Source organism: Streptomyces caeni, from assembly GCF_042678285.1.
GTDB lineage: Bacteria > Actinomycetota > Actinomycetes > Streptomycetales > Streptomycetaceae > Streptomyces > Streptomyces caeni.
Map to the genome: position 1 here is coordinate 1 of NZ_JBHUDX010000105.1, position 49,908 is coordinate 49,908.

The window sequence follows — 49,908 nt, forward strand, 5'->3', positions numbered from 1 at the left end:
TGGGCAGGTCGGCCACGTCGACCACGATCCGGCCGCCGTCGAAGCGCTCCAGCGCACGGTGCAGACCGATGGCGCCGGGCAGGTCGTAGAAGGTGAAGACGTTCTCCCCCCAGCCGGGCCCGGTCAGCCCCTCCGTCTCCTCCGGCAGCAACCGGGCGCCGGTGGCGACGACGAGGACGTCGTAGCTCAGCCTGATGCCGCCGGCGAGGTGCACCGTCCGCTCGTTCAGGTCGACCCGTTCGATCCGGGCCTGCTTGTAGTCGACGGCGGCGTTCAGCTGCCGCGGGCGGGAGCGGACGAGGTGGTGCGGCTGGGCCAGCCCGAACGGTACGAACAACAGGCCAGGCTGGTAGATGTGGTCGTCGTCCTGGTCGACGACGGTGATCCGGAAATCCCGGTCATGGTATGTGCGCTGCAGGCGGTTCGCCGTCATCGTGCCGGCGGCGCCGCCACCGAGAATCACCAGGTGTGTGCCCATGCCCCCACTGTGGTGCCGCGGACGAGCGCCAGACATGGGCCGCTCGTCCCCACCCGGGTACCCACCGGGGTATGGATTCGCACGGCCTCTGCTCCCCTGCGGCCGGCTTGCCCTCCGCACACCCGCCGGCAACACACCCGGTGGGGCGACTCGTCGCGGCAACTCGCCGCCACAGCCCGCGCGAGGACGGCCGGTCCCCGTCGCACCCCGCCGGCCTCCCGGTGCGCGGCCCACGGGCATCCGGCCTCAGGCACCAGCGGGAAGGACCCGGCCGTGACCACCGCACGCAGCGAACCGCGGCACGCAGCGGCCGCCGCCCACGGAGGTGAGCCCTTTCGAGGTCACCCGCGTCGGGCGGGACGCCTACACCGCAAACGCCAAGGCCGCCGCCTCCAGGCGACCGGTCCGTCGAGGCGGGCGGCACCGGCACCGCACCCATGGCGGCGGCCCGCTTCCACACCGCCGACGCGGCGTTCACCGGCCCGCCCCGTGGCCGAGAAGCACCTGGCAGGCGGCGAGCAGGAGCATGAAGCGTATGGCGGGCGGCGCCGGCGACGTCGTCCAGCTCCAGCGGGGTGATGCCGGTCAGCCGGTCACGCCGGTGGCGCAGGAGGCGCTCCAGCCGCTTGCCGCAATGGGCGTTCGGCCTGGGCCCTGCCGGGTCGGCGTACTGCGCGGCGGGGGCGGCGACCCGCTCACCGCGGTATCCGGCGGTGCGTTCGTCCAGCAGGATGCGCCACCACCAGCCGTCGACCGCGATGTGGTGCGCCTCGACCAGCAGCAGATGCTCGCCGGGGGCCAACGGGCGAGCACGGCACGGATCGGGCGGGCCGGCCCATCCACCGGCCGGCTGCCGGGCGCGTCACGCACCGACCGTTCGGTGCCGACCGCGGGAGCCGCCCCGACCACCTGCCCGACACACGTGAAGCGGTCCGCGGTGAGTGCCCAACCGCCCGCGCGCCGCCGGCAGTTCCCGGAAAGAACGTCCAAACCCTCGACAAGCGCGGGGTAACCGGCGGTAACTTCTGCTCCGTTCCCACCGCAACCGCTTTCCCTCCCCAGGAGACACTCCCCATGCGCAGAATCCTCGCCTGCCTTGCGGCGGCGGCCGCCACCCTCGGCGGACTCACGGCGGCCACCCCCTCCGCAGCGGCCGCCGACTCCGGTGCCTTCGGCGTACTCAGCTACAACATCGCGGGCCTGCCCGAGAGCCTCTCCAGCGCGCCGACGCCCCGCGACTCCAGCACCACGGCGATCGGCCAGCGGATCGCACCGTACGACATCGTCCACGTCCAGGAGGACTTCAACTACCACGCCTACCTCTACGCCTCCGACACCGCCCACTCCTACCGCACCCCCACCAGTGGCGGAGCCGGCATCGGCAGCGGGCTCAACACGCTGTCCAAGATCCCCTACGACGTGGACGACTTCGAGCGGGTGCGCTGGAACTCCTGCCAGTGGGACTCGGGCGACTGCCTGACCCCCAAGGGCTTCACCTTCATGCGCGAGCGGCTCGCCGAGGGGGTCTACGTCGACTTCTACAACGTGCACACCAACGCCGGGACCAACGACGGCGACCTCGCCTCCCGCGCGGACAACCTCCGTCAGCTCACCGACTTCATCGCGACGCACTCGGCGGGAAACGCGGTCGTCGTCATGGGCGACACCAATACCCGCTACACCCGAACCGGCGACACCATCGCCGAATTCGCCGCCGCCAACGGCCTCACGGACGCCTGGGTCCGGCTGATCCGCGGCGGCACCCCGCCCGCCAAGGGCAGCGACGCGCTCGTCTGCGACCAGTCCGGGGCGACCGTGCCCAATACCTGCGAGGTCGTCGACAAGGTCCTCTACCGGGGCAGCAAGCTCGTCTCGCTGAACGCCACCTCCTACGCCAACGAACACGCCGGGTTCCTCACCGGCGACGGGCTCATGCTCTCCGACCACGACCCGATCGCCGTCGGCTTCTCCTGGTCGCGCAACGCCGCCTTCCGGCTCAGCGACCAGTTCGGCGGGCCGCACGGCGACTACTTCACCGACATCGGCACCGTCCCGGCCGGCACCCGCGCCACCACCGTCGCCCTGCGCTCCGGCTCCCGCGTCGATCAGATGAGCATCACCCTGGCCGGCGGCACCGCCCTCGCCCACGGCGGCACCGGCGGCACCGCGTCCTCGCTCACCCTGGGCAGCGGCGAGTACCTGACGACCGCCCGTCTGTGCCAAGGCCAGAAAGACGGCCGGACCAGGGTCTTCTACGCCGAGTTCACGACGAACCTCGGCAACACCCTGGCCGGCGGCACGACGACCTCCGACTGCGTCACCCGCACGGCGCCGGCCGGCTGGCAGATAGCCGGATTCCACGGCCGCTCCGGCAGCGAAGTCGACAAGATCGGCTTTATCTACACCCAGCGGTAGAGCGGTCCACGGGTGTGGCCGGTGCGCACAGAAATCACCCGTGACGCACCAGGTGACCGACGTGCGCACGGCCATCCCGCCTTCTGACCGACCTGCCGAATCTCACCGCCTCCCTCCGCAGCCTCGGCACTCCGAGGTGGGCAAGGTGAGCAACTCCATGTGCAGGCACATGCCGGCCCACAGCCTCCGCACCCAGGCCGGTGACATCGATCTCCCAGACCAGCGCCACACCGCGGTAGACGCAGTCACCAGCAGCCCGCAAGGTGACACACGGCGCGTCGTCGCACCCCGCCGACCGGCCCGTAACCCCCGCATCCCCCTATTATGTTACAGTCCTGATTAGTAGAAACAATGACTTTCGTTTCTACGGGCTCCGTCACGTCCGGCGGTGCGCACGCAACCGCCTTGCCCTCCACGGCGTGGCGCCGACGGTGCACCGCCCGCTCAGCGACGACGGCATGCACAAGCGGCTCGGTGAGGACTTCGACGAGTCCCAGGCACAGAAGGTGCTCGACGGATTGCTCACCCGCCTCGGCAGCGAGATCTCCAAGGGTGATGATCGGCGTGTCCGCCTCGGCCGATAGAACTCGTGCGACCCGCCGGGCCGGCGCCCCCCGCCCCGCCCCGGCCCGGCGGCGCGGCCGCTGGATTCCGCCTCAACACGGCGCCTGGGCCATGCTGCTGGTCCCCTATGTCGCCGGCCTGATCACCGTGGGCTTCTCGTGGGTACAGCTCCCGCTCCTCCTCGCCTGGGTGGGCGGCTACATGCTGTCCTACTTCGCTCTGCTGGCAGTCAAGACACACCGTCCCGGCCGGGTCGGTGCCCAACTCGTCCTTTACGGGAGCGTCACACTGGCGGCCGGGGGCACGGTGCTCGTCGCCCGGCCGCGGCTTCTGCTCTTCGCGCCGGTCTTCGCCGTGGTACTCGTGGTCAACGGGCTCTTCGCCTCGGCCCGGCGGGACCGTGCCCTGGCCAACGGCCTGGTCTCGGTCGTGGCGGCGACGCTCATTCTGCCCGTCGTCGCCGTGGCCGGGGGTGTGGCTCCCCGGCAGGTCACCGGTACGTTCCTGGTGACACTCCTCTATTTCACCGGGTCACTGCTCTTCGTCAGAACGACCATCCGAGAGCGAGGCAACCGGCGCATGCTGTCCGCATCGGTCGCTTTCCACGTCCTAGCGCTGGTGGCGGCCGCATGGCTGGCCCCCCTGTACGCCGTGCCCTTCACCGGATACCTGGTCCGCGCGGCCGTTCTGCCGCGGCGCAATCCCAGCCCCCGACGCGTCGGCATCGCCGAGACGGTGGCTNCCGTCGCCCTGGTATCGGCCTGACGCCGCGGCCGGGGTCCGGCCGCGGCGACCAGACGCAACCGGGTTGGTGCGGCGCCCCTTTCCCGGGCCCGTCTCCATCCCTGAGCCGACCGGACGCTCACCCGCGCATCCCGGGCGATCAGCGAGCCCGGACCGCCGCCGGTGAACCGCTCGGCCGCCCGCATCCGGTCCCCTCGCGAATCTCCCGGTGCCCAACCGCCAGCCGGCCACCGCTTGCCTCGTATCCCCGGCCTCTGGGAGACGGGGGGATCGAGCCGCCCCGAGTGCCGCTGCCGAGGCGAGGCTGATCGCGGGTCACGTCGGGGTGGACCCGCATCCCGCCCTCGGCCAGGACATCCAGCCCGTCGGCGAACAGGTCGTACGGCCGGCCGGCGTCAGGACGCGAGGCAGGTGCCTGCGCGCAGTCGCGGTGTCCCGCCACGGCAGGGTCGCGGGGACGATGCGGCCGAAGGTACCCCTCAGGCAGTCGGCGAGGGGATCCGGGCAGCCGCTGAAGTGGCCACCCCGTCCGTTCACCGCCTCGCCGAGCGCCAGGTGAAAGGACCGTGGCGGTCTCCGGCCTGCGCGGCGGCCGGTGGTCCGAGCCGGCCGCGGGTGGTGTGGGGGCCACGGTGCAGCCGGCGGGACCGGAGGCCGACGGCGAGGGGCTCGCGCGCCTCGCCCGGGGCGTCATCGCCTCACGCTTGCCGCTCGGCGTCGATCTCGGCGATGAGGACCTCGATGCGGGTCCTGATCTCGTCGCGGATGGGGCGGACCGACTCGACGCCCTTGCCCGCCGGGTCCTCCAGGGCCCAGTCGAGGTACTTCTTGCCGGGGAAGACCGGGCAGGCGTCGCCGCAGCCCATGGTGATGACGTAGTCGGACGCCTGGACGGCCTCGGTGGTGAGGATCTTCGGCTTCTGACCGGCGATGTCGATGCCGACTTCCCTCATCGCCTCGACGGCGGCCGGGTTGACCCGGTCGCCGGGGAGGGAGCCGGCGGAGCGGACCTCGATGCGGTCGCCGGCGAGGTGGCCGAGGAATCCTGCGGCCATCTGCGAGCGGCCGGCGTTGTGAACACAGACGAACAGCACGGAGGCGAGCGGAGCGGAGGACATGCGTTCTTCCTTCACGAAGTGGTGGCAGGCGGTGCGGGGGGTCAGGCGTCCGGCAGGCCGGCGAGCAGATCGGTGATGCGGGCGTCGAGGTCGTCGCGGATCCGGCGGACGACATCGATCGGGGCGCCCTCGGGGTCGGCCACGGGCCAGTCCAGGTAGCGGCGGCCGGGCACGATCGGGCAGGCATCCCCGCAGCCCATGGTGATGACGATGTCGGCGGCCTGGACGACCTCGTCGGTCAGCGGCTTGGGGAACGCGGCGGCCGGGTCGGCGCCCGCCTCGGTCAGCGCCTGCACGACGTACGGCTCGACGGCGGGGCCCGGGTGGGTTCCCGCGGAGGAGACCGCGACGCGGCCCGCCGCCCGGTGCTTCAGCAGCGCGGCGGCGAGCTGGGAACGCCCGGCGTTGTGGCTGCACACGAACAGGACCCGGGGCGGTCTTGAACCCGGCGTGTTCCGGACGCGGGCGAGGGCGTCGAGGCGCTCGGCGGTGAAGCGTTCGGCCAGCACGACCAGGTGCACGGTCACGGAGGCGGTCTCGGCAAGTCGCCGGTAGGAGTCGGCGAGCATGCCCTGGACTGTCTCCACGGAGAAGCGGCCTGCGTGCAGGGTGGCGAGCCGGGCTGTGCCGGCGGCCAGGCGCTCGTCGGGCAGCACGGGCGGTGAGACGGACACGGGAAGACCCTTCCGACGGGCCTACAGGTCAGCCCGGACTGGTATCAGTCCTGGGTGATGTGAGAGTATCAGCCCATGCTGACGTCAGTCGACACTGAACTGATCCGGGTCCTGGCCGACCCGCTCAGGCTGCAGATCGTGACCCTGCTGGCCCGCGAGACGCTGTGCACCACGCACCTGGTGGAGGAGACGGGCGCCAAGCAGACGAACCTGTCCAACCATCTGAAGGTGCTGCGCGAGGCCGGAGTGGTGGAGACCGAGCCGTGCGGCCGGTTCACCTACTACCGGCTCAGGCCCGAGGTCATCGAGACGCTCGCCGGCCGGTTCACCGCCCTCGCCGAAACCGCCCGCGCCAACACCGACACCAAGAGGGCCTGCCCGTGACCCGTACCGAACCAGCCGGGACCGCCGCCGAGGACGCCTCGGTCGTCGCCAAGCTGTCCACACTCGACCGCTACCTGGCCGTATGGATCCTCGCCGCCATGGCCGTCGGCCTCGGACTCGGCAGGGCCGTCCCCGGCCTGAACGGCGTCCTGGCCGAGGTGGAGATCGGCGGCATCTCCCTGCCGATCGCCATCGGCCTGCTGATCATGATGTACCCGGTCCTGGCCAAGGTCCGCTACGACCGCCTCGACGCAGTCACCGGCGACAGAAAACTCATGGTGTCGTCTCTGGTCATCAACTGGCTCATCGGGCCCGCGGTGATGTTCGGCCTCGCCTGGACCTTCCTGCCGGACCTGCCCGCGTACCGCACCGGCCTGATCATCGTCGGCCTGGCCCGCTGCATCGCCATGGTCATCATCTGGAACGACCTCGCCTGCGGCGACCGCGAGGCCGCCGCCGTCCTGGTCGCCCTCAACTCGATCTTCCAGGTCATCGCCTTCGGCCTGCTGGGCTGGTTCTACCTCGACCTGCTGCCCGGCTGGCTGGGCCTCGGCGACGGCGACCACCTCGACATCTCCATGGGGAAGATCGCCCTGAACGTCGTCATCTTCCTCGGCATCCCCCTGCTGGCCGGGTTCCTCACCCGCCGCATCGGGGAGCGGAGACTGGGCCGGGAGACGTACGAGTCCGCGTTCCTGCCGAAGATCGGGCCGTGGGCGCTGTACGGGCTGCTGTTCACGATCGTCATCCTCTTCGCCCTGCAGGGGAAGACGATCACCTCGCAGCCGTGGGACGTCGCGAGGATCGCGCTCCCCCTGCTGGCCTACTTCGCGGTGATGTGGTTCGGCGTCTTCGCCCTGGGCAAGGCGATCGGCCTGGCCTACGACCGCACGGCGACCCTGGCGTTCACCGCCGCCGGCAACAACTTCGAGCTCGCCATCGCGGTGGCCATCGCCACCTTCGGCGTCACCTCCGGCCAGGCCCTCTCCGGCGTCGTCGGCCCCCTCATCGAGGTGCCCGTCCTCGTCGCGCTGGTCTACGTCTCCCTGGCCTGGCGGAGGAAGTTCACGGCCGCGCGGCCGGCTTCATGACCCAGCACGTGGATGTGGTGGTCGTCGGCGGCGGCCAGGCAGGACTCGCCGCCGGCTACCATCTGCGCCGCCAGGGCCTCGACCACGTCGTCCTGGACGCCGACCCGGCCCCGGGCGGAGCCTGGCAGCACATGTGGGAGTCGCTGCGTCTGTTCTCGCCGGCCGACCACTCCTCCCTGCCGGGGCGGCTCATGCCCGCCCAGCCCGGCGTGCCGTACCCCGGCGCCGGGCACGTGGTCGGCTACCTCACCGACTACGAGAAGCGCTACGAGCTGCCCGTCCGGCACGGCACGCGCGTCGACGCCGTACGCCGCGACGGCGACCGGCTCCTGGTCGAGGCAGACGGCGGCACCTGGCGGGCACGGGCGGTGGTCAGCGCCACCGGCACCTGGTCGCGCCCCTTCCTTCCCGCCGTCCCCGGCCGCGGGGTGTTCACCGGGCGGCAACTGCACACGGTGAACTACCGCCGCCCGGCCGACTTCACCGGGCAGCATGTCATCGTGGTCGGCGGCGGGAACTCCGGCGCGCAGATCGCCGCCGACCTCGCCCTCGCCGACGGCATCGAGGTGACATGGGCGACGCACCGCCCACCGCGCTTCCTGGCCGACGGCATCGACGGCCGTGCCCTGTTCGCCGTCGCCACCGCCCGCCGCCGCGCCCTGGACGCCGGAGACGGCGACACCGGCGGGGTGGCCTCGCTCGGTGACATCGTGGCCGTGCCGCCCGTCCGCGCCGCACGCGACGCCGGGCTCCTTCACACCAAACCCATGTTCTCCCGGCTCACCGCCGACGGTGTCCGGTGGACCGACGGCACCCGCGACAGCGTGGACACGGTCATCTGGTGCACCGGCTTCCGCGCGGCCCTGGCCCACCTCGCCCCGCTGAACCTGCGCGGCCCGCGCGGGCACGTCGCCACTCACGGCACGCGCGCCCTCGGTGAGCCGCGGCTGCATCTGCTCGGTTACGGCGACTGGACCGGTCCTGCCTCCGCCACCCTCATCGGCGTCGGACGGCCGGCCCGCGACGCCGCCCACGACATCGCACGGCTCCTGCGAGGCGCCGCCGAAGACGGCAGCCGATCGGCTAGGTGATGGCGGGGCTCCGGCGCTCGACGAGGAGGACGTCACGCCAGACACCGTGGTGGCGCCCGATGCGCTCACGCCTCCCGATGACGCGGAATCCCGCGCGCCGGTGAACCGCGAGACTGGCGGTGTTCTCCGGGAAGATCCCGGACTGGATGGTCCAGATCCCGGCCCGCTCGGTGGAGTCGATCAGTGCCTTCAGCAGGGCCGAGGCCACCCCCCGGCCACGGGCGGCGGGATCGACGTAGACGGAGTGCTCGACCACGCCGGCGTAAGCGCACCGGTCGGAGACCCTGGTCGCCGCGACCCAGCCGAGCACGGCTCCGTCCTCGTCCAGAGCGGCGAAGCGGTGCCCGGCCGGTTTCGATGCGGCGAACGTCTCCCAGGTGGGCGCGCTGGTCTCGAAGGTGGCGTTGCCCTCGTCGATGCCGACCTGATAGATCGCCAGTACCCGCTCGGCGTGCTCGGCGGTCAGCGGCACGATCACCGCGCTCACGGCTGCGCTGTTCACCTGCGGCTCCCTCTCCCTCTTCGTGCTGTGGGTCATGCCACGGCCGGCAGTGTCAGCAGCGTGCCCGTCGCCGCGAGCACGGACGGGCGGACCCGGTGGTACACCCGGGTGCCGCGCCGCTCAGAGGTGAACAACCCGCCCTCCCTCGACGTCTTCAGGTGGTGGGAGACCGTGGGCTGCGAGACGCCGACGTCGGAGATTCCGCACACGCACGCCCCGCCGCCCTCATGCGAGGGCACGGCGGAGAACAGCCACAGGCGCACCGGGTCGCCGAGCGCCTCGAACATCCGCGCGGCCGCCGCCTCGGCGGTCACCGGGCGCTCGGTCAGCGGCGGGCGGCACGGCACCACGGCCCGGCCGTCGGTGGTCTCGAGCAGCAGCGCCCTCGGCTTAGACATACGTCTATGTTGACATACATCGAACAAGGCGGGTGGTGGTTGGCGCGGCCGGTACGGCGAGACGGGCGGCCGGCGCCGGGCGGCTCGGCACCCCGGGCTCACGCTGGAGTTCGGCCGGCACGGACGGCATGCCGGACATCACCCAAGCGCGGAGCGGGAGAGCCGGTCGGGCCGGGTGACCCTCGACGTGTCGCCGCCACACCGGCTCAGCCGGGGATGAGCGCGTCCCACTGAGCTCGGGCCGGGCCGTCGTGTCTCGGCTCGAAGTCCGGGCGGGCAGTCGGCCAGGCGGTCATGTGTCGGTCCACTTCGTCGGTGCCGTAGGCGTCGGCGGCGGGTTGCAGGAGATGGTTGCAGGAGATGGCGCACCCGGGCCCGGGCTCTCATGACGACGGGACCGTCGAAGGCTCAGGCGGCCAGGGCGGCAGCCCGCCGGTCTGCGGGCGGTGAGCCCTCGGCGAGGTGTTGCCCGTCGACGCGGTCGGCCGCCACCTGAGCGTCGAACCACGGGCGCAGTGCCTGTGCCGTCCGTCCGGCGCGGGCGGGGCAAAACACTGCGGCCAGTCGCCCGGGCGAGCCGCTTGTGCGTCTCCAGCCGGAAGGCTGCCGCACGGGTTGCCGGGCATGCCCGGCACGGTGGCGGGTACGTCCCCTCCCGTACGGGGCGTCGCGGAAGCGGCCGAAGAGCGAGGGGCGTCGGAAGTGATTCGAAGACTGCAGGCGGTCGCGCTGGACTGCGCTGATCCGGTACGGCTTGCGGAGTTCTACGCGGATCTGCTCGGTGGCCGGGTAGTCGCGCACCCGGAGGATCCCGACTGGGTCGAGGTGCACGGGTTCGAGGGGACGCCGCTGGCCTGCCAGCGGGTGGACGGCTACCGACCGCCCGAATGGCCCGGCCAGGAGCGCCCGCAGCAACTCCACCTGGACTTCGACGTGGACGACCTCGACGGAGAGGAGAAGCGGGCGCTCGCCCTCGGTGCGAGGGTGCTGGAGCGGACGGACCAGCTCCGGCGCGGGGCCAACTGGCGGATCTACGCGGACCCGGCCGGCCATCCGTTCTGCCTCTGCCTCCACTGAGTCCATCGGGGGTCGCGTCCCGCGAGGTGACCGCGAGGTGGTGTGAGAGATCACGCGCTTCGCCCTCCGGTACCCGGCTCGCGATGCTCTCCCCCGTTGGCGCGGTACACAAAGCAGCCCGGTCAGGGGCCGGGAGCGCCCCAGCCGGTCGAAGTGCCCGGCGTGACCTCCGAGTTCCGGCCCGTTGATGGGCTGCACCACCCGGCGGGACGCCATCCCGTCGGGCCCGCTGCCCCGGCTCGACGGCGGCTGGAAACCCACTGGAACAGCGCCCTGCACCGCCATTACCGTGCTGCCGAACCAAGTCGTCTGGTCAAGGGACATGCCGTTGTACACCCTGTGAGACCTCCCGAGCGCTGAATCGTCGCGCGTCGCGCATGTGCGCCGCGCTCCTTCCTGCTGCGGACTTCTCACTGAAACCGGTGTACTTCTGTGCTCAATACCTGGGTGGTCGTGCCCACCTGCCTGCCGCTCGTCGTCCGCCGTTGCCACGCGTGCGCGTCCGAGCGCTTCCGGGCAAGCGGTAGATTTCGCGTCAACGCACACCACAAGCTCATCGACGCCTGGCTCCTCGCGCTCTGCACCGCTTGCGGGGAAACCGCAAAGCTCACGGTCCTGGAGCGCATGAACGTGCGCTCCGTACGACCTGAGCTGCTGGACCGACTGCATGACAACGACTTTGGCCTGACGGCTGAGCTGCTCCAGGATCCGGTCGTCCGGCGCCGCAATCGCATCGCCCTCGACTGGGACAGCGCCTGGCGCCTCGACACCGGCGGATCGGATCACCTGGACCGCGAGGTGATCGACGTCTCGGTCCGCTTCGCGGCGCGGATCCCTGTCCGGCCGGTGCGACTGATCGCTGAAGGCTGCGGTCTTTCGCGTGCCGAGACGGAGAGACTGATCACGGAGGGGAAGCTCGTTTCGGCGGTCCGGCTGAGCGGCACGCTCTCCGGCGGCTTCACCTTCACGCTCAAGCGCTGAGCCCTCCTCGGGAGCGGGGGCCTGTCCGGCAAGATCCGCCGGACAGGCCCGCGGGCTGCGGTCGGAACAGCGGAGGGGCCGGCCACCGGGGCGGCGGCACATGCCGTACCGGCCACCGGCCCCGGTGCGGAGGGCGGTGGCCAGCCGGTCCGCACGGGCCCGCACAGGCGGTGGGGACCCGTCACAGCAGCCACCGATCCGATCCTAATTCGATATCTATCTATGTTGACGTACATCGAAACAGCCTGGCATGCTGACCGGGCAGCCATCGACAGACGTCGAAACACCCAAGGAGTCGCTGTGAACGCGCCCACCGCCGAATTGCCCGTCGTCGTGATCGGAGCCGGACCGGCCGGTCTGGCCGCCGCCGCCCACCTCGTCGACCGCGGCCTCACCCCGCTCGTCCTGGAAGCGGGCCCCGCCGCCGGCACCACCGTGCGCGAGTGGTCGCACGTACGGCTCTTCTCCACCTGGGCCGAAGTGGTCGACCCTGCCGCCGAGAAGCTGCTCGCCCCGACCGGCTGGACACGCCCCGACCCTGCGGCCTACCCCTCGGGCGGTGACTGGGCCGAGCAGTACCTGCAGCCGCTCGCCGACGCCCTCGGCGACCGCGTACGCCTGGGTGCCACGGTCACCGGTGTCTCCCGGGCCGGCCGCGACCGGATCGTCGACGCCGACCGCGAGGCCCAGCCCTTCGTCGTCCACATCAGCGATGCCGACGGCCGCGAGGAGCGGATCGTCGCCCGCGCCGTCATCGACGCCTCCGGCACCTGGACCACGCCGTCCCCGGCGGGCGCCGACGGGCTGCCCGCGCTCGGCGAGAAGGCCGCGGCCGACCACATCACCTACCGCATCCCCGACCTCGAGGACCCGGCCGTCCGCGCCCGGTACGTGGGCAGGCGCACGGCCGTGATCGGCTCCGGCGCCTCCGCGTTCACCGCGCTCGTCCACCTCGCCGAGCTGGCCAAGTCAGACGACGGTGCCGGCTCCAAGGCGCTGTGGGTCCTGCGCCGTGGCATCTCCGGCTCCACCTTCGGCGGCGGCACGGCCGACCAGCTGCCCGCCCGCGGGGCCCTGGGCCTGGCGGCGAAGGCCGCCGTCGACGAGGGCCACGCCGACGCGGTCACCGGCTTCCGCGCCGAGACGATCGAACGCCGCGCTGACGGACGTCTGGTGCTCGCGGGCGAGGACGGCCGGCGGCTGGAGCCGGTGGACGAGGTGATCGTGCTGACCGGATTCCGGCCCGACCTGTCCTTCCTGTCCGAGGTCCGCCTGAACCTGGACGAGCGCCTCCAGGCCCCCGTCGCCCTGGCACCGCTGATCGACCCCAACCAGCATTCCTGCGGCACGGTCTATCCACACGGCCACCGCGAACTCTCGCACCCCGAACAGGATTTCTACGTGGTCGGCATGAAGTCCTACGGCCGCGCCCCGACCTTCCTGGCCATGACCGGCTATGAGCAGGTCCGCTCCGTCGTCGCCGCCGTCGCCGGAGACCTGGAGGCCGCCGACCGCGTCGAACTCATCCTGCCCGAGACCGGCGTGTGCGGCGGGGCCGGACTCTTCGACGAGTCGGAGGCCGACACCTCGGGTGGAGGCTGCTGCGCTCCCGCGCCGCAGCTCGTCCAGCTCGGCGCACCGGCCGCGGTCACCGCCACGGCCGGTGCCGAGGAGGCTCCGGCGGGCGGCTGCTGCAGCGCGTGAGCGGGCTCGGCACTTCCGCGCGCGGGGCCGCGACCGGGTCGCAGGACCGGTCGCGGCCCCGCGCCGCCCTGCCCGCCCTGTGCGCCACGCAGATCGTGGGCTGGGGGATCCTGTACTACGCGTTCCCCGTCCTCAACCCGCAGATCAGCCGGGCGACCGGCTGGCCGGCCGGGGCGACCACCGCGGCGTTCTCGCTCGGCCTCGTCGTCTCCGCGATCGCCGGCCTCCGCATCGGGCGTATCCTCGACCGGCGTGGTCCACGCGCCGTGATGACGATCGGCTCGGCCCTCGGCACCGCCGGTCTGCTCATCGTGGCCACGGCCCCCGGTCTGCCGGTGTTCTTCGCCGCTTGGGCCCTGACCGGCCTGGCGATGGCCTCCACCTTCTACCAGCCCGCGTTCGCCGCCCTGACCCGCTGGTGGGCACCCCACCACGTCCGGCCCCTGACGATCGTCACCCTCGCCGGCGGCCTGGCCTCCACCGTCTTCGCACCCCTGACGGCCCTGCTCGCCGACCATCTGTCGTGGCGTCACACCTACCTCGTGCTGGCCGCCGTCCTCGCCGTCGTCACCGTCCCGGCCCACGCCCTGGCGCTGCGCGCCCCCTGGCCCAAGGCCCCGACCGGCCCCGCGCACGCGGCCGCAGGCGGGGCCGAGGCCGGGCGCAGCCGGCCGTTCCTGCTGCTCGCCGCGGCCTTCACCCTGTCGGCCTTCGCGATGTACGCCGTCGTCGTCTCCCTTGTTCCGCTCCTCCTCGAACGCGGCTACACCACCGGTCAAGCGGCATGGGCACTCGGCCTCGGCGGCCTCGGCCAGACGCTCGGCCGCACCTTGTACGCCACCCTCGCCCGCCGCACCGCGGCGACCACGCGCACGACGGCCCTCGTCGCGCTCGGCGGGTTCACCACTGCCGGGTTCGCCGCCGTACCAGGCCCGTACTCTCTGCTCATCGCCGTGTCCGTCGCGGCCGGTACGGTACGCGGCAACCTCACCCTGCTCCAGGCCACCGCCGTCACCGACCGATGGGGCACCGCCCACTACGGACGCCTCTCCGGGCTGCTCGCGGCACCGGCCACCATCGCCGCGGCCCTGGCCCCGTTCGCCGGAGCCGCCCTCGCCGCACCCCTCGGCGGCTACGGACGGCTCTTCTGCCTCCTGGCCGTCGTCTCCCTCGCCGCCGCGCTCCTGGCATCCTGCACGGCACCCCGTACCGCACGCCGGCAGGCCCGCCGGCCTTGACCGCCCCGCAACTCTCCGGCCACCGGGGAACCCGCCCCCGCCTCAGCCGACGACCGGGCGGCGGCCTCACCCCTCGCGCCCGCTGATCCGCCGTACGGTCTCCGTACGCTCCCGCGCCGGGGGCCTTCGCGTACGCCCGGCACCGCCCGGTCGTCGCCTCGCCGTCGCAGCGCCGCCGCAGCGCCGTCACCGCACGGTGCCTGCCGGCAGGGCCTCCCCCAGCCGGGTGCGATGGTGCAGGACGTGCGTGCCCTCCCGGCGGGAGACCGGCAGTCCCGCTTCCCGCAGGACCGACAGGTGGCGGCCGGCGGTGGACGGTGCGAGGTCCAGGGCGGCGGCGATGCCGGTGGTCGTCATGGGGCCGTCCAGCAGCGCCAGCAGGCGGGCGCGGGAGGCCCCGATCAACTGCGCGGCACATGAAGCGGGGCCGCCGTTGCGGGAGCGCTCCAGCCGGCCGGGGGCCGGCGAGAGGGGGTAGACCAGGACCGGAGGCAGGGTCTCGTCCACCAGCACGAGCGGAGCGCGAACGCAGAAGTAGGCCGGAATGAGAGTCAAAAACCTTCCGCCAAGGCGCAGTTCGCGATCCAGCGGGTACGGGGTGCGCGGGGTGCCGCTCTCGTAGCGCCGGCCGTGCAGAGTGCCGAATCCGGCGAGCAGGCCCTCGGCCCCCGGTGCAGAACGGCCTCGGCGCGGGCCGCGCGGTCGACGGCGGCCTCGGCCCGGATCGCGGCCGTGTACGGCTCGACGGCGACGGCGTAGTAGTCGCGCACCCGGCGGCCCAGACGGGCGGGCGCCTCGGGACGGCCCTGGGCCAGGAGCCGCACCGCGCGCGGGACGGGGGTCCTGGTGCGGTGGTACGGGCGGGTGAGTTCGGCCAGCAGCCGGTGACGCGGGGGCGCCATGACGTGCCCGAGGGCAATGTCCAGGCCGGCGTCGCCGAAGGCCGGGGTGAGGAAGCCGGGGAAGTAGGAAGCCGCGGGGCACAGGTGCATCAGCGCACGGGTCGCGGGGAGGAGGCCGGCGCGGTGCCCCGGTGACCTCGCGCCGCCAGGGCTCGAACGCGAGCGCGATGTCCCGGCTCTGCAGCAGGTGAAGGCCGAGCGCGGTCTCCCACAGCGGATCGGTCCGTTCGGCGATCCGCAGCCGGGACAGTTCCTGGCCGGTGAGGTCCACCCGGAGCACGCGCACCCCCGTCGTCGATCCGCCGGCGTGCCGGCGGCGGCGCGGCGGAGGGAGTCCATGCGCGTCACCCGCGTAACGGATACACGGCCGCGAGAGGGTGGCGGAAAGCACCGCGAGGACCGGCCGCGGGGTGCCCGCGGCCCGTCCGGTGCTGCTCGTCACGGATGCGGCAGCCGGTGGGGCCGCGCCCTGGGAGCCGGTCCGCGTGGGCGGCGGTCCCTTCGGCCGGCCGGAGTGCGGGCCGGCCCTCCTCTGCGTTCAGCGCGAGGCGGCCCTGTCCGCAGCCAGGACGCAGTGGGTGCCGCTGAAGATGGTCGGCATGCACTTGTTGCAGCTGGTGGCGCTCGGTCCTGCCCTCCGGCGCGACGGCGCAGTAGGCGACGGTGGTCATGGCCACGCCTCCGGCCGCGTGCAGGCGGTGGAACTCGATCAGCTCGTCACCGGCCTGGGCTCCTTTGGTCATGCCTTCGAACGTGGCCGCCTCGATGAACCGGTTGCGCAGTGTCAGGGGGCCGAGGCGGGCGGGCTCGAACAGTGCGGGTGTGGTCATCGGGGTCTCCCGGGGCGTGGTGGGCCGGCAGGTCACCTGCGCGCGGCGGAGGGCTGGTCATACCCGCAGGGCGGAGGGCTGGGCGCCTGCGCGCATCGCGGCATCCGTGCCGCCGTCGGCGAAGAGGATCGAACCGGTGGTGAAGCGGGCCTCGGGCCGCAGGAACTGCTCCACCCAGAACGCGATGTCGTCCGGCCGCCCGAAGATCCCGAGCGGCATGGGCGTCGGGAAGGAGTCGGGGTCGAAATCCGCCGACGCTCCGGTGGCCCCGGTCATCAGCGGGGTGAGCACAGCGCCCGGTGCGATGGCGTTGAGGAGGATGCCCCGGCGGGCCCACTCCGGGGTGACCGCGGTACGGCGGACCCAGCGTGCCACGGCGAGCTTTGACGTCGCGTAGGCGGAGATGCTGGGGGCCGTCTCCAGGAGCCCGGCCGGCGTGGAGCCCTTCGCCGAGCCGGTGAGCACCCGGGACGGCCGGATGCTGTGCCACCTGCTGGCGCGCTCGGCCCTGCCCACGGGCCAGCTCCCCCATGTCTCGTCCCTCTTCGCACCCGCCCCCTTCGAGGTGCTCATCGGGCGCGCACTGCCCGGCCTGTCGCCCCGGGAGGTCACCGAGCGCTGCCGCCTCGCCTTCAGCCTGGTGATGGAGACCTACGGGCGGCCTCTGGCCAAGATGCCCGCGGAGCCCTCGGGGTTTCCGCACGCGGAGACGGTCATCGCGTTCGTGCTCGCGGGGCTGACCGCGCCTCCGCTGCGGGGATAGGGCCGTTCGGTCCCCTCCCCCGGCTGTACGGCCCTACCAGGCCCGCTCGCAGGGAGGGGAAGATCCCCTGGTACGTTGCTACGGTTCCGTAGGTTACGGGGCCGTAGGTAGAAGTCCCCAGTTCAGCAACCCAGAGCGAGGGCCCGTGAGCACAGCCCAGCAGTCGACCGAGCGCCCATGGCTCATCCAGGGCGGGATGGGGATCGGGGTGTCGGGGTGGCGGCTCGCCCGGGCCGTCGCGCGCACCGGACAGCTGGGGGTCGTCTCGGGGACCGCTCTGGACACCGTGGTGGCCCGGGTACTGCAGAACGGCGACCCCGGCGGGCATGTCCGCCGGGCGCTGGCGGCCTTCCCCGTCGCGGAACTCGCCGACGCCGTCCGCGAACGGTACTTCGTCGAGGGCGGGATCGAGGGCGGCGAGCGGTTCCTCGCCACCCCGCGGATGCGGGCCGACGACGACTGCCCCGCCCGGTTGCTGACCGTCGTCAGCAACTTCTGCGAGGTGTGGCTCGCCAAGGAGGGCCACAGCGGTCCGGTCGGCATCAACTACCTGGAGAAGGTCCAGCTCGCCACGGTCCCCGCCATGTTCGGGGCGATTCTGGCGGGGGTGGACTACGTCCTGGTCGGCGCGGGCATCCCCGCCCAGATTCCGACGCTCGCCACCCTGCTGGCCCTGAAGCAGCCCGTCACCGCCCAGGTGACCGTCGAGGGTGACGACAAGTCCTGGCAGCAGCGCTTCGATCCCGCCTCCGTCCTGCGCGGGGCCGACGTGGGGGAACTGCGCCGCCCCGACGTGCTGGCCATCGTGTCGCTGCCGGTGCTGGCCTCGTATCTCAACCGGTCCGAGGAGACCCGGCCGGACGGCTTCGTCGTCGAGGGCCACACCGCGGGCGGCCACAGCGCACCACCGCGTGGGCCGCTGCGGCTGGATGAGAACGGCGAACCGGTCTACGGCCCCAAGGACGTCCCGGACTTGGCGAAGATGGCCGCCCTCGGCCTGCCGTTCTGGGTCGCCGGCGGCCAGTGCGGTCCCGAGCGGGTCGCGCAGGCGCGGGCGGCCGGCGCCGCCGGGGTCCAACTGGGCAGCGTCTTCGCCCTCTGCGAGGAGTCGGGGCTCGATCCGCGGCTGCGCCGGGAGCTGACCGAGCGCGCGCTGCGCTCTGCGTCGATCGCCCGCAACGACCCGGCGGCATCCCCCACCTCGTTCCCCTTCAAGGTCGCCGACCTGCCGGGCACGCTCTCCGAACCGGGCGTCGGTGCCGCCCGCCGACGGGTGTGCGACCTGGGGTATCTGCGTACTCCCTACCGGACCGAGCGCGGCGGCGTCGGCTACCGCTGCCCGGCGGAACCCAAGGTCGCCTACCTCCGCAAGGGCGGCGCCGTCGAGCAGACGGAAGGGCGGCAGTGCCTGTGCAACGGACTGCTGGCCGCCATCGGGCTCGGGCAGCGCCGACCCCACGGCTACGTGGAACCCCCCATCGTCACCATCGGGCAGGACGTGGACTTCCTCCCCCGGATCGCACCGGACGGCGCCCCCTACAGCGCCGAATCGGTGGTGCGCTGGCTTTCCTCGGGAGTGCCTGCCACCCGTCCGTAGCGTGCGGGGCGGGGCGGGCCGTCAGTAGTCGTTGCCGCCGCAGCTGTGACCGCGGCTCAGGACCGGGCAGTGGGCCGGTGGCGCAGGCGGCTCAGCATCCTGGAATCCCACCTCGCGGGCGGCGGCCTCCGCGGTGGCGCTGTGCCCCAGCAGGTGTTCGGCCCGCTCCAGCCGCAGGGTCTGCTGGTAGCGCAGGGGGGTGAGGCCCTGGGTGGCACGGGCGAACCGGCGGGTGAGGGTGCGGGCGGTGAAACGGTCGTCGATCAGCGTGGGAGCCGGTCCTGACGCATCGCGCCTGACGGGCACCGCCGTCCAGCACGTCCGGGCCGGCCCGCGCGGGCCGGCCCGGACGTGCTGATCACAGTCAGACCAGGTCGAACCGGTCGAGGTTCATGACCTTGACCCATGCCGCGACGAAGTCGTTCACGAACTTCCCCTTCGCGTCGTCGCTCGCGTAGACCTCAGCGAGCGCACGCAGCTCGGAGTTCGAGCCGAAGACGAGGTCGGCACGGCTGCCGGCCCACTTCAGCTCGCCCGTGGCCGCGTCGCGGCCCTCGAACGTGTTCGCGTCCTCGGACGTCGCCTTCCACGTCGTGCCCAGGTCGAGCAGGTTGACGAAGAAGTCGTTGGTCAAGGACCCGGGGGTGGTGGTGAGAACCCCCAGCTGCGACTGCTGGTGGTTCGCGCCCAGGACGCGGAGGCCGCCGACGAGGACCGTCATCTCGGGGGCGCTGAGGGTCAGCAGGTTCGCCCGGTCGAGCAGCAGGTACTCGGCCGGCAGCCGGTTGCTCTTCCCCTGGTAGTTGCGGAAGCCGTCGGCGGTCGGCTCCAGCGCGGCGAACGACTCCACGTCGGTCTGCTCCTGCGTGGCGTCCGTACGGCCCGGCGTGAACGGGACCCGGACGTCGAAGCCCGCGTCCTTGGCGGCCTTCTCGACGGCCGCACCTCCGGCGAGCACGATCAGGTCGGCCATCGAGATGCGCTTGCCACCGGTCTGGGCGGTGTTGAAGGACTCCTGGATCCCCTCCAGGGTGCGCAGCACCGTCGCCAGCCGGTCCGGGTCGTTGACCTCCCAGCCGCGCTGCGGTTCGAGACGGATGCGCGCGCCGTTGGCGCCGCCGCGCTTGTCGCTGCCGCGGAAGGACGAGGCCGACGCCCATGCGGCGGACACCAGCTGGGACACCGACAGGTCCGAGGCGAGGACCTGCGCCTTGAGGGTGGCGACATCCTCGTCGTCGACGAGTTCGTGCGTCACCTCCGGCAGCGGGTCCTGCCACACCAGGGTCTCGGTCGGGACCTCCGGGCCGAGGTAGCGCACGACCGGGCCCATGTCGCGGTGGGTCAGCTTGAACCAGGCCCGGGCGAAGGCGTCCGCGAACTCGTCCGGGTTCTCCAGGAAACGGCGTGAGATCGGCTCGTAGACCGGGTCGAACCGCAGCGCCAGGTCGGTCGTCAGCATCGACGGAGCATGGCTCTTCGACGGGTCGTGCGCGTCGGGGACCGTGCCCGCCCCGGCACCGTCCTTCGGCCGCCACTGATGCGCGCCGGCGGGGCTCTTGAACAGCTCCCACTCGTATCCGAAAAGGATCTCGAAGAAGCTGTTGTCCCAGGTCGTCGGGGTGTTCGTCCAGGTGACCTCGAGACCGCTGGTGATCGTGTCGCCGCCCTTGCCGGTGCCGAAGGAGCTCTTCCAGCCCAGGCCCTGCTCCTCGAGCGGCGCGGCCTCGGGGTCGGGGCCGACGTTGTCCGCCGGGCCCGCGCCGTGGGTCTTGCCGAAGGTGTGGCCGCCCGCGACGAGGGCGACCGTCTCCTCGTCGTTCATCGCCATGCGGCGGAACGTCTCGCGGATGTCGCGGGCCGCGGCGATCGGGTCCGGGGTGCCGTTGGGGCCCTCCGGGTTGACGTAGATCAGGCCCATCTGGACCGCGCCGAGCGGGTTCTCCAGTTCCCGGTCGCCGGTGTAGCGCTCGTCGCCGAGCCAGGTGCTCTCGGGACCCCAGTAGACGTCCTCCTCCGGCTCCCAGACGTCCTCCCGGCCACCGCCGAAGCCGAAGGTCTTGAAGCCCATGGTCTCCAGGGCCACGTTCCCGGCGAGGATCATGAGGTCGGCCCACGAGATCCTCTGGCCGTACTTCTTCTTGACCGGCCACAGCAGGCGGCGGGCCTTGTCGAGGTTGGCGTTGTCCGGCCAGCTGTTGAGGGGGGCGAAGCGCTGCTGGCCGGCGCCGGCGCCACCGCGGCCGTCGCTGATCCGGTAGGTGCCCGCGCTGTGCCAGGCCATCCGGACGATGAGGGGGCCGTAGTGGCCGAAGTCGGCCGGCCACCAGTCCTGGGAGGTCGTCAGCACCTCCGCGATGTCCCGCTTCACTGCCGGGAGGTCCAGCGACCTGAACGCCTCGGCGTAGTCGAACTCCTCGCCGAGCGGGTTGGCCACGGCGGGGTTCTTGGCGAGGATCTTCAGGTTGAGCCGGTCCGGCCACCACTGGCGGTTCCCGCCACCCTGAGTCGGGTGCGGGGCGCGCCCGTGCGCGACGGGGCAGCCTCCCTCGCCCTCCGACTCGGCGTCTACGACGATTGCATCATGGTTCTCAGACATGGGAATCCTTCCGGACCAGGCGGATCACGGCACTCAGGAGCTGCCGGTGGTGGAACAGTCGGGGCACAGGCCCCAGTAGACGACCTCGGCCTCGTCGACCGAGAAGCCGCGGTCGTCGGACGCGGTCAGGCACGGCGCCTCACCAACGGCGCAGTCGACGTCGGCGACGGCACCGCACGACCGGCACACGACGTGGTGGTGGTTGTCCCCGACGCGTCCCTCGAACCGGGCCGGGCTGCCGGCCGGCTCGATGCGGCGTACGAGTCCCGCGGCGGTGAGCGCGTGGAGGGCCTCGTACACGGCCTGCACGGAGACATGGCCCACGCGATCACGCACCCCGGAGGCGATCGCCTCGACACCGAGGTGGTCACCGTCCCGGACGGTCTCGAGCAGCGCAACGCGGGCGGCCGTCACACGCAGGCCGGCACCGCGCAGCTCCTCGGCGGTGGTCGGCGTCGGGGATGCGGTCATGGCGCCAACCTACCTCCACAAACGCGAATCATTCAAGAAAAAGAATCGTTCTAAATCTGACAAGAAATCAGGCACTTTTCGTCCTGTCACATTAGGAAATATCACCCAGATAGCGATCTTGAGGGTGCCACAGCCGGGGCAGATCGGTCACGGAACGCGTGCACATCCGCCCCGTGAGTGACGAGAGACCTTCGCGGGCCGTGTGCGCCGCCCGTCCCGGATCGGGGCTCCGGCGGGCGGGAACCTGGCACATCGCGGGGAAACGGCGATATGATCACCGCGATGACAACTCACTCTCTCGGCAGATTGGGGGACCCGTCCGCGCAAGGTGAGTGCTGATGCTCACCGACACCGCGCGTGGGGATTCCCGCCTTTCCCTCTGGCTGCATGTGCGCGAGTACGCCGTGCCGCCCTCCGTGATCGAGACTGCGACCGCCCGCCGCCGTGCCGGGGACTGGGCGGGGGCGTGCGCCGCCGCAGGCATTGATGTCGATCTCCAACTGCGTTCCGTGGCACGCGAGTACGGCCGGGAACTGGCGGCCCGGGTACGGGCCGACCTGCGCCATCTGGCTCCCGACCTCTTGCGCTGGCACATGCCGAGGATCGCTCCCGACGGACTGCTGCGCCCGGGTCTGACCCTCACCCTGGCCCGGTACGGGGCCGAGGAGGGCGACGGCGCCTGCCCGGTGCACCTCGTGGCCAGGACCCCGCCGGCCTGGGCCGACGCCGGTCAGCGGTTCAGCCTCGCCCTGTGGGACGAGTCCCGCTCCGCCGGCGCCCGCCGTCGTCCCCGTCCCCACCCCGACCGGCGGTTCCGCCTCGACCTGCACCGCCATCTGTGGGACGCGCGCCGGGCCGGGGAACTGCGCATCCGCTCCGGGGCCGCCCGGCGGTCCGCCGGCGGTCCGCCGGCGGTGGACCCGGACCTGCTGGATGCCGTGCCGGGGGGACGCCACTGCGCCGTCGACCGGTGGGCGGCCGAGGCGGGGATCCTGCTGCGCGCCCACGGGCGGTCCGGCGGGACCGTCGCCGTGCGGCCCGGGGCGCGGCAAAGGCTGGTCCTGGACGTGGCCGCGGACGGCACCACGCCGCCTGCGGTGCGGATCCCCGCGGCGTCTGCGGAGGCCGGTGCCTCCGGGATGCCGCTCCTGCCCGACGCGGCGACCTGGGTGCCGCCCGATCTGGAACTGCTCCGCGCCGGGCTGATCGAGGCCGACCGGCTGCATCCGCTGGTCGCGTCGGCGCTGGTACCGGATCACCGGCCGGCCGGTTCGTCCCGGCCGGCGGACCGGGGAGGACGACCGCGCCTCGTCGAGTGCCGGGGAGCCCGGCACCGTATCGGGCTGGTCGACGGGGTGCTGGCCGCGCTGGACCACGGCCAGGACGAGATCCGCCGGGAGGAGCTGCTGGCCGCGCTGACCGGTACTCCGCTTCCGTGCCTGCGGGCCATCGACGAGGCGCACCGTCTTGACTGCCTCCCCAGCATCCGCGCACGCCTCGACCACGGTGACACCGCCGGTGCGCTCGCCGCCGTCGAGGATCTGCTCGGACCCGACGCCCTGCTGCGCGGCGGCGCGCTACGGGACGAACTGGAGGCGGCAGCGCTGCGGCGGATCACCTACGGGCGGTTCAGAGCCGACCTGTTCGGGCCCGGACCCGGCCGCACCCTCCCGGGTCGTCCCCGTCCCCGTGACCACCGCTCCCGCCCGCGCCACGCGGCCTCCCGCTGACCCCGGGGCCTCGCCCCGCTCGTCCCGCCACGAACCCATAGGTGATCACCCATGCCTGCATACGCCCTTTCCACCCCGTCCACCACAGCCGGCGCCCCTGCGGTCCCGGCCCCCGCCTCCCAACTCGATGTCGCCGACGCGTTGCTGACGCTGCTGCAGGACACCACCACCGAACCGCGCCCCGACGCGCGACTGGAGGCCCTGACCCTTGCGGTCGCCGCCGATCTGCCCGTGCTCCTGTGGGGTGAGCCCGGGATCGGCAAGACCGCGGCCCTGACCCAGCTGACCACGGCCCTGGACCTTCCGCTGACCACCGTGATCGCCAGCGTGCACGAGCCGTCCGACTTCTCCGGGCTGCCCGTGGTCGGAGACGATCCCGCGGAACACGGTGTCCCCATGGCCCCGCCGGACTGGGCCGTACGGCTGGTGCGGGCCGGCCGGGGCCTGCTGTTCCTGGACGAGCTGTCCACCGCGCCACCGGCCGTTCAGGCCGCCCTGCTCCGCCTGGTGCTCGAGCGGCGGATCGGCGCCCTCCGACTGCCTCGCGGGGTAAGGATCGTGGCCGCCGCCAATCCGCGGTCCTCCGCGGCCGACGGCTGGGAACTGAGCCCGCCGCTGGCCAACCGTTTCGTCCATCTCCCGTGGACCCGTACGGGGCGACGGTCACCGCGATCAGGCGCGCGCCGCCCCGGGTGCCGATGACGGCATGACCGGGCAATCGGCGCAGGCCCACCGGGGCGTGGTCGGGACGCCGCCGGGCGGGTGACGTCCCTTCGGGTGACGCCCGCCTCGGGGCGGCGGGCCGCCACCCCCTCCCGTGGCGGCGCAAGTCCCCCGGGATGCGAGGGGTTTCCGGGACACGGCACGGCCGCGGGCGCTTCTCCACCGGGCAGGACACGGCGGTACGGCCATGACGGCCGGGGCGAATGGGCCGTGCTAAGGGAGGTATATGAGACAGTCCCGAATCTCGGCATGCATGTCCTCCCTCCTTCTCGCCGTCGCCTGCACCGTCACGGGTGCCGCCGCGGCGCAGGCGACCCCGCAGACGGCGGCCACCGGATACGTGGCCCTCGGCGATTCCTACTCCGCCGGCGTCGGGACCGGCAGCTATCTGGGCTCCAGTGGCGACTGCCTGCGCAGCGGCCGGGCGTATCCCGCCCTGTGGGCGGCGGCGCATGCACCGTCGTCGTTCACCTTCACCGCGTGCAACGGCGCGCGCACGAGTGATGTGCTGGCCAAACAACTCGGCCCGCTCGGCACCCGTACGGGCCTGGTCAGCATCACGGCCGGGGGCAGCGACGCGGGCTTCGGCAAGGTCATGACGACGTGTGTGCTGCGGGGCAACACCGCATGCCAGACCGTCATCGCCGAGGCCAGGTCGTACATGGACCGGACCCTCCCGCACGACCTGGACCGTCTCTACACGGCGATCAGGGGCAAGGCCCGGGCCGCTCACGTCGTGGTGCTCGGCTATCCGCGCCTGTACCGGCTCAAGGGCACCTGCGTGGCGGGCCTGACGGAGGCCTCCCGCTCCGCCGTCAACGACGCCGTGGACCATCTCAACGGCGTGATCGCGAAGCGCGCCGCCGACCACGGGTTCACCTTCACCGACATCGCCACCACCTTCTCCGGGCACGAGATCTGCTCCGGCGCCCCCTGGCTGCGCAGTGTCAACTGGCTCGCCCCCGTCGAGTCGTACCATCCCACGGCGCTCGGGCAGTCCGACGGCTACTTCCCCGCCTTCAGCCACGCGGCCTGAGCACCGCCCGGCCGTGGCCGCCCCACCCCACCCCGCAGTGGGCGGCGGGCCCCCGCCCGCTGGCGGACGCGCGTAGCGCTCGGGCACCATCTGCGTGCACCACCTGCACCGCCGCCCCCACGAGACGCACGGCCTGACCGCAGGAGGTCCTCGCATGAAAATCCGCTCCGCCCTCACGGCTCTCGCGCTCGCCCTCGCCCCCGGCCTCACCGTCCTGGGCGGCGCCGGCGACGCCCTCGCCGCCCAGGACAGCACCCAGACCGTCGCCGTCACCAAGATCTCCCACGCCACCGCCACCTCGATGTTCCGTCAGGCGGGCATCACCTGGTCGTCCTCCGGCAACTGCTCCGACCGCAACAACTCGACCTGCACGTCCTTCGAACAGCTCAACCTCGCCACCGCCGAGGGCGCCCAGACCCTCAAGGGCGCCTCGGGCTGTGCGCTGAACATCACCGGCGGCACCGAGACCGGCCATGCCGGCGGCACCTACTCGCACTGGAACGGCTACAAGCTCGACTACGGCAAGAACACCTGCGTCACCAACTACATCAAGGGCACGTTCACGTACATCGGCCTGCGCGGCGACGGCGCGCCCCGGTACCGGTCCGGGGCCGGCAACATCTACGCCGACGAGGGCAGCCACTGGGACGTCCTGTACTACAACTGCGGAGGCTGCTGACCCCCGGCGGCGCACGTCGCCGGGGCCGCCCCCGGCGGCGTGCGCGCAGACACGGCGTGGCGTCTGTACGAGTGGTGCATCCCCTGGCACGGTCGTAGCGTCGGTTAGAGGAGTCCGGGCAGGGGCGCATGGATCCGGAGACCAGCAAGCCGGGAGCGGACATGCGGAGACACACGGTGAGTACGGCGGTGGCGCTCTGCGCCGCATCGCTCCTCGGAGTCATGGGGACGGCCTCCGCCGCTCCCAGGGCGGCGGAGGCCGCACACACCGCGCAGCGGCAGCAGCCCGTGGATCCCGTGCTCGTCGACTGCTTCTGGCGCCCGCAGCTGCAGCCGGGCGACTTCATGATCGCCTGTGGTGACGGCAACAGCCTGCTCACCTCGCTGCACTGGTCGAGCTGGGGCGCCGACTCGGCGCTGGCCGAGGGCGTCAACGTGGTGAACGACTGCGTGCCGTACTGCGCAGCGGGCAGATTCCACTCGTACCGCGTCATCGTGCGGCTCGACGACCCGCAGCCCTGGAAGAAGCATCCCCAGGTACGGCACTACACCCGCATGAGCCTCGTCTACACCGACGGCCGCCCGGCCGGGTACGGGCGCGTGGAGACCTACCCGCTGTGGAACTGACGTGAACCGCCGGGCAGGGAGCCGGTGAGCCCCACGGGATTGCCCGCGGGAATCAGTCCCGACTCCAGCACCGTCCGCGCCAACGGGGCGAGCAGTTCGGCGAGTCGTGCGGTCGCGCCCCGGCCCACAGCGCGCCACGGCCCTTCGGCGGCGGCGTCGGTCGCATCCTCGATGGCACGGCGCTCGGCCGCTCCCCGGGGGGTCAGACGCCCGTCGTCATCGACCCATCCGCGCTCCCGCAGCTCCGCTTCCGCGGCGCGCCAGGTCGCGGCGTCCCATTTGCGGCCTTCACGCAGCATCGTGCCGTCCGACTCTCCCGCGGCGGCCTTGAGCACCATGGCCTGGACCGGGCCGATACCGCGGCCCACCAGTACGGCGACATGCCCGTCACCCCGGTGTTCGCGCAGCGTGGTCACCGCCTGCCACAACCGCACATGCGGCTCGGCCGGACGTTCGAGGGCCTGGTTGGCGGCTCCCAGCACGCGCCCGGCGGTGTCGGCCGCCTGGGCCGCGTCCCAGGCGAGATCCGCAGCCTGCGCCATCGGCGCGCCGCGCAGGGCGTCCTGCCCGTACAGCCGCCGCATGGCGAGGTCCACCGCCCGCTCCCGGGCCGCCAGGACGTCCGACGGCGCCGCGTACCGCCACGCGTCCGGCAGCGCCCGGGTCACCCGGTCGGGGTGGAACACATAGAAGCTGCTGGTCACCACCGCCGGATGCACCGGTCCCAGCGGGGCGGCGCGCATCGCGACGTATCCCATCCAAAAGCCCCGCATCCCCACCTCACCGGCGGCCTGCACGGCCTCCGGCGTGAAGTACACGAGGTCGTGCACCGGTTCGGCGAGCTCCCACATCACCCGGGATGAGACCTCACTCACCGTTGCCCCCTCGCTCCGCTGTTCCGCGGCTCTGGCACCACCCGATCCCGTCATGACCGCTGTCATAGCACATCTTCATGACAACTGTCATAGTCGTCGGCCGGGGCCGCCCCGGCGGCCGGGGGCCGGCAGGGTCCACGGCCTCACCGTTTACGAGGCCGGCTCAGGGTCACTCGGTCTGTGACACCAGAGTCGAGGGTCGCTTGGAGTGAGCAGCGGTGGCACGAGATGAGAAGGCCAAGGCGAAGAAGGAACAGGCCAAGGGGAAGGCGAAGGAGACAGTCGGTCGCGCGGTGGGCAATGAGCGCCTGACGGCCGAGGGGCAGGCCGAGAAGTCGAAGGGCGACGCGCGCCAGGCCAAGGAGAAGGGCAAGGACGTCTTCCGGCGCTGACGCACGGTCACGCGTCCGTACGCGAGGGCCGGCCGGGCCCGTCGAGGCGCCGGCCGGCTGCCCGTGCGGGCGCCCTTCGCGGGAGACGAAGACGAAGCCCCGGCCCGCGTCGATGTCGAGCGGCGGCCGGCGGACGCTCCGTCGCCCCGTGGCGAGGCCCGGTTCACCCATCCGGTCGCGCAACCGCCGGTACAGCGGGCCGAGCCGGAGCGCCTTCTCGTGCTCCTCGCCCCGGTCCGCGAGTATCCGCCGCTGCAGCGCGACACGGCGGAAGTGGTGGGCCCCGGTGGTCTCGGCGGGCGCGGTCAGACCGACGTCGTACACGACGTTCAGGACGTCCTCGGTCTCGCCGGCCGTCAGCGCCCCGAGCACCAGCACCTTGCCGCGCCCGGTCGGTACGAGGAAGAAGGCGCTCCACGGCATCGCCCCGTGATCATGGACGAGGCGGGCGATGTCCGGCAGGTCGTGGAGGTTGTGCCGGGTGACCGTGGTGTCGATCTGGACCTCCATGCCCGGCTCGCGCGCGGCGTCCCAGGCGCCGAGGGTCCGGCGGAACACGCCGGGCACGCCGCGGAACCCGTCGTGCAGTGCGGCGGTCGAGCCGTCCAGGCTCAGCGAGAGCCCGACCGCTACGGCCCCGTCGACGGCCCGCAACCGCTCGGAGGTCAGGGTGGGGGTGCCGGACGGCGTGCCGTACGTCCGGCCGCCCGGGAGTCAGGGCAGACGTGCGAGGCGGCCGGACGATGACCGCACCGGGGGGTACGGACCGAACGCCGCGCCGGTCTCGGCCCGGGACGGACAGGGCCGGGCCGGCGCTCGGTGCGGTCGTACATGCGCTACCTCCGGTTCGATCACCGCCAGCCTGCACCGCGCCCGGCATCCGGCCCCACGGCCGACTGGCCCTCACCCCGGGGCCGTTGGTCCCTCCTTCCGCCGGGTTCCGCCGGATCACCGGGCGCTGCGGGACGGACCCGGCGGCGTGCCGGCGACCGGTCCGGCGTCCGAGGCCGGACCGGTGGTCCCTTCGATGGGGACGTTCGGCCCCATACACGGGCAAACAATGAAATTAGCCTTGCCTGCGCGGCCCCGGTGAGCGCGGGGGCCGAGGGTGAGGGAGGCACGAGCATGGCTGGCACCGATCGCGGACGGCCGCCCCGGCCCAGCCGCCCGCCCGGCGGAGGCCCGGCCGCCGCCCGTCTGCCCGGCCACCGGACCCTGGCACGCCTGGGCAAACGGGTCCTGCGCCCGGGAGGCATCCGCCTGACGCGCTGGATGCTCGACCAGCTGAGTGTGGGACCGGACGACCGGGTGGTGGAACTGGCCGCGGGGCTGGGAGCCACCGCCCGTCTGACGCTCGCCCGCGCCCCCGCCGCCTACACCGCCGTCGACCGCGATGCCGCGGCCGTGGCCGCGCTGGGCGCACTGACGGCACCCGGCACGACCGAGGTCAGGGCGGTGCGCGCGGACGCCGCCAGCACCGGTCTGCCCGACGGCTGCGCCACCGTGGTGTACGGGGAGGCGATGCTGACGATGCAGCCCGACCCCGCCAAGCGGCGGATCGTGCGGGAGGCGCGCCGGCTCCTCGCCGGCTCCTCGGGCCGGTACGCCGTCCACGAACTGTGCCTGCTGCCCGACGGGCTGGACCCGGCGCACGCCGAGAGGATCACGACGGACCTGTGCGAGGCCATGCACATCGACGCTCGTCCCCTCACCCCGGCCGGCTGGAGCGATCTGCTGGCCGCCGGGGGATTCACCGTCGTCGCCCGCAAGACGGTGCCGATGGCCCTTCTCGAGACGCGGCGGCTCGTCGCCGACGAAGGAGCCGAGGGAGCCCTGGGCATCATCGGCCGGGCCCTGCGGGACCCGGCCGCCCGGCGCCGGGTGCTGCACATGCGGCGGGTCTTCCACCGGCACCGGGCCCACCTGGGCGCGCTCGGCCTCGTCGCCGTCCCCGCCCCGGCCGCTCCCCGGCCCAGCGGCGGGACACCGACGGCTGCCGTGTAGGCGCAGCGTTACGGAACGTTTCCAGGGGGTGCGGGGCGAATGGGCGGGATCCGACCGCTCGCAAACCCCGTGCCGACGAACCGGCAAGGACCGGGCCGGACACCGGCGGCATGACCGGCACCGTCCCCACCACGCCGTCCCAGCCCGGCTCCCCGAGCCTGTTCGAGCGACTCGGCGGGGAACCCGCGATCGGCGCGGTCGTCGACGCCTTCCACGAGAAGGCGCTCGGCGGCCCCGGGCTGCGGCCGTGCTTCACCGGAGTCGACCTCGAGCCGCTCAAGCGGCACCGGCGGCGTTCGCCGGGCGGGCGCTCGGGGCGACGCGCCCCTACTCCGGCCGTACGATGCGCACGGCGCGCGAGTACCCGTCGATCACTGATGACGCCTCCGGCCGGGTCGTACGGCATCTGGCCGCCTCGCTCGCGGAAGCGGGGGTCGACGATCCCACGATCGCAACCGTCGCGCAGGCCCCGCTGCCGCTGCGGCAGGAACATCGTCACCGCGTGACGGAGAACGCGGCCGCGGCAGCGGGAGGCTGGGCCGCGCCTCCGGCACTGCCGGGGCAGCGCGGCGGTCTGACGGCCGACGCGATGCGCGATGCCACGCCCCGGCCCGGGACAGCGGCGAGGTCAGCCCCCGGGCTCGGTCGCGGTGGAGGGCCGCAGAAGCGGCGCGAGAACGCGCGGGCTACGGGCCTGGAGACGCCTGGTGACCTCGGTCAGGTCGGCGATGAAGAGCCGGGCGAGTTCGGCGGTGAAGCCGGTCCGTACGACCAGGCGCAGGACGGAGATGTCCTGGCAAGGAGCCGGGAAGGTGTAGGCGGGCAGGTGCCAGCCTCGTGCCCGCATGGCCTGGGACACGTCGAACACGCTGAGGCCCGGTGTGCCCGGCGTGACGCGGAAGGCGAAGGCCGGAAGCTCGGAGCCGTCGGTGATCAGCTCGTAGGACGGCATGCTGCGGATCTGCGCGGCGAGCGCGCGGGCCGTCGTGCGGCACTGCGACGCCAGGCGCCGCATGCCCGGGAAGCCGTAGCGCAGGAAGCTGTAGTACTGGGCGACGACATGGGCTCCGGGACGCGAGAAGTTGAGGGTGAAGGTCGGGGACTTGCCACCGAGGTAGTCGACCTCGAAGACCAGGTCGTCGGGGAGGGCTTCGGCGTCGCGCCACAGGGCCCAGCCGAGACCGGGGAAGACATGACCGTACTTGTGTCCGGAGGTGTTGATGGAGGCGACGCGTTCGAGTTGGAAGTCCCACATGAGGCCGGGGTCGAGGAAGGGGGCCACCAGGGCTCCGGAGGCGCCGTCGACGTGCACGGGGATGTCGGTTCCGGTGGCGGCCTGGTAGCCGTCCAGGGCCATGCAGATGTCGGCGACGGGCTCGTAGGAGCCGTCGAACGTCGACCCGAGGACGGCGACGACACCGATGGTGTTGTCGTCGCAGTAGGCGGTCAGCGTGTCGGGGGTGAGGTGATACCGGCCCGGTTCCATCGGGACGCAACGGGGTTCCACCTCGAAGTAGTTGGCGAACTTCTTCCAGCACACCTGGACGTTCGCGCCCATCACGAGGTTCGGGCGTGCGGTGTCCCTGCCCTGGGAGCGGCGACGGGCCTGCCAGCGGCGCTTGAGCGCGAGGCCGCCGAGCATGGCGGCCTCGCTGGACCCGGTGGTGGAGCAGCCGCGCACCCGTTCGGGGTACGGCGCGTGCCAGAGCCGGGCCAGCATCCGCACGCACCGCTCCTCCATCGCGGTGATCTGGGGATACTCGGCGCGGTCCGCGAGATTCTTCTCCGCCGTCTCGGCCATGAGCTGCCGTGCCTGCGGCTCCATCCACGTCGTGACGAAGGTGGCGAGGTTGAGGCGTGCGTTGCCGTCGAGCATCAGTTCGTCCCGCACACGGCGGCAGACCATGTCCGGTGACGCTTCCGAGTCGGGCAGCTCCTCGACAGGCAGGGGGAGGTCGCCGAGGGCCTGCCGGCCGGGGTCGGGGAAGGTGCTGAGGGCGTCGGGGTCTGCTTTCGGCGCTACGCCGGTATCCGGGACGGACATGGGTGCCTGGTTTCCTTTCTGAGGCGGGTACAGCCCGCGTACATCCCGGACGCTAGGTCTTTCCACGGTCCGGCATAGGTGCCGATTACACCGATCTAGCGACCGATTTGCAGACCTATTAACCGGATTTTCCTCTCGCGAATATCCAGCATGGGTTCGCCATGACCCGGCCGCCCGGCGCTCTCCTGCCCCGGGAGGCGTTCGAAGAGCACGGGGCCGGGGCGATGCTCGCCCCGGCGGTGGGCCGGGGCCGGGACGGTGGCGGGGGTCACCCCAGTCCGTCGGCGCCGACCCGCACGGCGGACTCGTCGAGCAGGGACTCCGACAGCGGCTGCGGCCTGCCGTCCAGGTCCAGGACCGGGGACGCCTCCTTGTACCAGGACTCGATGACCGCGTTGCCCCAGAAGTCGCGGCGCCGGTCGTCCCGCACACTCCAGCGGTGGGTCTCGTGGTCCGGGTCGCCGGTGTAGTAGTCGGAGGTGTAGATCTCCACCCGGTGCCCGTCGGGGTCGCGCAGATAGAGGTAGAAGGCGTTGGAGACACCGTGCCGGCCGGGACCGCGCTCGATGTGGTGCTCCTTGCGGAGCGCGCCGAAGAGGTCGGCGGTGCGCAGCACCTGGTGGGATTCGTGAGTGGCGACCCCGAGGTGGTGCAGCCGGGGACCCGCGCCGCCGGTGAAGGCCACGTCGTGCACGGTCTGCTTGCGGTACATCCAGGCCGCGTACAGTTCCCGCCCCTCGCCCTCGATGGTCTCGGAACAGCCGAACCCCAGCGACCGGTAGTGCCGGTAGGCGGCCGGGATGTCCGGGGTGCAGAGGTTGAAGTGGTCCAGGCGGGCGACCTCGGCGCCGCGCCGGAGGTCGTAGCGCTGGATGAGGCGGGCGGCGCGCTCGGTGTGGTGGAAGAACTCGACCGGGAACCCGAGCGGGTCGACGACCCGGACGGCGTCGCCGATGCCCCGGACTCCCGCACCGGCCGGGACGCGGCGCACCGGCCGCCCCAGCGCGGTGAAGAACGCCTCCGCCCGGTCCACGTCCTGCGGGGTGCGGACCCGGTAGGCGATGTGGTCGAGCCCGGCGGTGTCCCCGCGGCGCAGCACCAGGCTGTGGTGGGTGAGTTCGTCGGTGCCGCGCAGGTAGAGCGTGTCCTCGTCCTCGTACTGGACGTGCAGGCCGAGCATGTCCACCCAGAACCAGCGGGACCGGTCCAGGTCGGTGACGGCGAGCTGGGCATAGGCGGAGCGGACGACGTCGGGAGCGTCAGGGGGTGCGGTGGTCATGCGGTACCTCCGAAGCGCGGGGTGTGCACGTCGCCCAGGGCGACGTGCACGATCTTGGATTCGGTGTAGAAGTCGATGCTGTGGGCTCCGCCCTCGCGGCCGAGCCCGGACGCCTTGACGCCGCCGAAGGGCGTGCGCAGATCACGTACGTTGTGCGAGTTGATCCAGACCATGCCGGACTCGACAGCGTGCGCCACCCGGTGTCCGCGCTTGAGGTCGGAGGTCCAGACGTAGGCCGCCAGGCCGTACTCGGTGGCGTTGGCGAGCTCCACCGCCTCGCCCTCGTCGTCGAACGGCGCGACGGCCACGACGGGACCGAAGATCTCCTCCTGGAAGATCCGGGCGTCTCGCGGGGTGTCGGCGAAGACGGTCGGCTGGAGGTAGTTGCCGGTGTCCAGGTGCGCGGGGCGGGTGCCGCCCGCGACCAGGCGTGCCTCCTGCTTCCCCAGGTCCACGTAACCGAGCACCCGGGCGTAGTGCTCGGGGTGGACCAGGGCGCCGACCTCGGTGCCGGGGTCAAAGGGCGGTCCGACCCGGACCCGCTCGGCCCGTTCGGCGAGGCGGCGGGTGAACTCGGCGTAGCGCGGGCGCTCCACCAGGACCCGGGAACCGGCCGTGCAGCGCTCGCCGTTGAGCGAGAAGACGCCGAAGACGACGGAGTCGAGGGCCGCGTCGAGGTCGGCGTCGGCGAAGACGACGACCGGGGACTTGCCGCCCAGCTCCATCGACAGGGTCTTGAGGTGCCGGGCGGAGCTGCCCGCGATGTGCCGGCCGGTGGTGGTGGAGCCGGTGAAGGAGAGCAGCGGCACCGCAGGGTGGTCGACGAGCGCCTGTCCGGCCTCTTCGCCGATGCCGTGCACGATGTTGACGGCACCGTCGGGCACACCCGCCGCGGTGAGGATCTCCGGCCACAGGCTCGCCGACAGCGGGGTCCACTCGGCCGGTTTGAGGACGACGGTGCAGCCTGCGGCCAGGGCCGGGGCGAGCTTCCAGCTCTCCAGCATGAACGGGGTGTTCCACGGGGTGATCAGCCCGGCCACGCCCGCGGCGGTGCGCACCACATAGCTGAACTGCTCGTGTCCCTGGCGGAACGCCTCCTCGCCGAGGGCCACGACGACGTCCGCGAAGTACCGGAAGTTCTCGGCGGCCCGCCGGGCCTGCCCCCGGGCCTGGGTGATGGGCAGTCCGGTGTCGTACGACTCGAAGCGCGCCAGCAGCTCGTGACGGTCCTCGACGGCGTCGGCGATCCGGTAGAGGGTGCGGGCGCGTTCCCGGCCGGAGAGCTCCGACCAGCCGGGGAAGGCGGCCCGTGCGGCGGCCACGGCCCGATCGATGTCGGCGGGGCCGCCGGCGGCCGCCCGCGCGTAGGGGGTGTTGGAGACGGGGTCGGCCACCTCGAAGGTGCGTCCGTCATGGCTGGGGACGGATGCGCCACCGATCCAGTGGAGGATGGTGTCCGGCAGTCCCGCCGGGGTGTGCTCGGTCATGGTGTGGCCTCTCGGAGCTGCCGGGTGAGGTCGCCGCCCTCGGCGAGCAGGGAACGGATGCGGGCCGTCCCGGCGGGGGTGGGCAAAGCCAGCGGCGGGCGCACATGGGGGGAGGCGATACGGCCCTGCTGGTGGAGCACCCACTTGGCGGGAGCGGGGTTGGTCTCGGTGAAGAGCAGGTCGACCAGGGGGTGCAACCGGTAGTGCAGGTCACGGGCGGCGTCGAACGCGCCGTCCTCCCACAGGTCGTACATCCGGGCCACCGCCCCCGGGGCGAGGTTGGCGACCGCGCTGACGAATCCGGCACCGCCGAGCGCCAGCAGCGGCAGGCACAGCAGTTCGATGCCGGACCAGACGAGCAGTGAGCGGCCGCAGAGGTGCAGGACCCGGGAGAAGTGTTCGAAGTCCTTGGTGGTCTCCTTGATCCCGACGATGTTCTCGAAGTCGGTGAACAGCCGCCGCACCGTCTCCGGCGCCACGTCGACGGCGGTGCGCGAGGGCACGTTGTAGATGACCAGCGGCAGGTCGGGGAACTCCCGGGCCACGGTGGCGTACCACCGGTAGAGCCCTTCCTGGGTGGGCCGCGCGTAGTAGGGGGTGATGACGAGGGCGGCGTCCGCGCCCAGGGCCCGTGCGGCGTCCGTGATCTCCAGGGTCTCGTCGAGCTTGTGCGAGCCGGTGCCGGGCAGGAAGGGCACCCGGTCGGCGATCTCCTCGGCCGCGGTGCGCATCGCCGCGATCCGCTCGGCGGCGGTCTGCGCCGCGGGCTCTCCCGTGGAGCCGCCCAGGGAGATGCCGTGGGATCCGGAGTCGAGCTGGAAGCGGATCAGGGAGCGCAGGGAGGCGTGGTCGACGGAGCCGTCGTCGGTGAAGGGGGTGACGAGGGGGGCGATGGATCCGCGGACGGCCCCGGGGTCGCTGCGGAACTTCATGCGGAGTCTCCTTCTGGGGTGTGCTGCGTGCGCCACTGCTCGTACCGGCGCTGCCAGGCCGGACCGAGCGGATAGAGGCCGTCGATGCCGTGGCCGGCCCGCACCTGCTCGGTGATGAACCGCTCCTGCGCCTCCTGCTCCCGGCAGTCGGCGACGAGTTCCCCGGCCAGGCCGGGCGGGACGACCACCACGCCGTCGGCGTCGCCGACCAGCAGGTCCCCCGGCTGGACCAGGGCGCCGCCGCAGGCGATCGGCACCCCGGTGTCCCAGGGCACGTGGCGGCGGCCGAGTACGGACGGGTGTTCGCCGCCGTGGTAGACGGGCAGCGGGAGTCCGGCGACGGCGGCGCTGTCGCGCAGTCCTCCGTCGGTGACCACCCCGGCCGCGCCGCGCTGCAGGGCGCGCAGCGCGAGGATGTCGCCGAGGGTGCCGGCGCTGGTGTCGCGGCGCGCGTCCATCACCAGGACCTGGCCGGGGCGGAGCTCCTCCACCGCGCGCTTCTGCGCGTTCATTCCCGTCCCGTAGCGCTCGAACAGGTCTTCGCGCAGGGGCAGGTAGCGCAGGGTGTGAGCGACGCCGACCATGGTGTCCCCGGGCCGGGTGGGCCGCAGACCGTCCAGGCTCATGTGCGGCAGGCCGCGTCGGCGCAGCTGTGCGCTGAGGGTGGCGACGGCCACCGACCGCAGGCCCTGCGCGGTGACGGGATCGAGTTCGGGTACGGCCCGGTGGGCGGGGCCCAGGGCGGCGGCACGCTCGGCCGGGCCGGTGTGCGGCATGGCGCCCCAGGGCTCCAGGTCGTGGCCGGCCTCCGAGACCGGGTTGCGCAGCCGCCCCGTGGTACGGCCGTCCGCGGTGATCTCGACCTCGACCACATCACCGGGTGAGGCGACCGATGCCCCGGCCGGGGTACCGGTGAGGATCACGTCCCCCGGCTCCAGGGTCAGGAGCCGGGACAGGTCGGCGACGAGTTCGGCGAACGGGAACAGCAGGGTGTCGCTGGTGTCGTCCTGCACGAGTTCGCCGTTGACCCAGGTGCGCAGCCGCAGCCGTGCCGGGTCGAGCTCACGCGCTTGAAGCAGCCGCGGCCCGATGGGAGTGAACCCGTCCGCACCCTTGGACCGCAGGTTCGAGCCGCGGTCGGCGTGGCGCAGGTCGTACACGCCGGCGTCGTTGGCGGCGGTCACCCAGCGGACGTGGCGCCAGCCGTCCTCGGGGCGGACCCGCCGCGCCCGCTCGCCGATGACCAGGGCGATCTCCCCTTCGAAGGCGAGGAGTTCGCAACCACGCGGGCGGACGATCGCCTCCCCGGTGCCCGCGAGGGAGGAGGGGGGTTTGAGGAAGTAGGAGGGGGCCGCGGGAACCCGGCCGCGCTCCCGTGCCCGGCTGGGGTAGTTGACATGAACGGCGATGATCTTCGAGGGGGTGGTCCCGAGCGGGTGCGGCATGACGTCCCACCTGCTCAGGCGCGGTCGAGGAACGCCCGGACCCGGGCCTTGTACGGTTCGCGGTCGTAGCCCTGGACATAGGCGCCGGCCATGCGCACCGGGTCGCCGAAGAAGTAGTACTCGTACAGCGCCTGGCGGCCGGAGAACGCGGAGATGCAGGTGTCCCACACCAGCCGGAACAGCTTCACGCGGTCCGCGCCGCTGAGGGAGGCGGACTGCAGGTACGCCTCGATGTCACCGGCGGCGGGGCCGGTCACATCGGCCTGGGTCGGGGTGGCCATCAGGCCGGAGGCGCCGAACTTCCGCAGGATCTCCGGGAAGCGCTGGTAGAGCCGGGGGTAGAGGTTGCGGGCCGCGTTGAGCGGGGCGAAGGCGGGGGTGAGCACCCCGTATTCGTTGATCTCGGCGTCGGCCTCGGCGGCGCGGAGGAAGGCGCGCAGGGTCTCCAGGGTGGTGATGACCTCGGCGATGTCCTGCTGGACGTGCTGGAACTGCTCGATGCCGATGGCTTCGGTGAGCAGCGACACCAGACCGAGGATGTACTCGGTCTTGGCGGTGGTGCGGGTGACCACCTGATGGGACATGTGCACCACGGAGGAGGTCTGGGCGTAGAAGCCGTTGCACAGCTCCGGCTCGCCCAGCACGAAGCAGCGCTCGTAGGGGACGTGGACGTCGTCGAAGACGACCACGGCGTCGCTCTCCTCGAAGCGGGAGCCCAGCGGGTGGTCGTGGCGCGGCCGGTCGTGGTCCAGTGGTTCCCGGGCGATGTAGCGCAGTCCCTTGGCATCGTTGGGGACGGCGAACGCGTACGAGTACGGCTTGTCCTCGGGGGTGCCGCGCAGCACGGTGGAGGGGAAGACCAGCATCTCGTCGGCGAACGGGGCGATGGTGGCGAGCATCCGGGCGCCGCGGACCACCACGCCGTTGTCGTCCTCGCGGACGATGCGGGCGGCCAGCCGTCCGTCGCCCTGCCGGGTGCCCGCGACCGCGCGGTTGGCCTGCGGGGGGATCAGGGTGTGGGTGCACAGCAGGTCCTCTTCGCGGACCTTCTCGTAGTAGCGGCGGATGTTCTCGCCGAAGGCGGGATCGGCCTGGGCGAACCAGTCCGCAGCGGAGGCGAGCGCCATCAGCGAGCTGTTGAGGTAGTCACCGGTGCGGCCGAGCATGCCCATGCTGTGGTCGGCCCAGACCTTGAACGCCCGGCGCCGTCTGACCAGGTCCTCGGGGGTGCGGGGAGTGAGGAAGGAGGTGGCGACGGGCTCCCCGGAGGTGGGTGAGGGGTAGGTGAGCACGTCCTTGTGCTCCGGGGCGTGCTGGAGGTCGTACAGCTCCGCGTAGCTGCGGACCACGTTGCGGAAGGCGGGGTGGTCCTGGACGGAGCCGGTGAGCGTTTGCCCCTGGATGTGCACCGTGGGACGGGATCGGGAGAGGCGGTCGAGGAACTCTTCGCCGGTGCGTGCGGCCATGCTGGTCTTCCTTACGGGCAAAATCGGGCGGAACGGTCGAAGGGCGGGTGCGGGGCCGGTTCAGATGAGGTGTTCGACGCCCTCGGTGGCCTCCACCGCGGTGCCGAAACGGCTCCAGGCGTAGGTGAGGGCGTCGCCGTCACGGTGGCCGAGGTCGGTGACGCGGCCGAGGACGAGGGTGTGGTCCCCGGCCGCGTAGGAGCGCCAGGGCGCGCACTGAACCCAGGCGAGCGGGTTGGCGAGCCGGGGCACCCGCGCCCCGGCCGCCCAGCGCGGCTCGGCCGGTCCGCCGGCCCCGGCGAACAGCCGGGCCAGCGGTTCCTGCTCCGCGCCGAGGATGTTGACGCAGAAGGGGCGGCCGGTCAGCCGGCGGTGGCAGCGGGCCCCGCGGGCCACGCTGACCAGCACCAACGGCGGATCCGCGGACACCGAGGTGAAGGAGTTCATGGTGGCGCCGCGTGGTGCGCCGTCGTCGTCGAAGGTCACCACGGTGACGCCGGTGGGAAAGCGGGACATGCAGGCGCGCAGGGCGCCGGGATCCGGCTCGGCCGTGCGGGGCCGGGCCGGGAGGGGTGCAGCGGGCATGGCGGGACTCACCTGCCTGGTCAGCGGGGTGTCGGGAAGGGACGGCTCTCCCGGCGGGCGGGCCGGGAGAGCCGCGTCCTGCGGCCGTGGCAGAGGAGAGCCACCGCAGAACTGATCAAAGCTTTGATTAAACGCGGACGGTACCCCGGCGTCCCGGTCTTGGGAACCCCCCCGTCATGACCGGCGCCAGAGCCTTGTCACCGTGGCGTGGCTCACTTAGCTTGTGATCTCGCGGCAGGGAGTACCCGGGCGGGGACCCTGTACCGCCGGTCGAACCGTGGGCGGACGGCTCGCTTCCCCGATGTGTCGATCTCTGCTCCGGGAGTTCCCCTCATGACCCGCACGAACGTGTCCCCACCTGCAAGAACGAGCGCACGGCGAGTTCTCGTCGGCAGCTTCGTCGGCACTGCCGTGGAGTGGTACGACTACTTCATCTACGGCATGGCCGCGGCCCTGGTCTTCGGCCCGCAGTTCTTCCCGCAGTTCTCGCCCGCGGCAGGAACCCTCGCCTCCTTCGCCACCTACTCCGTCGGCTTCGCAGCCCGTCCGCTGGGCGGCATCGTCATGGGTCACTTCGGCGACCGCATCGGCCGCAAGTCGATGCTGGTGCTCTCGCTGGCCGTGATGGGCCTTGCCACCACCGGCATCGGCCTGCTGCCCACCTACTCCGCCATCGGCGTGTGGGCACCCGTGCTGCTGGTGGTGCTGCGCTTCGTGCAGGGCCTCGGCGTGGGCGGGGAGTGGGGCGGCGCCGTCCTCATGGCGGTGGAGCACGCGCCCGACGGCCGGCGCGGCTTCTACGGCAGCTTCCCCCAGATGGGCGTGCCCGGCGGTCTCATCCTGGCCAACATCGTCTTCCTGACCACCTCGCAGGGGCTGGGGACCGCCGCCTTCACCGACTGGGGCTGGCGCATCCCCTTCCTGGCCAGCGCACTGCTCATCCTGGTGGGCCTGGTGATCCGGGCCAGGATCGAGGAGAGCCCGGAGTTCGCCGCGGTGAAGCGGGACGCCTCGGACGAGCGCCCGGCCCGGCTGCCGATCGCCGAGGTGCTGCGCCACCAGTGGCGGGACGTACTGCTCGCGGGCGGGACGTTCGTCGCGAACAACGCGATCGGCTACATCTTCATGGCCTACACCCTGGCCTACGGCACCAAGGTGCTCGGGCTGAGCCGCAACACCATGCTGGCCGTCATCCTCGTCGGCGCCGCCGCCTGGCTGGTCACCATCGCCGGAGCCGCGGTGCTCTCCGACCGGCTCGGCCGCCGCCCGGTGTTCCTCGCGGGCTCCCTCGGACTGGTCGCCGCCGCCGCGGTCTTCTTCCCGCTGCTGGACAGCGCCTCCGTACCGGTCGTCGTGCTCGCCTTCCTGGTGATGGCCGTCATGCTCGGCTTCACCTACGGGCCGCAGGCCGCCCTCTTCTCCGAACTCTTCCCGGCCAAGCTCCGCTACAGCGGCAGTTCGCTGGGCTACCAGCTCGGCGCCGTCCTCGGCGGCGGCATCGCGCCCACCGTCGCCACCGCGCTCTACGGCATCAACGGCCAAAGCTGGCCCATCACCCTCTACCTGGTGCTCATCGCCTCCTTCAGCCTGGTCTGCCTGTTCGTGCTGACGCGCCGGCCGCGGGAGAAGACACCCGCCCCTGAGTCCGGGCCCGAAGCCCTGCCTACACTTCAGGCGTGACCCCGGAACCGTCCGACAGCGACAGCGACCAGTTGGATTTCTGGTCGTTCGTCGACCACGCGATCGCGCGCACCGCGCGGGAACTGCCAGGCATCGACCCGCTGGCGATGCGACTGGTGCTCACGCTGCACCGCGCGGCGAACATGCTGGTCTACGATCTGGAGTCCACCGTGCACCGGCCGCGCGGCTGGTCCTGGCCCGGCTTCCGCGTCCTCTTCGTCATCTGGCTGACCGGCCCGCTGGAGGCGAAACAGGTCGCGGAGCTGTCCGGGATGAGCCGCGCGGCGGTCTCGGCCCTCGTGGCCACCCTCGGCCGGGACGGGCTGGTGGTGAAGGAGCGCTCCCCGCTCGACGGCCGCGCGGTTCACCTCAGCCTGACCGAACAGGGCCACGAGGCCATCACCCGCGCCTTCCGCGCCCACAACGCGCGGGAGCAGGAGTGGGCGGGCACCCTCAGCGAGGACGAGCGGGAGACCCTGATCGCCCTGCTGCAGAAGATGACCGCCGGCTCCGTCCGCTTCGGGGTCCGCCACCGGAGCTGAGCCGGGGCCCCGGCCCGCCCTGCGTCAGCGCGTTGACGGGCGCGGCCGCGCTGCGCTCTCCCTGTTCATCCGGACAGTGCCGATGCGATGGCGGCCGCGAGCGCGGCCGCGTAGGCGAGGCTGGCCACGAGCGCCACCCGGCGGTTGAACCGCCGGGCCCGGAGCTCTCCCTGGGGGTGGATGGAGACTCGCCAGCCGTATGTGGTCGTCGCCACCCCGACCAGTACGTACACCAGCGTGTACAGGTGGATCTGGTCGACCAGGGTCATTCCGACGCCCGGACCGAGGGACCGCTTGACGGCCCGCAGGTTCACCACGACGGTGAACAGCGCGGCACCCAGCACGAACTCGAAACGACGGATCGGCTCCATGTCCGCCCGTCCCGCCTACACGGTCCTGGTGGCTCTGTTCACGGACGGCGACGGGGGGCTCACCATCGCCCTGCGGACCGTGCGCTCCCCGGTCATTCCGCCCGCGGCCTTCGGCACGCCCCTGTCCCTGACCCTCCTGCTCCTGCTGCCGCCCTTCCCCCTCGCCGGCTTCGTCATCGCCGTCACACCGGCGCCGTACCCGGCCGCGGCGATCGGAGGGTGCGCGGTGCTGCAGACCCTGGCCCTGGTGGTCACCTTCGTGCGGCTGCGCAGCGCCCCGGTGCTGCGTGGCACGGTGGATCCGTCCCGGGCCGCCTGACCGGCCGGGGGTGCAGGACTCGGTTCAACCACGTGGCCCCGTTCGTCCGTTCAGGAGCCTGGCGCACGGACACGGATCCATGCGCACCTAATGGATCCATGTGCACCTAATATCGGAATAAACTACTCAAAGCATCCTTTAATGCTCCAAGACGTGGGACAGTGAAGGTAAGACCGTGGGAGGGAGGCGGTCTGTGATGCCCGTAGGCCCCAGGTCAGGTCCGGCCGGTGCGACGGCCCTCTCACCCCGGTGGCGCGCGGAGGCGGAGCTGTTCGGACCCGCCCCGGTGATCTTCGCTTCGCTGGGCGGCCCCCAGCATGTGGTGGAAGCAGCGAATCCGGCCTTCTTCGCCCTCGTCGGCAGCGGCCGGACGAAGACCGGTGTACCGATCGCGGACCTGGTACCGGGCCTCGCGCACCAGGGCCTGCTCGCACATCTGGGAGAGGTGTACCGCACCGGGATTCCTCATCGCGCCCGGGACAGCCGGCTGCTCCCGGGAAAGGCCGCAGGGGCACAGGAGAGGTTCTTCGACCTGACGTGCGAACCCCGGCGGAGCGCGACGGGCCGGATCGACGGTGTGGTGCTGATCGCCGTCGACACCACCGCCCACCACGACACCCAACTGCTGGCCGCGGAGCAGCGCGCTCTGCTGGAACAGATCGTGCGTGAGGCCCCGCTCCAGGAGATCCTCAGCGGCATGGCCAAGGCCATCGGGGACCTCTCCCCCGAGATGATCGTCTCGGTGCTGCTCACCGACCCCGGACAGCGGCGGCTGCGGCACGGCGCCGGCCCCGGTCTGCCCGCCTTCTACAACGCGGCGATCGACGGCATCCCGATCGCCGAGGGCGCGGGGGCCTGCGGCACGGCGGCGCACCGCCGTGCGCCGGTGTTCACCCCCGACATCGCCACCGACCCGTTGTGGGAGGACTACCGCGCGATGGCGAAGCGCGCCGGACTGGCAGCCTGCTGGTCCACCCCGATCCTGGGCACGGGCGGCCGGCTGCTGGGCACGTTCGCCATGTACCACCGCACCCCGAAGACCCCCACCCCGAAGGACCTCGCGCTCGGATCCGCCTTCACCCGCATCGCGGCACTGGCCATCGAGCGCCATGAGTCCCTGGCGGCCGGCCGCGCCGCGCGCGAGCGCGAGAACGCCGCCCGTGAGGACCTGGCCTTCGTCCTGGACGCGAGCACCGCCATCGCGCGCGAGCAGCACTACGCCGACAGTCTGCGGCGCCTGGCCCAGCTGACCGTCCCCGAACTGGCACCGCTGTGCGCCGTCTACGTGGAGGAGCGCGGCCGCTGCGCGCGGATCGCCTTCGCGGCCGCGACCTCGGCGGACGAGGATCTGCTGGTGGCATCGAGGTGGTACGACGAGGCGGATCGCGCGGTCGCCCGTGTGCTTGCCTCCGGCATGACGGAGACCGGGCGCCTCGGCTCCTCCCCCGGGGCGGTACCCGGCGGGCGCGGCACCGGTTACCTGTGCGTGCCGCTGACGGCCCGCAGCTGCACCTTCGGCGTGCTGGCCCTGCTGGGCATCGACCGCGACCCGGACGGCCATGCCGTCGCCCTGGCCGAAGAACTCGCCGGCAGGGCGGCCTTGAACGCCGACAACGCACGCCAGTTCACCTACCGGGTCCGGCTCGCCCATGACCTCCAGGCCGGCCTGCTGCCGCCGCAGCTGCCCCAGGTGCCGGGTGCGGCTCTGGCTGCGTCCTACCATCCGGCCGGCGAGGGGCTCGGTGTCGGCGGCGACTTCTACGACGTCTTCCCGCTGCCCGGCGACCGCTGGGCCGTCATGATCGGCGACGTGTGCGGTCACGGCGCGGTGGCCGCCACCACGACCGGCATGGTCCGCCACACGGCGCGTGCCGTCGCCCGGCTGGTGGAGGACCCGGTGTCCGTGGTCGCCGCGATCAACGACGCCCTGGAGGAGCACACCGCCGACCGGGACCTCTTCGTCTCTCTCGTCTACGGCGAACTGCGCCGCAGCCCCTGCGGTCTGGCCGTGAGCCTGATGCGCGCGGGCCATGTGCCTCCGCTCGTGCGCCGCGCCGACCGCAGCGTGGAACGGCTCGTGCCGCCGGGCCTGCTGCTGGGCATCGGCTGCGAGAGCGTGGGCTCGCCCGCGCGCGTCGACCTGCGCCCAGGCGACAGCCTGGTCCTGGTCACGGACGGCATCACCGAGGCCCGCTCCCCGCAGGGCGAGCAGTTCGGCGAGGAACGGCTCACCGACGCCCTCACCGCCGTCCCCGCTCCCGGTGCCGTCAATCTGCTCGAATCCGTCACCACGTCGGTCGCCGCCTTCACGCACGACACCTCCCGCGACGACCAGGCGGCGCTGGTGGTGACCGCCGTCTGAGGCCCCTCGGCGCAGTGCCGGATGACCGGAGGAAACCGCTGGCGGGGCGCCCGGGCCCGGGCCGGGCCCCGCACGGTCCCAGCACGCTCGGTCCGCGCATCCGGCCATGATCCCAAGGGAGGTGCCGGCGGACACGTCAGGCGTCCGCCGGCACCTCCCCGGGCCGGGCGCGGGCGCGCCCGGACCCGTCCGTCATGCCGCGAGTGCGTGACCGGGGTGCAGCACCACCTTGGTGTAGCCCTCGACGCGCTTGTCGAACTTCTCGTACGCCTGCGGCGCCTGTTCCAGCGGCAGTTCGTGGGAGACCACGAAACTGGGCCTGGCACGGCCGGCGATGATCAGGTCGCGCAGCTGGCGGTTGTACCGCTTGACGTTGCACTGGCCGGTGCCCATCTGCTGCCCCTTCTCGAACATCCGGCCGATGGAGACCAGGAGTTGGCCGTGCTTTGCGTGCTCGTCGGGGCCGCCCGGGTCGGCGGGCACGTACAGGCCCGGGACGCCGAGCATGCCGGTCGGCCGCACCGTCTCGACGAGCGCGTTGAGGACGACGGCGGGTTCCTCGTGGCTCGCGTCGTGCGCCTGGGCCTGGTAGCCGACGGCGTCCACACCCTTGTCGGTGCCCTCCCCGCCCGTCTGCTCCTTGATCTGCTCGGCGGGGTCGCCCGCGGTGAAGTCGACGGAAACGGCACCGATCTCCCGCGCCTTGGCGAGCCGTTCCGGCACCCGGTCGACGACGAACACCTTCGAGGCGCCGCGCAGCAGCGCCGAGTAGGCGGCCATCAGCCCCACCGGTCCGGCGCCGAAGACGGCCACGCTCTCGCCCGGGGACACCTGGGCGAGTTCGCATCCGTGGTAGCCCGTCGGGAAGATGTCGGCGAGCAGGACGAAGTCGGTCTCGAACTCGTCACCTGGCGGCAGCTTCAGGCAGTTGAAGTCGGCGTAGGGTACGCGCAGCCGCTCCGCCTGACCGCCGGTGAACGGTCCCATCGCCACGTATCCGTAGGCTCCGCCGGCGAAGCCGGGATTGACCGTCAGGCAGAATCCGGTCTTCCCGGCGAGGCAGTTCTTGCAGAATCCGCACGCGACGTTGAAGGGCATCACGACCCGGTCCCCCTGGGCCAGGGAGGTCACGCCGGGCCCGACCTCCTCGACTATGCCGAGGTTCTCGTGGCCGAAGACGATGCCCGACTCGGCTGCCGTGCGGCCCTCGTACATGTGCAGGTCCGATCCGCAGATCGCGGTCGACGTGACCCGCACCAGCACATCGTTGGGATGCTGGATCCGCGGGTCTTCGACGTCCCTCACGGCCACGTCGAAGGGCTTTTCGTAGACGACGGCTTTCACCTGGGTCACCTCCGCGTCGAGCGCCGGATGCCGGCGGCGACGGCCGGGCCGCCACCGGGGGACGCACGGGGGAAACGCGGGCCGTCGGTCTGTGGGCCGTGGCCCCGGGTGCGCTCGCTTCACCGCCGGTACTTCCAGGTAACGCTCCTACGGCACGGACCGCAACCTACGCCGGGTACGGCGTCAAGTGACGCACCGCGCACGGACATTCGCCGACCGCAGCGGTGGGCGGGCGGTTCCAGGGCCCGGACGCCTCCCCGTTGCCGGGTCACGCCGGTGCCTGCGGCCCGGCTCCGTGGACGCCCAGCAGGGCCGCGTCCGTCCACGAGGGCGCCAGGGCGGGCTTCCCGGCGGCCTCCGGGAGCGCCTGCTCGGCCCAGATCACCTTGCCCTGCGCGGTGTAGCGGGTGCCCCAGCGCTCGGTCATCTGCGACACCAGGAACAGGCCGCGGCCCCCCTCGTCGGTCGTCGCCGCGTAGCGCAGATGCGGTGAGGTGCTGCTGCCGTCGGACACCTCGCAGATCAGGGTGCGGTCGTGGATCAGCCGTACGTGGATCGGCTCGGTGCCGTAGCGGATGGCGTTGGTGATGAGCTCGCTCAGGACGAGTTCCATGCAGAAGCCGAGCTCCGACAGGCCCCACTCGTCGAGCTTCTCGGACAGGACGACGCGCATCCCCGCGACGGCGGCCGGGTCGAACGGCACGTCCCAGTCGGCGATCCGCTCGGGCGGCAGCCCCTGCGTGCGGGCGATGAGCAGGGCGACGTCGTCCGCGGGGCGCCCGGGCAGCAGCGCCTCCACCACGGCCTGGCAGCTCTCCTCGGGCGGCCGGTCGGGATGGCCCGCGAGCGCGTCGCGCAGCAGTTCCATGCCCACGTCGAGGTCGCGCCTGCGGTCCTCGATGAGGCCGTCGGTGTACAGGACGAGCTGTGTGCCCTCCGCGAGGTCCAGCTCGGCCGTCTGGAACGGCATGCCGCCGAGGCCGAGCGGCGGCCCGGCCGGAAGGTCGGGGAAGGTGACGCTCCCCTCGGGGGACACCAGCGCGGGCGCAAGATGGCCGGCGCGTGCCATGGCGCAGCGGCGCGTCACGGGGTCGTAGATGGCGTACAGGCAGGTGGCGCCCACCACACCCGCGGCACCCTCCGTGGTCGACTCGTCCTGGTCGATCCGGCCGACCAAGTCGTCGAGATGGCTCAGCAGTTCGTCGGGCGGCAGGTCGAGCGTGGAGAAGTTGTGCACCGCCGTCCGCAGCCGGCCCATGGTGGCGGCGGCGTGGAGACCGTGCCCGACCACGTCGCCGACGGCCAGCGCCACCCGGCTCCCGGGCAGGGGGATCACGTCGAACCAGTCGCCGCTCACGCCCGACTGCGCGGGGATGTAGCGGTAGCCGACGTCGAGGGCGCTCTGCTCGGGCAGGGCCCGCGGCAGCAGGCTGCGCTGGAGGGTCACCGCCAGGGCGTGCTCGCGGGTGTAGCGGCGGGCGTTGTCGATGCTGACCGCGGCCCGGGCCACCAGCTCCTCGGCCAGGGACTGCTCCTCCTCGTCGAAGGGGTCGTGCTGCTCGGAGCGGTAGAAGTTGGCCATGCCCAGGACGACGCCGCGGGCCCGGATCGGGGCGGCGATGAGCGAGTGGATGCCGTATTCGAGGATCGCCTTGGTGCGCTCCGGGTCCTGTGCGTGCCAGCCGGTGGCGGTCGACAGGTCGGTCACCAGCTCGGACTTCCCGGTTCCGTACCCGCGCGCCTGCGGCGTGGAGGGCAGGAAGCGGATCAGCCGGCCCTGTTCGTAGAGCGGGTGGTCGTCGCGGACGCCGTACACGGCGGTGCGGCGCATGGCCGTGGCCGCGCCGGGCGGCTCCTCGCCGTGCAGCACGGCGTCGGCCAGGTCCACGGTGACGAAGTCGGCGAATCGGGGGACGGCGACCTGTGCCAGTTCGTCGGCGGTGCGGATCACATCGAGGGTGGTGCCGACGCCCAGCCCGGCATCGTAGAGCAGCTTGAGCCGCTCACGTGCGACCTCCGCCCTGCCGGACACGGCCTGCAGTTCGGTGGAGTCGCGCAGCGTCACCACGGTTCCCTTGGGGCCCCCCTCGCGGTCCGTGGGGCGCTGGTTGACCGCCAGCAGCCGCTCCCCGGCGAAGTGCACCTCGTCCGTGGCCTCGCGTCCGGACACGAGCAGCGCCACCGTTTCGGGGTCGAGGTCCGACAGCTCCCACACGTGCCGCCCCTCGACGTCCGGCGGGAGCTCCAGCAGCCGCCTGGCCTCGTCGTTCGCCAGCAGCAGCCGCCCGTCGTCCCCGATGATGAGCACGCCTTCACGTACGGCGTGGAGCACCGCGTCGTGGTGCTCGTACATGCGGGTCATCTCTTCGGGGGCCAGGCTGTGGGTCTGCCGGCGCAGCCGTCTGCCCACCAGTGCGGTCCCGCCGGTGGCGACCACGAGCGCGCCGGCCCCCGCGGCCAGGATGATGGGGAGTTGCCGGTCCACCTGGTTGGTGACGTTCTTGACCTTCAGCCCGGCGGAGACCAGGGCCACGATCTTGCCGTCGTTGTTCCTGATGGGCACCGTTGCCTGCATTTCGGGGCCGAGAGGGCCGTGCACGCTCTCGGTGTAGACCTTCCCCTGCAGGGACGGGCCGATCGTGCCCACGAACCGCTTGCCGATCCGGCTCGGCAGGGGGTGGGTGTAGCGGATGCCCTTGGTGTCCATGACCACGATGAAGTCGACGCCCGCGGACTTGCGCCCGGCCTCGGTGAGCGGCTGGAGGATCTTCGACGGCTCGGAGGTCTGCAGCGCCGCCACGACGCCCGGGGAGTGCGCGAAGGTCTGCGCCACGGCTATGGAGCGCCGTTTGGCCTCGGCGTCGGTGTCCCGCTCGGACTGCAGCACCAGGGCGATGACGGCACACGCCACGAGCAGCACCACCAGCGCCACCTGCAGAACGAACACCTGCCCGGCAACGCTTCGCGGGCTCTTTCCGATCAGTGACCGCAGCGATACGCTCCGAAACCAGACGAAACGGTCCGCCATGCCCCATTTCTAGCACTGGTTGATCCCCGGCGGCCACGGCCTGACCCGATGACCGGTTCCCGGTAGGGGATTTCTTTCTCATGAGCCCCATGGGTCACATCCGCACCGCCGGCTTCACGACATCGCGACGCGCTGCGCGGCGAGGCGGCACAGGGACCGGGCGGACGGCGACCCGGGGTCCGCCGTCATCAGCACGACCTCCCGGTCGTCCTGGGGTACCTCGGGTACGAGCAGCACGTCGCGGTTCAGCCGCAGCCCGCCCGCCACGGGGCGGTCGAGGGTCTTGGTGCGGCGCCCGGGAGCGTGGACCGGTCGCGTCTCCCGGATCCGGCGGAACTCCCCGCTGCCGGCGTGGGTCGGCCAGCGGGGCGGCGAGTAGGGCGTCGTGGAGGTAGCGGTCGGCGGCACGGCGCAGTCGCGCCGCCACGATGCACCCGAACCCCTCGGCGCCGGAGCTCTCGTACGAACGCCCCTGCCCGGAGCTCTCGTACGAACGCCCCTGCCCGAGGAAGCGGCGGCGGGCCGGGTTCGCCCGTCCCGGCTCCGGGATCGCCGCCCGGCAGCAGCTGCGCCAGGGGGTTCCAGGCGACGATGCCATAGGCCGCGTCGGTGACGATCGCGCCGGCCTCCCGCAGCCGCCGCAGCATCCGCGCGATGTGCGGCCGCACCCGCCGCACGGCGCCGACAGGGGGCGGGGCGCTGGAACCGGCGAGACGGAATGGCTGCGTTCGGCCGGGGTGAGCCGCAAGGGCGTGGGCCGGCGCGTCGCGGCTCGCAGGACTCCCACGGCGCCGCCGGGCACGAGGCCACCACAGCGGACGACGCCGGTCAGGAGACGTCGCAAAACGTACCGGCCGGGCCGATCACGCCGGGCCCGAACCTGTCGCTGATGCGGTCGCTGACCTCTTCGGCGGCCAGCCGGGCCTCGCGGGCGCGGTCCAGGCTGAGCTGTTCGGCGACCTGGCCGGCGTCGACCAGGTCCTCGCCCTTCAGCTCGATACCGGTGAGCCGGCCGCGCTGCAGGGCCGCCGCGTCCATCAACCGGTAGGCCGGCACGCGCAGATCGTCGTCGTGCGCCGAGGGCCGCTCCAGGCGGCGTGTCTTCTCCCAGCGCGCGCCGCCGGCGAACCGCAGTGTCAGCGTCAGCCCGCGGGCCGCCTGGCCCCGGTGGCGCAGCAGCCGTCCGAGCCGGACCACGAGATCCAGCAGGGCCGCGCGGACCGTGGCGCCGTCGAGTGTGTGCTGGGGAAAGTCGCGGCCGACCGCGGCGGAGGCGGGAAGGGCACGGGGCACCACGGGCCGGGGATCGACGCCGCGGGCCCGGTCGGCGGCCAGGCGGCC

The 49,908-nt window shown here is 72.5% G+C and carries 46 protein-coding genes and 3 pseudogenes; 23 read left to right on the forward strand and 26 right to left on the reverse strand.

The genetic code is table 11. The annotated features are described in order from the left end of the window. The coding region (locus tag ACFSL4_RS32640) for an FAD-dependent oxidoreductase (protein ID WP_381091067.1) at positions 1 to 478 on the reverse strand (478 nt) is incomplete at its 3' end. Between the two features lie 1,074 nt (positions 479 to 1,552). Between ACFSL4_RS32640 and ACFSL4_RS32645 the strand changes: the two genes are divergently transcribed. The 3 genes from ACFSL4_RS32645 to ACFSL4_RS32655 all read left to right on the forward strand — a co-directional run bounded on the left by ACFSL4_RS32645 (position 1,553) and on the right by ACFSL4_RS32655 (position 4,222). Continuing rightward, on the forward strand, positions 1,553 to 2,893 hold the full coding sequence (locus ACFSL4_RS32645; RefSeq protein ID WP_381091069.1) for a jacalin-like lectin: 1,341 nt from the start codon (positions 1,553 to 1,555) through the stop codon (positions 2,891 to 2,893). 419 nt (positions 2,894 to 3,312) lie between these two features. Beyond that, positions 3,313 to 3,477, forward strand: coding sequence for a hypothetical protein (locus ACFSL4_RS32650; RefSeq protein WP_381091070.1), 165 nt, complete (start codon positions 3,313 to 3,315; stop codon positions 3,475 to 3,477). Continuing rightward, positions 3,449 to 4,222, forward strand: coding sequence for a YwiC-like family protein (locus tag ACFSL4_RS32655; RefSeq protein ID WP_381091072.1), 774 nt, complete (start codon positions 3,449 to 3,451; stop codon positions 4,220 to 4,222). Before ACFSL4_RS32650 ends, ACFSL4_RS32655 begins: the two co-directional genes overlap by 29 nt. Before the next feature lie 677 nt (positions 4,223 to 4,899). Here ACFSL4_RS32655 and ACFSL4_RS32660 read toward each other — a convergent pair. Beyond that, complete coding sequence (locus ACFSL4_RS32660) at positions 4,900 to 5,319, reverse strand: arsenate reductase ArsC (protein ID WP_381091074.1); 420 nt, start codon at positions 5,317 to 5,319, stop codon at positions 4,900 to 4,902. Positions 5,320 to 5,360: 41 nt separating this feature from the next. Beyond that, on the reverse strand, positions 5,361 to 5,993 hold the full coding sequence (locus ACFSL4_RS32665; protein WP_381091076.1) for an arsenate-mycothiol transferase ArsC: 633 nt from the start codon (positions 5,991 to 5,993) through the stop codon (positions 5,361 to 5,363). Between the two features lie 75 nt (positions 5,994 to 6,068). Between ACFSL4_RS32665 and ACFSL4_RS32670 the strand changes: the two genes are divergently transcribed. From ACFSL4_RS32670 to ACFSL4_RS32680, 3 genes are read left to right on the forward strand one after another with little or no spacing between them, the layout of a single operon-like run. After that, a complete protein-coding gene (locus tag ACFSL4_RS32670) occupies positions 6,069 to 6,377 on the forward strand; it encodes an ArsR/SmtB family transcription factor (RefSeq protein ID WP_381091077.1) in 309 nt (102 codons plus the stop codon). After that, positions 6,374 to 7,468 (forward strand): ACR3 family arsenite efflux transporter, encoded by a 1,095-nt coding sequence (gene arsB / locus ACFSL4_RS32675; RefSeq protein WP_381091079.1) that lies wholly within the window; start codon positions 6,374 to 6,376, stop codon positions 7,466 to 7,468. Before ACFSL4_RS32670 ends, arsB begins: the two co-directional genes overlap by 4 nt. After that, the gene (locus tag ACFSL4_RS32680) at positions 7,465 to 8,559 is read left to right on the forward strand and encodes an ArsO family NAD(P)H-dependent flavin-containing monooxygenase (RefSeq protein ID WP_381091081.1); all 1,095 of its coding nucleotides are present in this window, start codon (positions 7,465 to 7,467) and stop codon (positions 8,557 to 8,559) included. Before arsB ends, ACFSL4_RS32680 begins: the two co-directional genes overlap by 4 nt. On the opposite strand, the gene ACFSL4_RS32685 is transcribed toward ACFSL4_RS32680, so the two are convergent. Both ACFSL4_RS32685 and ACFSL4_RS32690 read right to left on the reverse strand, forming a co-directional pair. Then, positions 8,552 to 9,061, reverse strand: coding sequence for a GNAT family N-acetyltransferase (locus ACFSL4_RS32685; protein WP_381091083.1), 510 nt, complete (start codon positions 9,059 to 9,061; stop codon positions 8,552 to 8,554). The genes ACFSL4_RS32680 and ACFSL4_RS32685 overlap by 8 nt on opposite strands. A 32-nt stretch (positions 9,062 to 9,093) precedes the next feature. Next, the gene (locus ACFSL4_RS32690) at positions 9,094 to 9,459 is read right to left on the reverse strand and encodes a metalloregulator ArsR/SmtB family transcription factor (protein WP_381091085.1); all 366 of its coding nucleotides are present in this window, start codon (positions 9,457 to 9,459) and stop codon (positions 9,094 to 9,096) included. A gap of 702 nt (positions 9,460 to 10,161) precedes the next feature. Between ACFSL4_RS32690 and ACFSL4_RS32695 the strand changes: the two genes are divergently transcribed. From ACFSL4_RS32695 to ACFSL4_RS32710, 4 genes are all read left to right on the forward strand, one after another. Continuing rightward, positions 10,162 to 10,536, forward strand: a complete 375-nt coding sequence (locus ACFSL4_RS32695) for a VOC family protein (RefSeq protein ID WP_381091086.1) — start codon at positions 10,162 to 10,164, stop codon at positions 10,534 to 10,536. A gap of 432 nt (positions 10,537 to 10,968) precedes the next feature. After that, positions 10,969 to 11,517 carry a DUF1062 domain-containing protein gene (locus tag ACFSL4_RS32700; RefSeq protein WP_381091088.1) on the forward strand — a complete coding sequence of 183 codons (549 nt, stop codon included), beginning with the start codon at positions 10,969 to 10,971 and terminating at the stop codon, positions 11,515 to 11,517. Between the two features lie 300 nt (positions 11,518 to 11,817). Continuing rightward, entirely contained in the window at positions 11,818 to 13,221 is a 1,404-nt protein-coding gene (locus ACFSL4_RS32705) for an FAD-dependent oxidoreductase (protein ID WP_381091090.1), read from the forward strand. A gap of 143 nt (positions 13,222 to 13,364) precedes the next feature. Then, on the forward strand, positions 13,365 to 14,459 hold the full coding sequence (locus ACFSL4_RS32710) for an MFS transporter (RefSeq protein WP_381091162.1): 1,095 nt from the start codon (positions 13,365 to 13,367) through the stop codon (positions 14,457 to 14,459). A gap of 186 nt (positions 14,460 to 14,645) precedes the next feature. Here the strand turns inward: ACFSL4_RS32710 and ACFSL4_RS32715 are convergent, their stop codons facing one another. The 4 genes from ACFSL4_RS32715 to ACFSL4_RS32730 all read right to left on the reverse strand — a co-directional run bounded on the left by ACFSL4_RS32715 (position 14,646) and on the right by ACFSL4_RS32730 (position 16,707). Beyond that, positions 14,646 to 15,014 carry an ArsR/SmtB family transcription factor gene (locus tag ACFSL4_RS32715; protein ID WP_381091092.1) on the reverse strand — a complete coding sequence of 123 codons (369 nt, stop codon included), beginning with the start codon at positions 15,012 to 15,014 and terminating at the stop codon, positions 14,646 to 14,648. Continuing rightward, positions 15,011 to 15,451: a hypothetical protein gene (locus tag ACFSL4_RS32720; protein ID WP_381091094.1), complete on the reverse strand. Its 441-nt coding sequence runs from the start codon at positions 15,449 to 15,451 to the stop codon at positions 15,011 to 15,013. Before ACFSL4_RS32720 ends, ACFSL4_RS32715 begins: the two co-directional genes overlap by 4 nt. Positions 15,452 to 15,705: 254 nt before the next feature. Beyond that, positions 15,706 to 16,191 (reverse strand): oxidoreductase, encoded by a 486-nt coding sequence (locus ACFSL4_RS32725; protein ID WP_381091095.1) that lies wholly within the window; start codon positions 16,189 to 16,191, stop codon positions 15,706 to 15,708. Between the two features lie 57 nt (positions 16,192 to 16,248). Further along, positions 16,249 to 16,707: an SDR family oxidoreductase gene (locus ACFSL4_RS32730; protein WP_381091097.1), complete on the reverse strand. Its 459-nt coding sequence runs from the start codon at positions 16,705 to 16,707 to the stop codon at positions 16,249 to 16,251. On the opposite strand from ACFSL4_RS32730, the gene ACFSL4_RS32735 reads away from it, so the two are divergent. Beyond that, entirely contained in the window at positions 16,628 to 16,954 is a 327-nt protein-coding gene (locus tag ACFSL4_RS32735; protein ID WP_381091164.1) for a hypothetical protein, read from the forward strand. The genes ACFSL4_RS32730 and ACFSL4_RS32735 overlap by 80 nt on opposite strands. A gap of 145 nt (positions 16,955 to 17,099) precedes the next feature. Continuing rightward, positions 17,100 to 18,551 (forward strand): nitronate monooxygenase, encoded by a 1,452-nt coding sequence (locus tag ACFSL4_RS32740; protein WP_381091099.1) that lies wholly within the window; start codon positions 17,100 to 17,102, stop codon positions 18,549 to 18,551. A 21-nt stretch (positions 18,552 to 18,572) separates the two neighbouring features. Here ACFSL4_RS32740 and ACFSL4_RS32745 read toward each other — a convergent pair. From ACFSL4_RS32745 to ACFSL4_RS32755, 3 genes and pseudogenes are all read right to left on the reverse strand, one after another. Beyond that, positions 18,573 to 18,797 (reverse strand): annotated as a pseudogene (locus ACFSL4_RS32745) (helix-turn-helix domain-containing protein); the annotation flags it as partial. A gap of 118 nt (positions 18,798 to 18,915) precedes the next feature. Further along, positions 18,916 to 21,147: a catalase/peroxidase HPI gene (gene katG / locus ACFSL4_RS32750; protein ID WP_381091101.1), complete on the reverse strand. Its 2,232-nt coding sequence runs from the start codon at positions 21,145 to 21,147 to the stop codon at positions 18,916 to 18,918. A gap of 33 nt (positions 21,148 to 21,180) precedes the next feature. Further along, the gene (locus ACFSL4_RS32755; RefSeq protein WP_381091103.1) at positions 21,181 to 21,618 is read right to left on the reverse strand and encodes a Fur family transcriptional regulator; all 438 of its coding nucleotides are present in this window, start codon (positions 21,616 to 21,618) and stop codon (positions 21,181 to 21,183) included. Positions 21,619 to 21,956: 338 nt separating this feature from the next. Here ACFSL4_RS32755 and ACFSL4_RS32760 point away from each other — a divergent pair, with 338 nt between their 5' ends. The 5 genes and pseudogenes from ACFSL4_RS32760 to ACFSL4_RS32780 all read left to right on the forward strand — a co-directional run bounded on the left by ACFSL4_RS32760 (position 21,957) and on the right by ACFSL4_RS32780 (position 26,412). Then, on the forward strand, positions 21,957 to 23,348 hold the full coding sequence (locus ACFSL4_RS32760) for a hypothetical protein (protein WP_381091105.1): 1,392 nt from the start codon (positions 21,957 to 21,959) through the stop codon (positions 23,346 to 23,348). A gap of 51 nt (positions 23,349 to 23,399) precedes the next feature. Next, positions 23,400 to 23,996: pseudogene (locus ACFSL4_RS32765) on the forward strand (AAA family ATPase); the annotation flags it as partial. A 301-nt stretch (positions 23,997 to 24,297) separates the two neighbouring features. Beyond that, positions 24,298 to 25,107, forward strand: coding sequence for an SGNH/GDSL hydrolase family protein (locus ACFSL4_RS32770; protein ID WP_381091107.1), 810 nt, complete (start codon positions 24,298 to 24,300; stop codon positions 25,105 to 25,107). Between the two features lie 154 nt (positions 25,108 to 25,261). Continuing rightward, positions 25,262 to 25,786, forward strand: coding sequence for a hypothetical protein (locus ACFSL4_RS32775; RefSeq protein ID WP_381091109.1), 525 nt, complete (start codon positions 25,262 to 25,264; stop codon positions 25,784 to 25,786). A gap of 161 nt (positions 25,787 to 25,947) precedes the next feature. Further along, complete coding sequence (locus ACFSL4_RS32780) at positions 25,948 to 26,412, forward strand: hypothetical protein (RefSeq protein WP_381091111.1); 465 nt, start codon at positions 25,948 to 25,950, stop codon at positions 26,410 to 26,412. Here ACFSL4_RS32780 and ACFSL4_RS32785 read toward each other — a convergent pair. Further along, positions 26,394 to 27,287 (reverse strand): SCO6745 family protein, encoded by an 894-nt coding sequence (locus tag ACFSL4_RS32785; RefSeq protein WP_381091113.1) that lies wholly within the window; start codon positions 27,285 to 27,287, stop codon positions 26,394 to 26,396. The two genes, ACFSL4_RS32780 and ACFSL4_RS32785, sit on opposite strands and share 19 nt — an antisense overlap. Before the next feature lie 218 nt (positions 27,288 to 27,505). On the opposite strand from ACFSL4_RS32785, the gene ACFSL4_RS32790 reads away from it, so the two are divergent. Then, entirely contained in the window at positions 27,506 to 27,679 is a 174-nt protein-coding gene (locus ACFSL4_RS32790; protein ID WP_381091115.1) for a CsbD family protein, read from the forward strand. Between the two features lie 1,125 nt (positions 27,680 to 28,804). Next, entirely contained in the window at positions 28,805 to 29,683 is an 879-nt protein-coding gene (locus ACFSL4_RS32795; RefSeq protein ID WP_381091117.1) for a methyltransferase domain-containing protein, read from the forward strand. A 628-nt stretch (positions 29,684 to 30,311) separates the two neighbouring features. Here the strand turns inward: ACFSL4_RS32795 and ACFSL4_RS32800 are convergent. From ACFSL4_RS32800 to ACFSL4_RS32830, 7 genes are all read right to left on the reverse strand, one after another. Then, positions 30,312 to 31,727, reverse strand: a complete 1,416-nt coding sequence (locus ACFSL4_RS32800; RefSeq protein WP_381091119.1) for a glutamate decarboxylase — start codon at positions 31,725 to 31,727, stop codon at positions 30,312 to 30,314. Positions 31,728 to 31,995: 268 nt separating this feature from the next. Next, the gene (gene hpaD, locus ACFSL4_RS32805) at positions 31,996 to 33,006 is read right to left on the reverse strand and encodes a 3,4-dihydroxyphenylacetate 2,3-dioxygenase (protein WP_381091121.1); all 1,011 of its coding nucleotides are present in this window, start codon (positions 33,004 to 33,006) and stop codon (positions 31,996 to 31,998) included. Beyond that, the gene (hpaE, locus tag ACFSL4_RS32810) at positions 33,003 to 34,493 is read right to left on the reverse strand and encodes a 5-carboxymethyl-2-hydroxymuconate semialdehyde dehydrogenase (protein WP_381091122.1); all 1,491 of its coding nucleotides are present in this window, start codon (positions 34,491 to 34,493) and stop codon (positions 33,003 to 33,005) included. Before hpaE ends, hpaD begins: the two co-directional genes overlap by 4 nt. Further along, positions 34,490 to 35,425: a 4-hydroxy-tetrahydrodipicolinate synthase gene (gene dapA, locus ACFSL4_RS32815; RefSeq protein WP_381091124.1), complete on the reverse strand. Its 936-nt coding sequence runs from the start codon at positions 35,423 to 35,425 to the stop codon at positions 34,490 to 34,492. Before dapA ends, hpaE begins: the two co-directional genes overlap by 4 nt. Beyond that, entirely contained in the window at positions 35,422 to 36,870 is a 1,449-nt protein-coding gene (locus ACFSL4_RS32820; RefSeq protein WP_381091126.1) for a fumarylacetoacetate hydrolase family protein, read from the reverse strand. Before ACFSL4_RS32820 ends, dapA begins: the two co-directional genes overlap by 4 nt. 14 nt (positions 36,871 to 36,884) lie before the next feature. Then, positions 36,885 to 38,336 carry a 4-hydroxyphenylacetate 3-monooxygenase, oxygenase component gene (hpaB, locus tag ACFSL4_RS32825; RefSeq protein WP_381091128.1) on the reverse strand — a complete coding sequence of 484 codons (1,452 nt, stop codon included), beginning with the start codon at positions 38,334 to 38,336 and terminating at the stop codon, positions 36,885 to 36,887. Between the two features lie 60 nt (positions 38,337 to 38,396). Next, on the reverse strand, positions 38,397 to 38,921 hold the full coding sequence (locus tag ACFSL4_RS32830; protein ID WP_381091130.1) for a flavin reductase family protein: 525 nt from the start codon (positions 38,919 to 38,921) through the stop codon (positions 38,397 to 38,399). Positions 38,922 to 39,254: 333 nt separating this feature from the next. Here ACFSL4_RS32830 and ACFSL4_RS32835 point away from each other — a divergent pair, with 333 nt between their 5' ends. Beyond that, positions 39,255 to 40,601, forward strand: coding sequence for an MFS transporter (locus tag ACFSL4_RS32835; RefSeq protein ID WP_381091132.1), 1,347 nt, complete (start codon positions 39,255 to 39,257; stop codon positions 40,599 to 40,601). Continuing rightward, entirely contained in the window at positions 40,598 to 41,143 is a 546-nt protein-coding gene (locus ACFSL4_RS32840) for a MarR family winged helix-turn-helix transcriptional regulator (RefSeq protein WP_381091134.1), read from the forward strand. The genes ACFSL4_RS32835 and ACFSL4_RS32840 overlap by 4 nt, the downstream gene beginning before the upstream one ends. Positions 41,144 to 41,208: 65 nt before the next feature. Here ACFSL4_RS32840 and ACFSL4_RS32845 read toward each other — a convergent pair whose 3' ends face one another. Next, positions 41,209 to 41,514, reverse strand: a complete 306-nt coding sequence (locus tag ACFSL4_RS32845) for a hypothetical protein (protein ID WP_381091136.1) — start codon at positions 41,512 to 41,514, stop codon at positions 41,209 to 41,211. On the opposite strand from ACFSL4_RS32845, the gene ACFSL4_RS32850 reads away from it, so the two are divergent. Both ACFSL4_RS32850 and ACFSL4_RS32855 read left to right on the forward strand, forming a co-directional pair. Then, on the forward strand, positions 41,513 to 41,833 hold the full coding sequence (locus ACFSL4_RS32850) for a hypothetical protein (RefSeq protein WP_381091138.1): 321 nt from the start codon (positions 41,513 to 41,515) through the stop codon (positions 41,831 to 41,833). The genes ACFSL4_RS32845 and ACFSL4_RS32850 overlap by 2 nt on opposite strands. A 196-nt stretch (positions 41,834 to 42,029) precedes the next feature. After that, entirely contained in the window at positions 42,030 to 44,195 is a 2,166-nt protein-coding gene (locus ACFSL4_RS32855) for a SpoIIE family protein phosphatase (protein ID WP_381091140.1), read from the forward strand. A 192-nt stretch (positions 44,196 to 44,387) separates the two neighbouring features. Here ACFSL4_RS32855 and ACFSL4_RS32860 read toward each other — a convergent pair whose 3' ends face one another. From ACFSL4_RS32860 to ACFSL4_RS32880, 5 genes and pseudogenes are all read right to left on the reverse strand, one after another. Beyond that, positions 44,388 to 45,539: a glutathione-independent formaldehyde dehydrogenase gene (locus ACFSL4_RS32860; protein WP_381091142.1), complete on the reverse strand. Its 1,152-nt coding sequence runs from the start codon at positions 45,537 to 45,539 to the stop codon at positions 44,388 to 44,390. A 268-nt stretch (positions 45,540 to 45,807) separates the two neighbouring features. Beyond that, entirely contained in the window at positions 45,808 to 48,567 is a 2,760-nt protein-coding gene (locus tag ACFSL4_RS32865; RefSeq protein WP_381091143.1) for a SpoIIE family protein phosphatase, read from the reverse strand. Positions 48,568 to 48,681: 114 nt separating this feature from the next. After that, positions 48,682 to 48,975, reverse strand: a complete 294-nt coding sequence (locus ACFSL4_RS32870) for an MmyB family transcriptional regulator (RefSeq protein ID WP_381091145.1) — start codon at positions 48,973 to 48,975, stop codon at positions 48,682 to 48,684. 191 nt (positions 48,976 to 49,166) lie between these two features. Continuing rightward, positions 49,167 to 49,214 (reverse strand): annotated as a pseudogene (locus ACFSL4_RS32875) (hypothetical protein); the annotation flags it as partial. 181 nt (positions 49,215 to 49,395) lie between these two features. Continuing rightward, positions 49,396 to 49,908 (reverse strand): DinB/UmuC family translesion DNA polymerase (locus ACFSL4_RS32880; RefSeq protein ID WP_465269772.1); only part of this gene is annotated, 513 nt, incomplete at its 5' end.

Bases quoted from the DNA above. Each gene is read 5' to 3' on its own strand.
- ACFSL4_RS32850 (WP_381091138.1), top strand. From the start codon at position 41,513: ATGTCCGCCCGTCCCGCCTACACGGTCCTGGTGGCTCTGTTCACGGAC.
- dapA (WP_381091124.1), bottom strand. From the start codon at position 35,425: ATGAAGTTCCGCAGCGACCCCGGGGCCGTCCGCGGATCCATCGCCCCC.
- ACFSL4_RS32820 (WP_381091126.1), bottom strand. From the start codon at position 36,870: ATGCCGCACCCGCTCGGGACCACCCCCTCGAAGATCATCGCCGTTCAT.
- hpaD (WP_381091121.1), bottom strand. From the start codon at position 33,006: ATGACCACCGCACCCCCTGACGCTCCCGACGTCGTCCGCTCCGCCTAT.
- ACFSL4_RS32775 (WP_381091109.1), top strand. From the start codon at position 25,262: ATGAAAATCCGCTCCGCCCTCACGGCTCTCGCGCTCGCCCTCGCCCCC.
- ACFSL4_RS32835 (WP_381091132.1), top strand. From the start codon at position 39,255: ATGACCCGCACGAACGTGTCCCCACCTGCAAGAACGAGCGCACGGCGA.
- ACFSL4_RS32755 (WP_381091103.1), bottom strand. From the start codon at position 21,618: ATGACCGCATCCCCGACGCCGACCACCGCCGAGGAGCTGCGCGGTGCC.
- ACFSL4_RS32795 (WP_381091117.1), top strand. From the start codon at position 28,805: ATGGCTGGCACCGATCGCGGACGGCCGCCCCGGCCCAGCCGCCCGCCC.
- hpaE (WP_381091122.1), bottom strand. From the start codon at position 34,493: ATGACCGAGCACACCCCGGCGGGACTGCCGGACACCATCCTCCACTGG.
- ACFSL4_RS32670 (WP_381091077.1), top strand. From the start codon at position 6,069: ATGCTGACGTCAGTCGACACTGAACTGATCCGGGTCCTGGCCGACCCG.
- ACFSL4_RS32725 (WP_381091095.1), bottom strand. From the start codon at position 16,191: ATGACCACACCCGCACTGTTCGAGCCCGCCCGCCTCGGCCCCCTGACA.
- ACFSL4_RS32690 (WP_381091085.1), bottom strand. From the start codon at position 9,459: ATGTCTAAGCCGAGGGCGCTGCTGCTCGAGACCACCGACGGCCGGGCC.
- ACFSL4_RS32660 (WP_381091074.1), bottom strand. From the start codon at position 5,319: ATGTCCTCCGCTCCGCTCGCCTCCGTGCTGTTCGTCTGTGTTCACAAC.
- ACFSL4_RS32645 (WP_381091069.1), top strand. From the start codon at position 1,553: ATGCGCAGAATCCTCGCCTGCCTTGCGGCGGCGGCCGCCACCCTCGGC.
- ACFSL4_RS32770 (WP_381091107.1), top strand. From the start codon at position 24,298: ATGAGACAGTCCCGAATCTCGGCATGCATGTCCTCCCTCCTTCTCGCC.
- ACFSL4_RS32855 (WP_381091140.1), top strand. From the start codon at position 42,030: ATGCCCGTAGGCCCCAGGTCAGGTCCGGCCGGTGCGACGGCCCTCTCA.
- hpaB (WP_381091128.1), bottom strand. From the start codon at position 38,336: ATGGCCGCACGCACCGGCGAAGAGTTCCTCGACCGCCTCTCCCGATCC.
- katG (WP_381091101.1), bottom strand. From the start codon at position 21,147: ATGTCTGAGAACCATGATGCAATCGTCGTAGACGCCGAGTCGGAGGGC.
- ACFSL4_RS32680 (WP_381091081.1), top strand. From the start codon at position 7,465: ATGACCCAGCACGTGGATGTGGTGGTCGTCGGCGGCGGCCAGGCAGGA.
- ACFSL4_RS32845 (WP_381091136.1), bottom strand. From the start codon at position 41,514: ATGGAGCCGATCCGTCGTTTCGAGTTCGTGCTGGGTGCCGCGCTGTTC.
- ACFSL4_RS32800 (WP_381091119.1), bottom strand. From the start codon at position 31,727: ATGTCCGTCCCGGATACCGGCGTAGCGCCGAAAGCAGACCCCGACGCC.
- ACFSL4_RS32780 (WP_381091111.1), top strand. From the start codon at position 25,948: ATGCGGAGACACACGGTGAGTACGGCGGTGGCGCTCTGCGCCGCATCG.
- ACFSL4_RS32830 (WP_381091130.1), bottom strand. From the start codon at position 38,921: ATGCCCGCTGCACCCCTCCCGGCCCGGCCCCGCACGGCCGAGCCGGAT.
- ACFSL4_RS32720 (WP_381091094.1), bottom strand. From the start codon at position 15,451: ATGCACCTGTGCCCCGCGGCTTCCTACTTCCCCGGCTTCCTCACCCCG.
- ACFSL4_RS32760 (WP_381091105.1), top strand. From the start codon at position 21,957: ATGCTCACCGACACCGCGCGTGGGGATTCCCGCCTTTCCCTCTGGCTG.
- ACFSL4_RS32865 (WP_381091143.1), bottom strand. From the start codon at position 48,567: ATGGCGGACCGTTTCGTCTGGTTTCGGAGCGTATCGCTGCGGTCACTG.